The 57,379-nt window shown below is 65.8% G+C and carries 51 protein-coding genes (1 of these 51 cut by a window edge); 29 read left to right on the top strand and 22 right to left on the bottom strand.

Features of this window, described 5'->3' with window-relative positions:
- The 3 genes from GH664_RS16190 to metC form a co-directional block, all read left to right on the top strand.
- Window positions 1-270, top strand: the 3' portion of a protein-coding gene (locus tag GH664_RS16190; RefSeq protein ID WP_153169110.1) for a class II glutamine amidotransferase. Its footprint begins 534 nt before the window's first position; the window shows 270 of its 804 coding nt (coding positions 535-804); the start codon falls outside the window, past its left edge; its stop codon occupies window positions 268-270.
- 128 nt (window positions 271-398) lie between these two features.
- A complete protein-coding gene (gene cysK / locus GH664_RS16185; RefSeq protein ID WP_153169109.1) occupies window positions 399-1,379 on the top strand; it encodes a cysteine synthase A in 981 nt (326 codons plus the stop codon).
- A 393-nt stretch (window positions 1,380-1,772) separates the two neighbouring features.
- On the top strand, window positions 1,773-2,972 hold the full coding sequence (metC, locus tag GH664_RS16180) for a cystathionine beta-lyase (protein ID WP_153169108.1): 1,200 nt from the start codon (window positions 1,773-1,775) through the stop codon (window positions 2,970-2,972).
- Here metC and GH664_RS16175 read toward each other — a convergent pair.
- Entirely contained in the window at window positions 2,969-3,553 is a 585-nt protein-coding gene (locus GH664_RS16175) for a cytochrome c (protein WP_153169107.1), read from the bottom strand. The two genes, metC and GH664_RS16175, sit on opposite strands and share 4 nt — an antisense overlap.
- A 117-nt stretch (window positions 3,554-3,670) precedes the next feature.
- Between GH664_RS16175 and GH664_RS16170 the strand changes: the two genes are divergently transcribed.
- Genes GH664_RS16170 through GH664_RS16160 form a run of 3 tightly spaced genes read left to right on the top strand, consistent with a single transcriptional unit; the run spans window position 3,671 to window position 7,139 of the window.
- On the top strand, window positions 3,671-4,522 hold the full coding sequence (locus GH664_RS16170) for a MoxR family ATPase (RefSeq protein ID WP_153169106.1): 852 nt from the start codon (window positions 3,671-3,673) through the stop codon (window positions 4,520-4,522).
- Window positions 4,523-4,537: 15 nt separating this feature from the next.
- Complete coding sequence (locus GH664_RS16165; protein ID WP_153169105.1) at window positions 4,538-5,941, top strand: EAL and HDOD domain-containing protein; 1,404 nt, start codon at window positions 4,538-4,540, stop codon at window positions 5,939-5,941.
- 19 nt (window positions 5,942-5,960) lie between these two features.
- Complete coding sequence (locus tag GH664_RS16160) at window positions 5,961-7,139, top strand: VWA domain-containing protein (RefSeq protein ID WP_153169104.1); 1,179 nt, start codon at window positions 5,961-5,963, stop codon at window positions 7,137-7,139.
- 31 nt (window positions 7,140-7,170) lie between these two features.
- Here the strand turns inward: GH664_RS16160 and GH664_RS16155 are convergent, their stop codons facing one another.
- The gene (locus tag GH664_RS16155; protein WP_153169103.1) at window positions 7,171-7,683 is read right to left on the bottom strand and encodes a MarR family winged helix-turn-helix transcriptional regulator; all 513 of its coding nucleotides are present in this window, start codon (window positions 7,681-7,683) and stop codon (window positions 7,171-7,173) included.
- Window positions 7,684-7,953: 270 nt separating this feature from the next.
- Between GH664_RS16155 and GH664_RS16150 the strand changes: the two genes are divergently transcribed.
- The 8 genes from GH664_RS16150 to GH664_RS16115 all read left to right on the top strand — a co-directional run bounded on the left by GH664_RS16150 (window position 7,954) and on the right by GH664_RS16115 (window position 19,707).
- The gene (locus GH664_RS16150) at window positions 7,954-9,285 is read left to right on the top strand and encodes a chloride channel protein (RefSeq protein ID WP_153169143.1); all 1,332 of its coding nucleotides are present in this window, start codon (window positions 7,954-7,956) and stop codon (window positions 9,283-9,285) included.
- On the top strand, window positions 9,282-10,445 hold the full coding sequence (locus tag GH664_RS16145) for a class I SAM-dependent methyltransferase (protein WP_153169102.1): 1,164 nt from the start codon (window positions 9,282-9,284) through the stop codon (window positions 10,443-10,445). The genes GH664_RS16150 and GH664_RS16145 overlap by 4 nt, the downstream gene beginning before the upstream one ends.
- 106 nt (window positions 10,446-10,551) lie before the next feature.
- Entirely contained in the window at window positions 10,552-11,796 is a 1,245-nt protein-coding gene (locus GH664_RS16140; protein ID WP_153169101.1) for a nitronate monooxygenase, read from the top strand.
- A 62-nt stretch (window positions 11,797-11,858) separates the two neighbouring features.
- Entirely contained in the window at window positions 11,859-13,034 is a 1,176-nt protein-coding gene (locus GH664_RS16135) for an efflux RND transporter periplasmic adaptor subunit (protein WP_153169100.1), read from the top strand.
- Window positions 13,031-16,123 carry an efflux RND transporter permease subunit gene (locus tag GH664_RS16130; RefSeq protein WP_153169099.1) on the top strand — a complete coding sequence of 1,031 codons (3,093 nt, stop codon included), beginning with the start codon at window positions 13,031-13,033 and terminating at the stop codon, window positions 16,121-16,123. Before GH664_RS16135 ends, GH664_RS16130 begins: the two co-directional genes overlap by 4 nt.
- A 49-nt stretch (window positions 16,124-16,172) precedes the next feature.
- Complete coding sequence (locus GH664_RS16125; RefSeq protein ID WP_153169098.1) at window positions 16,173-17,807, top strand: DUF342 domain-containing protein; 1,635 nt, start codon at window positions 16,173-16,175, stop codon at window positions 17,805-17,807.
- Between the two features lie 177 nt (window positions 17,808-17,984).
- Window positions 17,985-18,425, top strand: a complete 441-nt coding sequence (locus GH664_RS16120; protein WP_153169097.1) for a GatB/YqeY domain-containing protein — start codon at window positions 17,985-17,987, stop codon at window positions 18,423-18,425.
- Window positions 18,426-18,492: 67 nt separating this feature from the next.
- The gene (locus tag GH664_RS16115; protein ID WP_153169096.1) at window positions 18,493-19,707 is read left to right on the top strand and encodes an MFS transporter; all 1,215 of its coding nucleotides are present in this window, start codon (window positions 18,493-18,495) and stop codon (window positions 19,705-19,707) included.
- A 66-nt stretch (window positions 19,708-19,773) separates the two neighbouring features.
- On the opposite strand, the gene GH664_RS16110 is transcribed toward GH664_RS16115, so the two are convergent.
- The gene (locus GH664_RS16110; RefSeq protein WP_153169095.1) at window positions 19,774-21,765 is read right to left on the bottom strand and encodes a sensor domain-containing diguanylate cyclase; all 1,992 of its coding nucleotides are present in this window, start codon (window positions 21,763-21,765) and stop codon (window positions 19,774-19,776) included.
- Window positions 21,766-22,015: 250 nt separating this feature from the next.
- Here GH664_RS16110 and GH664_RS16105 point away from each other — a divergent pair, with 250 nt between their 5' ends.
- Window positions 22,016-22,591, top strand: a complete 576-nt coding sequence (locus GH664_RS16105) for a YceI family protein (RefSeq protein ID WP_153169094.1) — start codon at window positions 22,016-22,018, stop codon at window positions 22,589-22,591.
- Between the two features lie 130 nt (window positions 22,592-22,721).
- Here GH664_RS16105 and htpG read toward each other — a convergent pair whose 3' ends face one another.
- Both htpG and greB read right to left on the bottom strand, forming a co-directional pair.
- Window positions 22,722-24,665 carry a molecular chaperone HtpG gene (gene htpG / locus GH664_RS16100; protein ID WP_153169093.1) on the bottom strand — a complete coding sequence of 648 codons (1,944 nt, stop codon included), beginning with the start codon at window positions 24,663-24,665 and terminating at the stop codon, window positions 22,722-22,724.
- 80 nt (window positions 24,666-24,745) lie between these two features.
- Complete coding sequence (gene greB / locus GH664_RS16095; protein ID WP_153169092.1) at window positions 24,746-25,303, bottom strand: transcription elongation factor GreB; 558 nt, start codon at window positions 25,301-25,303, stop codon at window positions 24,746-24,748.
- Between the two features lie 177 nt (window positions 25,304-25,480).
- On the opposite strand from greB, the gene GH664_RS16090 reads away from it, so the two are divergent.
- Genes GH664_RS16090 through GH664_RS16080 form a run of 3 tightly spaced genes read left to right on the top strand, consistent with a single transcriptional unit; the run spans window position 25,481 to window position 27,381 of the window.
- Window positions 25,481-25,696, top strand: coding sequence for a YdcH family protein (locus tag GH664_RS16090; protein WP_153169091.1), 216 nt, complete (start codon window positions 25,481-25,483; stop codon window positions 25,694-25,696).
- Window positions 25,697-25,706: 10 nt separating this feature from the next.
- Window positions 25,707-26,531: an alpha/beta fold hydrolase gene (locus GH664_RS16085; RefSeq protein ID WP_153169090.1), complete on the top strand. Its 825-nt coding sequence runs from the start codon at window positions 25,707-25,709 to the stop codon at window positions 26,529-26,531.
- A 55-nt stretch (window positions 26,532-26,586) separates the two neighbouring features.
- Window positions 26,587-27,381, top strand: a complete 795-nt coding sequence (locus tag GH664_RS16080; protein WP_153169089.1) for a DUF2189 domain-containing protein — start codon at window positions 26,587-26,589, stop codon at window positions 27,379-27,381.
- Between the two features lie 75 nt (window positions 27,382-27,456).
- Here the strand turns inward: GH664_RS16080 and GH664_RS16075 are convergent, their stop codons facing one another.
- Window positions 27,457-28,320 carry an endonuclease/exonuclease/phosphatase family protein gene (locus GH664_RS16075; protein WP_153169088.1) on the bottom strand — a complete coding sequence of 288 codons (864 nt, stop codon included), beginning with the start codon at window positions 28,318-28,320 and terminating at the stop codon, window positions 27,457-27,459.
- 268 nt (window positions 28,321-28,588) lie between these two features.
- On the opposite strand from GH664_RS16075, the gene GH664_RS16070 reads away from it, so the two are divergent.
- From GH664_RS16070 to GH664_RS16050, 5 genes are all read left to right on the top strand, one after another.
- Window positions 28,589-29,116 (top strand): hypothetical protein, encoded by a 528-nt coding sequence (locus GH664_RS16070; protein ID WP_153169087.1) that lies wholly within the window; start codon window positions 28,589-28,591, stop codon window positions 29,114-29,116.
- 447 nt (window positions 29,117-29,563) lie between these two features.
- The gene (locus GH664_RS16065; RefSeq protein WP_153169086.1) at window positions 29,564-30,589 is read left to right on the top strand and encodes a cation diffusion facilitator family transporter; all 1,026 of its coding nucleotides are present in this window, start codon (window positions 29,564-29,566) and stop codon (window positions 30,587-30,589) included.
- 29 nt (window positions 30,590-30,618) lie between these two features.
- The gene (locus tag GH664_RS16060) at window positions 30,619-31,476 is read left to right on the top strand and encodes an HDOD domain-containing protein (protein ID WP_153169085.1); all 858 of its coding nucleotides are present in this window, start codon (window positions 30,619-30,621) and stop codon (window positions 31,474-31,476) included.
- A 243-nt stretch (window positions 31,477-31,719) separates the two neighbouring features.
- Complete coding sequence (locus tag GH664_RS16055; protein ID WP_153169084.1) at window positions 31,720-34,581, top strand: adenosylcobalamin-dependent ribonucleoside-diphosphate reductase; 2,862 nt, start codon at window positions 31,720-31,722, stop codon at window positions 34,579-34,581.
- 229 nt (window positions 34,582-34,810) lie between these two features.
- Entirely contained in the window at window positions 34,811-35,434 is a 624-nt protein-coding gene (locus GH664_RS16050) for a tetratricopeptide repeat protein (protein WP_228111569.1), read from the top strand.
- A gap of 100 nt (window positions 35,435-35,534) precedes the next feature.
- On the opposite strand, the gene GH664_RS16045 is transcribed toward GH664_RS16050, so the two are convergent.
- On the bottom strand, window positions 35,535-35,996 hold the full coding sequence (locus tag GH664_RS16045) for a hypothetical protein (protein ID WP_153169082.1): 462 nt from the start codon (window positions 35,994-35,996) through the stop codon (window positions 35,535-35,537).
- 263 nt (window positions 35,997-36,259) lie between these two features.
- Here GH664_RS16045 and GH664_RS16040 point away from each other — a divergent pair, with 263 nt between their 5' ends.
- Together GH664_RS16040 and GH664_RS16035 are read left to right on the top strand one after the other, a co-directional pair.
- On the top strand, window positions 36,260-38,023 hold the full coding sequence (locus tag GH664_RS16040) for an arylsulfatase (RefSeq protein WP_153169081.1): 1,764 nt from the start codon (window positions 36,260-36,262) through the stop codon (window positions 38,021-38,023).
- Window positions 38,024-38,040: 17 nt separating this feature from the next.
- A complete protein-coding gene (locus GH664_RS16035) occupies window positions 38,041-40,128 on the top strand; it encodes a multiheme c-type cytochrome (protein ID WP_153169080.1) in 2,088 nt (695 codons plus the stop codon).
- 55 nt (window positions 40,129-40,183) lie between these two features.
- Here the strand turns inward: GH664_RS16035 and GH664_RS16030 are convergent, their stop codons facing one another.
- From GH664_RS16030 to GH664_RS16015, 4 genes are all read right to left on the bottom strand, one after another.
- A complete protein-coding gene (locus GH664_RS16030) occupies window positions 40,184-40,975 on the bottom strand; it encodes a helix-turn-helix domain-containing protein (protein ID WP_153169079.1) in 792 nt (263 codons plus the stop codon).
- A gap of 138 nt (window positions 40,976-41,113) precedes the next feature.
- Window positions 41,114-41,641, bottom strand: coding sequence for an inorganic diphosphatase (gene ppa, locus GH664_RS16025; protein ID WP_153169078.1), 528 nt, complete (start codon window positions 41,639-41,641; stop codon window positions 41,114-41,116).
- A 125-nt stretch (window positions 41,642-41,766) separates the two neighbouring features.
- Window positions 41,767-41,976: a heavy-metal-associated domain-containing protein gene (locus GH664_RS16020; RefSeq protein WP_153169077.1), complete on the bottom strand. Its 210-nt coding sequence runs from the start codon at window positions 41,974-41,976 to the stop codon at window positions 41,767-41,769.
- A 61-nt stretch (window positions 41,977-42,037) separates the two neighbouring features.
- A complete protein-coding gene (locus GH664_RS16015; protein WP_153169076.1) occupies window positions 42,038-44,284 on the bottom strand; it encodes a cation-translocating P-type ATPase in 2,247 nt (748 codons plus the stop codon).
- A 69-nt stretch (window positions 44,285-44,353) separates the two neighbouring features.
- Between GH664_RS16015 and GH664_RS16010 the strand changes: the two genes are divergently transcribed.
- A complete protein-coding gene (locus GH664_RS16010) occupies window positions 44,354-44,830 on the top strand; it encodes a MerR family transcriptional regulator (protein WP_153169075.1) in 477 nt (158 codons plus the stop codon).
- Window positions 44,831-45,001: 171 nt separating this feature from the next.
- Here GH664_RS16010 and GH664_RS16005 read toward each other — a convergent pair whose 3' ends face one another.
- Window positions 45,002-45,712, bottom strand: a complete 711-nt coding sequence (locus GH664_RS16005; RefSeq protein ID WP_153169074.1) for a sulfite exporter TauE/SafE family protein — start codon at window positions 45,710-45,712, stop codon at window positions 45,002-45,004.
- Between the two features lie 66 nt (window positions 45,713-45,778).
- A complete protein-coding gene (gene hemN / locus GH664_RS16000; RefSeq protein ID WP_153169073.1) occupies window positions 45,779-47,170 on the bottom strand; it encodes an oxygen-independent coproporphyrinogen III oxidase in 1,392 nt (463 codons plus the stop codon).
- 136 nt (window positions 47,171-47,306) lie between these two features.
- On the opposite strand from hemN, the gene fnr reads away from it, so the two are divergent.
- A complete protein-coding gene (gene fnr / locus GH664_RS15995; protein ID WP_153169072.1) occupies window positions 47,307-48,047 on the top strand; it encodes a fumarate/nitrate reduction transcriptional regulator Fnr in 741 nt (246 codons plus the stop codon).
- A 40-nt stretch (window positions 48,048-48,087) separates the two neighbouring features.
- Here the strand turns inward: fnr and GH664_RS15990 are convergent, their stop codons facing one another.
- On the bottom strand, window positions 48,088-48,486 hold the full coding sequence (locus GH664_RS15990) for a SirB2 family protein (RefSeq protein ID WP_153169071.1): 399 nt from the start codon (window positions 48,484-48,486) through the stop codon (window positions 48,088-48,090).
- A 95-nt stretch (window positions 48,487-48,581) separates the two neighbouring features.
- Between GH664_RS15990 and GH664_RS15985 the strand changes: the two genes are divergently transcribed.
- Window positions 48,582-49,262, top strand: coding sequence for a Crp/Fnr family transcriptional regulator (locus tag GH664_RS15985; RefSeq protein WP_153169070.1), 681 nt, complete (start codon window positions 48,582-48,584; stop codon window positions 49,260-49,262).
- Between the two features lie 74 nt (window positions 49,263-49,336).
- Here GH664_RS15985 and GH664_RS15980 read toward each other — a convergent pair whose 3' ends face one another.
- Window positions 49,337-50,746 carry an MBL fold metallo-hydrolase RNA specificity domain-containing protein gene (locus tag GH664_RS15980; protein ID WP_153169069.1) on the bottom strand — a complete coding sequence of 470 codons (1,410 nt, stop codon included), beginning with the start codon at window positions 50,744-50,746 and terminating at the stop codon, window positions 49,337-49,339.
- Window positions 50,747-50,864: 118 nt separating this feature from the next.
- On the opposite strand from GH664_RS15980, the gene GH664_RS15975 reads away from it, so the two are divergent.
- Window positions 50,865-51,308, top strand: a complete 444-nt coding sequence (locus tag GH664_RS15975; protein WP_153169068.1) for a universal stress protein — start codon at window positions 50,865-50,867, stop codon at window positions 51,306-51,308.
- 71 nt (window positions 51,309-51,379) lie between these two features.
- Here the strand turns inward: GH664_RS15975 and GH664_RS15970 are convergent, their stop codons facing one another.
- The 7 genes from GH664_RS15970 to ccoN form a co-directional block, all read right to left on the bottom strand.
- A complete protein-coding gene (locus tag GH664_RS15970; RefSeq protein WP_153169067.1) occupies window positions 51,380-51,616 on the bottom strand; it encodes a hypothetical protein in 237 nt (78 codons plus the stop codon).
- Between the two features lie 206 nt (window positions 51,617-51,822).
- Window positions 51,823-52,335, bottom strand: coding sequence for a FixH family protein (locus GH664_RS15965; RefSeq protein WP_153169066.1), 513 nt, complete (start codon window positions 52,333-52,335; stop codon window positions 51,823-51,825).
- 2 nt (window positions 52,336-52,337) lie between these two features.
- Entirely contained in the window at window positions 52,338-53,765 is a 1,428-nt protein-coding gene (gene ccoG, locus GH664_RS15960) for a cytochrome c oxidase accessory protein CcoG (RefSeq protein ID WP_153169065.1), read from the bottom strand.
- A 73-nt stretch (window positions 53,766-53,838) separates the two neighbouring features.
- The gene (gene ccoP / locus GH664_RS15955) at window positions 53,839-54,729 is read right to left on the bottom strand and encodes a cytochrome-c oxidase, cbb3-type subunit III (RefSeq protein WP_153169064.1); all 891 of its coding nucleotides are present in this window, start codon (window positions 54,727-54,729) and stop codon (window positions 53,839-53,841) included.
- Window positions 54,722-54,910 (bottom strand): cbb3-type cytochrome c oxidase subunit 3, encoded by a 189-nt coding sequence (locus GH664_RS15950; RefSeq protein ID WP_153169063.1) that lies wholly within the window; start codon window positions 54,908-54,910, stop codon window positions 54,722-54,724. Before GH664_RS15950 ends, ccoP begins: the two co-directional genes overlap by 8 nt.
- Window positions 54,911-54,924: 14 nt before the next feature.
- Entirely contained in the window at window positions 54,925-55,551 is a 627-nt protein-coding gene (ccoO, locus tag GH664_RS15945; protein WP_153169062.1) for a cytochrome-c oxidase, cbb3-type subunit II, read from the bottom strand.
- An 18-nt stretch (window positions 55,552-55,569) separates the two neighbouring features.
- The gene (gene ccoN / locus GH664_RS15940) at window positions 55,570-56,997 is read right to left on the bottom strand and encodes a cytochrome-c oxidase, cbb3-type subunit I (protein ID WP_153169061.1); all 1,428 of its coding nucleotides are present in this window, start codon (window positions 56,995-56,997) and stop codon (window positions 55,570-55,572) included.
- Window positions 56,998-57,379 lie beyond the last annotated feature (382 nt).

Here is a 57,379-nt window from a genome sequence, read left to right as displayed (position 1 = left end):
GGCAGCGGCCTGTTCGCGCACTGTTCGACGCAGTTGCACCATGTGCGACGGGCCTATCCCTTCCGCTCGGTGCGCCTCGTCGATCACGACCTGAGCGTGGATTTCGCCCGCCGCAATCAGATCGATGACCGCATGACGGTGATCGCAACCAAGCCACTCACCACCGGCGAGGAGTGGGTCGCGTTCGCACCGGGCGAGCTGAAGTACTTCTGCGACGGTACCGAGACGCAGCCGTACGCTGCGCCCGCAAGGCACGCCCTGCCCGCCTGAAGCGCTTCCAAAGCTGGGCTAATCTGCAAGTGGCGGTATGATCGCCGTCGGTGCTCGGGGCGTGGCAAGCCATGGCCCTCCTCCGCGCACCCCCCCAGACAGACCAAGCAAGGAAGAGGAAAAGGAACATGTCCAACTGGTACGCAGACAACGCGGATTCCATCGGCCGCACGCCGCTCGTGAGGCTGAACCGGGTCATCGACGGTGCCAAGGCCACCGTGCTGGCGAAAATCGAGGGTCGCAACCCAGCTTACTCGGTAAAGTGCCGCATCGGCGCCGCGATGATCTGGGATGCCGAGAAGCGCGGCCTGCTCGGACCGGGCAAGGAACTGGTCGAACCCACCAGCGGCAACACCGGCATCGCCCTGGCCTTCGTCGCCGCAGCGCGCGGCATTCCGCTGACGCTGACGATGCCGGAGACGATGAGCATCGAGCGCCGCAAGCTGCTGGTGGCCTATGGCGCCAAGCTGGTGTTGACCGAAGGCGCCAAGGGCATGAACGGCGCGATCGCGAAGGCCGAGGAGATCGTCGCGTCCGATCCGGGCAAATACGTGCTTTTGCAGCAGTTCAAGAACCCGGCCAACCCGGCGATCCACGAGACCACCACCGGCCCGGAAATCTGGCAGGACACCGATGGGGCGGTCGATATCGTGGTGTCGGGCGTGGGCACCGGCGGCACGATCACCGGCATTTCGCGCTACATCAAGAAGACCCAAGGCAAGGCGATCTGCTCGGTCGCGGTGGAGCCTGCCGCCAGTCCAGTGATCACGCAGAGGCGCGCCGGCCAGGAGCTCAAGCCGGCACCGCACAAGATCCAGGGCCTGGGCGCGGGCTTCATCCCGGACGTGCTGGATCTGTCGCTGATCGACCAGGTCGAGACGGTCACCAATGAGGAGGCGGTGGAATACGCACGCCGCCTCGCGCGCGAGGAAGGCATCCTCGCCGGCATCTCCTGCGGCGCGGCCACGGCGGTTGCTGCGCGGCTGGCGAAGGATCCCGCCAATGCGGGGAAGACCATCGTCGTGATCCTGCCGGACTCGGGCGAGCGCTACCTGAGCTCGATCCTGTTCGAGGGCTACTTCGACGAAAAAGGGCTGGCGACGAGCTAGCTGGGGTGCAGGTGCCCGGCTACTCGTGCCTCTAACCGCCAGCCGCGCCGGGTGTTCGTTCCGTGGGCTGCGGAACTCGCTCGCTGCGTTCGCCCGGACAGTCCTCGCCCACTCCACGAACACCCGACACGGCCGGCTTGGCAGTGTCGGATGTCCTCATGGGTGCCGTGAAGCCGCACCAGTGCAAGGGACGCAAGGGTTCTTTCGGTTTTGATCTCCCGCCAGCCCTCGGTGCCAAGCCGGGCGTGCCGCGTATTCCCGGATGCGGCGAGGACTGTCTGAGCCGAGCGAAGCGACGGCGAGTTCCGCAGCCGCTGGAGGGAATGCCCGGTGCGCCCGGCGGTTATTCGCACGCCGCCATCATTACGAACAAGCCACCTTGACCCAGCGACCATGTCCGACCAACACGACGACCACTTCGCCACCCGCCTGTCCCACCTCGGCCGCCCCGGCACTCGCACGCACGGCTTCGTCAATCCGCCGCTGCATCGGGGTTCGACCGTGCTGGTGCCCTCGACCGCCGCGCGCCGCGAGGGCTGGAAGCACCGATACGATCAGTACCTGAGCTACGGCCTGCACGGCAATCAGACCCACCACATGCTCGAGGACCTGATCGCCGACATCGAGGGCGGCACGCGCTGCCAGATCGTGTCGTCGGGCCTCGCCGCCAACTGCATCGGCCTGCTCGCCTACCTTGGCCACGGCGACCACTGCCTGATTCCCGACAGCGTCTATGGACCGGTGCGCAGCTTCTGCGACAGCGTGCTCGCCGGCCGCATGGCGGTCGAGGTGAGCTACTACCGGCCGGACCTGACGCCAGCGGGACTCGAACCGCTGCTCCGCCCCAACACCCGCGTGCTCTATCTCGAGAGCCCGGGCTCGCACACCTTCGAAATGCAGGACGTGCCCGCCCTCGCGGCGCTGGCGCGCCAGCACGGCCTCAAGGTGCTGATGGACAACACCTGGGGGCTGCACTTCTTCCAGCCCTTCGATCACGGGGTGGATGTGTCCATCCAGGCGCTCACCAAGTATGCCGGCGGCCATGCCGACGTATTGCTGGGCAGCCTCACCACGCGCACCGACGAGGACTGGCGCGCGGTCCGGCAGACTGCGCTGCTCTATGGCCAGTACGCCAGCCCGGACGATTGCTGGCTCACCCTGCGCGGCCTGCGCACGCTCAACGTCAGGCTGCGTCACCAGATGGCCTCCGGCCTTGAAGTGGCGCGCTGGTTCGCCGCCCGACAGGAGGTTCTGCGGGTGCTGCATCCCGCCCTGCCCGACGCGCCGGGGCATGGGCTCTGGAAGCGCGACTTCAGTGGCGCCTGCAGCCTGTTCGGCGTGGTCTTCCGGCCTGAATTCGCCGAGGCGCGAGTCGATGCAATGATCGATGCGCTGCGCCTGTTCGGCATCGGCGCGTCATGGGGCGGCTTCGAGAGCCTGGCACTGCCCACCTACGGCAGCATCACGCGCACGGCCTCCTCGCCGGACCTCGGCGGCCCGGCGGTGCGGTTTCATATCGGACTGGAGGAGCCGTCCGACCTGATCGCCGATCTCGCGCAGGCATTCGATCGTCTGCACGCGCGGCCCGCCTAGCGCTTGACGTACAGCCCCTGCTGTGTCGAGAACCAGGTGGCCAGCGCCTCCATGTCTTCCTTGCCGAGGTTCGCGACCTGCGCCGCCATGATGGGGTTCTTGCGACGACCGGCCTTGTAGTCCTGCAGCGCCTGGAAGATGTAATCGCGCTGCTGGCCGGCCAGCCGTGGAAAGGCCGGCGTCGGGCTGTTGCCATCGGCGCCGTGGCACGCGGCGCAGACCTGCGCCTTGTCGTTGGCAGATGGCGGCGTTGCCGGCGGCTGCGCGCCTGCCGAGTAATAGGCGGCGAGGTCGGCCATGTCCTGTTCGGTCAGTCCACCGGCGATCCCTCGCATGGTGGGGTGGCTGCGCTCGCCGCTGCGATAGGCGGCGAGCGCGCTGACGATGTAATCCGCGTGCTGGCCGCCAAGCTTCGGCACGGGGTAAACCTCGGGATAACTTGTCCGATAACCTGGTATGCCGTGGCAACCGATGCACATCGAGATCTTGCCTTTCGCCGCCTCGGCATTTCCCTGGGCAGCGGGCAAAGCCGACGCGAAGGTGGACAACATCGCTGCCAGCAGCAGTTGGGATCGGTTCATTGCGTCTCGTCTCCGTGTTGGGTGCGCGTGCCGGATCTAACCCGGGGGGCAATGGCCCCGCCTTTTTTGCGTAACGCTAGACCTATAATTGCACGGAATTAATCAGAGGAATCCCCGATGTCCGATCTTCGCTTCGAAGGCTCGCGCGAGTACGTGGCCACCCCCGACCTGATGCTGGCCGTCAATGCCGCGATCAGGCTGCAGCGCCCGCTGCTGATCAAGGGCGAGCCGGGAACGGGCAAGACCATGCTCGCCGAGCAGGTCGCAGCGTCGCTCGGCCTGCCACTGCTGCAGTGGCACATCAAGTCCACCACCAAGGCGCAGCAGGGCCTGTACGAATACGACGCGGTGTCGCGCCTGCGCGATTCGCAACTGGGCGACGACCGCGTGCGCGACATCGGCAACTACATCGTCAAAGGCGTGCTGTGGCAGGCTTTCGAAGCCGACTGCCCGACGGTGGTGCTGATCGACGAGATCGACAAGGCCGACATCGAATTCCCCAACGATCTGCTGCGCGAGATCGACCGCATGGAATTCCATGTATACGAAACGCGCCAGACGATACAGGCGCGCCATCGGCCCATCGTCTTCATCACCTCCAACAACGAGAAGGAACTGCCCGACGCCTTCCTGCGCCGCTGCTTCTTCCACTACATCAAGTTCCCAGACCGCGACACGATGCAGCGCATCGTGGATGTGCACTTCCCCGCCATCCGCAAGGAACTGCTGAGCGAGGCGCTGGAAGTGTTCTTCGGGCTGCGCGAGATCCCGGGGCTGAAGAAGAAGCCCTCCACGTCCGAGCTCATCGACTGGCTGAAGCTGCTCGTGGCGGAGGACATTCCGCCCGAGGCACTGCACGCGCCCGACCGCAAGGCCATCGTGCCGCCGCTGCATGGCGCGCTGCTGAAGAACGAGCAGGACATGCACCTGTTCGAGCGCCTGGTGATGATGGCGCGCCACAACCGCTGAGACTGGAGCGACACCATGCTGAGGGCCTTTTTCGACTGGCTGTTCGGCCGCCGCCGCGCAGCGGCAGCGGCGACCGCCGCCACGCCGTCAACGCCGCGCGACAACGATGCGGCAGGTTTCCAGGTGCTCAACCGCAGCGCACCGCTGCGCAGCGAGACGAGCTCCGCCCCAGCCGAGGAGATCGACGCCGAGACGATCTTCCTGTGCCGCGAAGCGGTGCTCGGCCGCGACCAGCGTATCGCTGGTTACCAGTTCATGCTGCAGGAGGGCACCCGCAACCGCATCCGCCACAGCAGCCGGCGGGTGCATCACCTTTACGCCGAAGTCCTGGTGCGCAACCTCGTGCGTGCCGATATCGGCACGTTGATCGGGCGGCGCTTCGCCTTCATCGACGTGCCGGACTCCTTCCTCGACCATCCCTGCCTGGCGACGCTGCCACCGCACAAGACGGTGCTGTTGCTGGGAACGCATCCGGACCCGGGCGCGCCCGACATCCACAACCTGCGTGACACGGTCAGTCGCCTGCGGGTGACGGGCGTGCGCATCGGGATCCCCGACCCTGCGGTGGTCACCGAATTCGAGCCGCTGTTGCCGCTGGCCGATTTCGTCATGTTGCGCGCGCCGGCGATCGACGCGCGACGTGGCCTGCAGCTTGCTTCGCACGTCGTCGAGGCGGCGCCGCAGGCCAGGCTGCTGGTGCGCGACCTTGCGGGGCTCGAGGATTTCCGCTTCTGCTACAAGCTCGGCGCCAGCCTCTTCCAGGGCCCGTTCATCACCAGCCGCGAAAGCTGGGACGACCGCGACCTCGGACCGAACGCCGCCCGCCTGTCGCGCCTCATCGGCAAGGTGAAGGCAGATGCCGACACCAGCGAACTGGCGGCATTGTTGAAGGAGGACGCCGCACTGTCGCTGCGCCTGCTGCGCTACATCAACGCCGCAGCGAATGAACTTGCCGAGCATGTATCGTCGATCGAGCGGGCGATCTTCGTGATCGGCCGCGATAAGCTCTATCGCTGGCTCATCCTGCTGGTGTGCAGCATGGACACTCCGTCCGGGCGCAGTTCGGCAGCGCTGGAGAGTGCGCTGGTGCGCGCGCGCATGCTCGAACTGCTGAGCGCCGACCGCTCGCCCTACGAGCGCGAGGCACTGTTCCTGACCGGCCTGCTGTCGCTGATCGACGTCATCCTCGAGGTGCCCATGGACAAGGCGCTCGGCCCCCTGGCGGTGACGCCGGAGATCAATCTTGCCGTGCGCCACGGCGAGGGCCCCTATGCACCGCTGCTCGAGCTGGCCATCGCCTGCGAGCAGTTCAATGGCACATGCATCGCCGATGCTGCCGCGCGTTGTGGCGTCTCTCCCGCGATCGCGTCCGAGCGGCACCTCGAGGCCCTGTCGTGGGCACTGGCGATCCAGGAATGAAGGCCGCCGGAGGCGTGCGATGCTGATCGACTTCTTCCTGCACCTGAAGGCACGCAAGCTGCCGGTGTCGACGCGCGAGTTCCTGACCCTGCTCGAAGGCCTGCAGCAGCGCGTGTGCGGCCACTCGATCGACGAGTTCTACTTTTTCGCGCGTGCCTGTCTGGTGAAGGACGAGAGCTTCTACGACCGCTTCGACCAGGCCTTCGGCGAATACTTCCGCGGCGTCGCCGAAATCCCCGGCCTGGAAGTCGACCTGCCTGAGGAATGGCTACGTGCGATGGCCCGCAAGCACCTGACGCCGGAAGAACGCGCGCAGCTCGAGAAGCTGGGCTGGGACAAGCTGATGGACGAGTTCCGCAAGCGCCTGGCCGAGCAGAAAGGCCGCCACGCAGGTGGCAGCAAGTGGATCGGCACCGGCGGCAGCTCACCCTTCGGCAACAATGGCACGCACCCCGAAGGCATCCGCGTGGGTGGCGAATCGGCCGGCAACCGCACGGCGGTGAAGGTGTGGGACAAGCGCGAGTTCCGCAACCTCGACGACGACGTCGAGCTCGGCACCCGCAACATCAAGGTGGCACTGCGCCGGCTGCGGCGCTTCGCCCGCGAGGGCGCGAGCGAGGAACTCGATCTCGACGGCACCATCGCCGCCACCGCGCGCAACGCCGGCTGGCTGGACCTGCTGATGCGGCCCGAACGCCACAACGCGGTCAAGGTGCTGCTGTTCCTCGACGTGGGCGGCTCGATGGATGACCACGTCAAGGTGTGCGAGGAATTGTTCTCGGCCTGCCGCAGCGAGTTCAAGCACCTCGAGTACTTCTACTTCCACAACTGTGTGTACGAGGGCGTGTGGCGCGACAATCTGCGCCGCCATCAGGAACGCGCGCCGGTGCTGGACGTCATCCACAAGTACGGCCCGGACTACAAGCTGATCTTCGTCGGCGACGCGACCATGAGCCCTTACGAGATCCTGCATCAGCACGGTTCGATCGAGCACATGAACGCCGAGGCGGGCGCGACCTGGCTGCGCCGCCTGCTCGACGCCTACCCGGCTGCCGCCTGGCTCAACCCGGAGCCCGAGCGGCTATGGAGCTACCGTCAGTCGATCGGCATCATCCACCAGATCGTTGGCGGACGCATGTTCCCGATGACGCTGGACGGCCTGGCGCGGGCGATGCAGGCGCTGTCCAAGCGGCATTGAGCGCTTGCTGCTGCAGCCGGGCTGCCCTGCCTTACTCGGTGAAGGGCAGCGGCTGCATGCCGAAGCCCGCGTCCAGATCCTTGATCTGGCGAAGCAGCGCATCGAGGTCGTCCTGCAGCTTGCACAGGGAGTCCTCGTCGAGCAGGCGCAAGGCTTCGGGCAGCACGCCGCGCGCCGGCGACGGTGCCCGCGCCAGCAGCGCCTCGCCCTGTTCGGTAAGATAGAGCCGCACCACGCGCTGATCGGCGCTGGTGCGCTCCTTGCGGATCAGCTCGGAGGTTTCCAGCCGGTCGATCATGTTGGAAGCGGTCGACTGGTGCAGCGCCATGCGGTTGGCAAGCTCCCCCACGCGCAGGCCGGGAAGTTCCTTCAGCTCCTGCAGCGCCCATAGCTGTGCGCCCGTCACCCCGCTCTGCCGCTCGATCCACTGCGAGTGGCGCTGGGCGGTGCGAATCAGCACCCTGAAACGCTGCAGCACCGAAAGCGGCGACGGCTGTGCCGCCTTGCTGCCACTCGCCCTGGACACTTGTTGCACCTGCACCATGAAACCCGGCTCCTGCTATATTCGGACAAACAATGATCACTGAAAAAATAACCATACTGCCTTTCACGTATGGTACCGAATTCGCGCAGCCGCCGCGGCGAGCATCGGCATATCGGCGTGAACTGATACCGCATGGTGTTGCATTTGCACGCTAGAGCTTGCTCCTTGGACCCTGACACCCCCTCCGATTCCCACCTCGGCACCAACGGCGGCGCTCACGCCGAACCGTCGACCGGGGCGCGACGACGTCTCTGGCCATGGGCGCGCGGCATGCGCCCGCTCGCGCGCGGCGGCAGTCGCATCGTGCTGCCCTGGCTCTCCCCCGGACGCTGGCAGCGGCGTCTGCTGCTCGCCGCCGCGGCGCTGTCCGTGGGCGCCCTGTCCATCCTCTTCGCGATCGGCGCCGAGATCGCGATCAGGACGCATCGCGACCTGCTGCGCGACCATCCGGCGTTGACCCTGATCATCGCGCCGGCGGGGTTCGCGCTGATCGCGTGGCTGTCGCACAGGCTCTTCCCCGGCACCGAAGGCAGCGGCATCCCGCAGGCGATCGCGGCCGCGCAGATCGACGATGCCAGGGTGAGAAGGCAGCTCCTGTCGGTCCGCATCATCGTAGGCAAGATCCTGCTGACACTGGGCGGCCTGCTGTCGGGCGCGGCGGTGGGGCGCGAGGGCCCATCGGTACAGGTCGGCGCATCGGTGATGCATCTGCTGTCGGGCCTGCGCCGGCGCATCGCGTCGCCGCGGGACCTGATCATCGCCGGCAGTGGCGCAGGGATCGCGGCGGCGTTCAACACGCCGCTGGGCGGCATCATGTTCGCCATCGAGGAGATGTGCCGCCACAAGGCATTCCGGGCAAATGCCACCACGCTCACGACGGTGATCTTCGCCGGTCTGATGTCGCTCGCCGTGTTGGGCAACTACACCTATTTCGGCCGCACCCCACAGACGATCTTGTGGCCGGGCGGCATCTGGCCGGTGCTGGCCTGCGGCGTCGCCGGCGGCCTGCTGGGTGGCGGCTTCTCGCGCCTGCTGGTGGCTTCGGCGCGCGGGCTTCCCGGCAGGCTGGGCGAATTCTCCCGCGAGCGCCCCTTCCTCTTCGCCGCCGGCTGCGGACTGGCCACCGGCCTGATCGGCCTCGCGAGCGGCGGCGTCACCTACGGCACCGGCTACGAGGAGTCGAAGGCCGCCCTCGAGGGCGTCGCGCCGCTGCCGGCGCTGTTCATGACCCTCAAGCTGCTGGCGATCTGGCTCGCCTTCGTGTCGCGCATACCCGGCGGGATCTTCGCGCCGGCGCTGGCGGTGGGGGCGGGCATGGGAACGGATGTCGCACTGCTGCTGCCCGGCGAGCACGATTCCGCGATCCTGGTGCTCGGCATGGTGGCTTTTCTCGCCGCGATGACCCAGGCTCCCATCACTTCCTTCGTCATCGTCATGGAAATGACTGCAAACCACCAGATGTTGATCCCGCTGATGGCCACCGCCGTCGTCGCCCACGGTATCTCGCGCTCGGTCGCTTCGGTGCCGCTCTACGAGGCGCTCGCCTACCCGGCGCTGCGCCGTGCGGAAGCCCGCGTTGCCGCCCGGGGCCGTCGCTCATGAGCCGGCCGACCACCACCACCGAGGCCTCGGCACTGCACCTGAGCTGGGAAGAGGACGGCGTCGCCCGCACGGCAAGGTGGCGCTCCGAGAGCGGTCAGCCGGCGCCACGGCGGGTCATCGTCGCCGACGACCAACTCGCGGCCGATGCCGCATACCGCCTCGCCTGCGAGGGCTGCGCGATGCTGTGGCGCGGCGACTACCACAACGCCCGCCAGTTGCTGCAGGCCATGGCCCGACGTATCGCGCGCAGGCCGCGCAAGGCCAAGCAGGACAAGGGCGCCGCGCCGGCACCCGCCGACGCCTTCCACCTGCATCGCCAGGCGCAGGCCCAGCGCGCGCGCATCCTGGGCATGCTGCTGATCCCTTTCGACGCCGATTTCGGCATTCCGCTGCGCCGCGCGCCCGATGCCCGCGCTGCCTGCGCGCAGGCATGGCAGGCCGATGGCGAGCCTTCCGTTGCGTCGCTGCGCGAGCTGCTCGGCCTCATCGGCGCGTGGGAATGGCATCGCAAGGGCGTGGAGGTGCCGGCGCTCGGCGACCGCATCCATCCCTGCTACGGCGTCTTCTCGCCGGTGCGGGGCGAATATGTCGACCTCGTCGCCAAGGCGCCGCTGCCGTCGCCGGCGCTGGCCTTCGACATCGGCACCGGCAGCGGCGTGCTGGCCGCGGTGCTGGCGCGCCGCGGCGTCGCCCGCGTCGTCGCCACCGACCAGGATGAGCGCGCGCTCGCCTGTGCCGCCGACAACCTTGCCCGCCTGGGCCTGTCCGCGCATGTTGACCTCGTGCGCGCCGACCTCTTCCCCGACGGCCGCGCGCCGCTGCTGGTGTGCAATCCGCCCTGGCTGCCCGCGCGTCCGACGTCGCCGGTGGAGCACGCGGTGTATGACCCCGAAAGCCGCATGCTGCGCGGCTTCCTCTCCGGGCTTGCCGGACATCTCGCGCCCGGCGGCGAAGGCTGGCTGATCCTGTCCGATCTCGCCGAACACCTCGGCCTGCGCAGCCGTGCGGAATTGCTCGAATGGATCGGCGCGGCCGGCCTGCGCGTGGTCGACCGACTCGATGCGCGCCCACGCCATCCACGCGCCCAGGATGCGACCGATCCGCTGCATGCTGCGCGCTCCGCCGAAGTCACATCACTCTGGCGGCTCGCCGCAAGCTGATGCGAAAAAAGTCCCTCTCGCGGGCGCAATCCACACCGCTCGCGCACCCTCTGTGCGCCCGGTCGAGCGATAATGCCGGACTACAAGAAATTTGGACGCTAATGCGATGAAGCGTGTTGATGATTTCCGCCTGCGGCTCGGCAACAAGGAACTGGTGCCGATCATGGTGGGCGGCATGGGAGTGGACATCTCGACCGCCGAACTGTCGCTCGAGGCTGCCCGCCTCGGCGGCATCGGCCACATCTCGGACGCGATGCTGCCGACGGTATCGGACCGTCGTTACAACACCAAGTACGTAAAGAACAAGCTCAAGCAGTACAAGTTCAACGTCGAGAACCCCGACAAGTCGGTGGTGCAGTTCGACCTCGGCCTGGTGGCCGAAGCCACGGCGACGCACGTGCGGCGCACGATGGAAGCCAAGCGCGGCGACGGGCTGATCTTCATCAACTGCATGGAGAAACTGACGATGAACAGCCCGAAGGAAACCCTTCGGGCGCGGATGCTCGCCGCCATGGACAACGGCATCGACGGCATCACGCTGGCAGCCGGCCTGCACCTGGGTTCCTTCGCCCTGATGCAGGACCACCCCCGCTTCCGTGACGTCAAGCTCGGCATCATCGTCTCCTCGCTGCGCGCCCTGCAGCTTTTCCTGAAGAAGAACGGGCGCACCGGCCGACTGCCCGACTACGTCGTGGTCGAAGGCCCACTTGCCGGCGGCCACCTCGGCTTCGGCATGGACTGGGCGCAGTACGACCTTGCCACCATCACGATCGAGATCCGCGACTGGCTGAAAGCCGAACAGCTCGACATCCCGCTGATCCCGGCGGGCGGCATCTTCACCGGTACCGATGCGGTGAATTTCCTCGAACTCGGCGCTGCTGCCGTGCAGGTCGCGACGCGCTTCACCGTCACCCGCGAGTGCGGCCTGCCCGGTGACGTGCAGCAGTATTACTTCAAGGCCAGCGAGGAAGACATCGAAGTCAATGGCATCTCGCCCACCGGCTACCCGATGCGCATGCTCAAGAGCAGCCCGGCGATCGGCAGCGGCATCCGCCCGAACTGCGAAGCGTACGGCTACCTGCTCGACTCGAGCGGCAACTGCCAGTACATCGAGGCCTACAACCGCGAAGTCGCCGCGCACCCTGACGCCAAGAAGATCAAGGTGTGGGACAAGACCTGCCTGTGCACCCACATGCGCAACTTCGACTGCTGGACCTGCGGCCACTACACCTACCGGCTCAAGGACACCTCGCGCCTGCAGGACGACGGCAACTACCAGGTGCTGAGTGCCGAGCACGTCTTCCGCGACTACCAGTTCAGCACCGACGGCCGCATCGCGCTGCCGGAGTAAGCCGGCCGCATGCGGGGTGCAGTAACGGTGAGCCCGGGGCGGTCGCGTTGATGCTAGCAGCCATGTGCCGCAGCACCGTCATTGCGGTCGCGGCGGCCGCAGCGCTGGCGGCCGGATGCCTCGGCACCGAGAAGACGGCCGCCACGGCCACGCCCGAAAGCGCCGGTGCGTCGTCCGCCAGCGCGTCCACCGCGTCATCGAGCCGCGCCCGCCCGGCGCTCACCGTCGCCGTCACCACGCCCGACAAGCGCCGCTGGCCGCGCCTGGTGCCAGCCACCGGCGACATTGCCGCCTGGCAGGAAGTCGTCATCAGCGCCGAGATCAGCAATTTTCGCCTGACGGCGGTCAGCGCGGACGTGGGCGACCGGGTCCGCAAAGGTCAGTTGCTGGCCAGCATCGCCGAGGACACCGTCGCCGCCGAGCTCGCCCAATCGACCGCGGCCGTCGCCGAGGCAGACGCCGCCGCGCAGGAAGCGCGGGCCAATGCCGAGCGCGCGCGCCAGTTGCGCGGCAGTGGCGCAATGAGCGAACAGCAGATCCGCCAGTACCTGAGTGCCGAGCAGACGGCCGCCGCCCGCCTGCAGTCGACGCGCGCCCGGGTGCAGGCCGACCGCGTGCGGATGGCCCAGACACGGGTACTTGCGCCCGATGACGGCATCGTCTCGGCACGCACCGCCACAGTGGGCGCACTGGCGCAGTCCGGCCAGCCGCTGTTCCGGCTGATCCGCGGCGGACGGCTGGAATGGCGTGCCGAGGTTCCGGAGGCCACCCTCGGCCAGATCGCGCCCGGCACCCGCGCCACGCTCATCGCTCCCGACGGCAGCACGGTACGCGGCAAGGTGCGCACCGTCGCACCGACCGTCGACCCCGCCACGCGCAATGGCATCGTCTATGTCGATCTGCCGCCTGACGGCGGCAATGTCGCCGTGCGCGCCGGCATGTTCGCGCGCGGCGAATTCGAGCTCGGCCTGGATGAGGTGCAGACGCTGCCACAAACCGCCGTGCTGCTAAGCGACGGCTTTGCCTATGTGTTCCGCGTGGCGCAAGCCGATGCTGGTACAGCGCGCGTGGCGCAGGTCAAGGTGAAGGCAGGTCGCCGCATCGGCGACCGTATCGAGATCGTCGAGGGTCTCGCCGCCGACGCCCCCGTCGTGACCCAGGGCGTGGGCTTCCTGGCCGACGGCGACGCGGTGCGCGTCGCCACCACTTCCACCCCTGCCGGGACGGCGACGCAATGAACGTCTCCGCATGGTCGATCCGGAACCCGATTCCGGCGATCCTGCTCTTCCTGCTGCTCACCGTGCTGGGCCTCATCGGCTTTCGCACGATGAAGATCCAGCAGTTTCCCGACATCGACCTCCCCACCGTGGTCGTCACCGCGTCCCTGCCCGGCGCCGCGCCGGCCCAGCTCGAGACCGAGGTCGCGCGCAAGCTCGAAAACTCGATCGCCACGATCCAGGGCGTCAAGCACATCTACACCAAGGTGCAGGACGGGCTTGCCACCGTCACCACCGAGTTCCGGCTGGAGAAGCCGACGCAGGAGGCGGTGGACGACGTGCGCGACGCAGTGTCGCGCATCCGCTCGGACCTGCCGGGCGAGCTGCGTGACCCGGTCATCTCGCGCATGAACGTGTCCGGCGCGCCCATCCTCACTTACACCGTCGCTTCCGATCGCATGGACGACGAGGCGCTGTCCTGGTTCGTGGACAACACCGTCAGCAAGCGCATGCTCAGCGTGGCCGGGGTCGGCGCGGTGTCTCGCGTCGGTGGCGTCAGCCGCGAGCTGCGGGTGGAGCTGGACCCGCGGCGGCTGCTGGCGCTGAAGGCGAGCGCCGCCGACATCTCGCGCCAGTTGCGCCGCATCCAGCAGGAAGCGGCAGGCGGCCGCGCCGACATCGGCGGCATCGAGCAGTCGGTGCGCACGATTGCCACAGTGCGCTCGGCGGCCGAACTGGCGGCGATGGAAATCGCCCTGCCCGATGGGCGCCGCGTGCGGCTGGACCAGCTCGCGACCGTCAGCGACACGGTGGCTGAAATCCGCACGGCGGCGCTGCTCGACGGCCGCCCGGTAGTCGGCTTCGAGATCACCCGCAGCCGCGGCGCCGGCGAAGTCGAGGTGGCCGACGGCGTACGCGCCGCGCTCGCTCGCCTGCAGGCCGAGCATCCGGACGTCGCCATCACCCAGGCCTTCAACTTCGTCGATCCGGTGCGCGAGAACTTCGACGGCTCGATGTCTCTGCTGCTCGAAGGCGCGATCCTGGCGGTGATCGTGGTCTGGCTGTTCCTGCGCGACTGGCGTGCCACCGTCGTTTCCGCAACCGCGCTGCCGCTGTCGGTCCTGCCGGCCTTCGCCGCGATGTGGCTGCTGGGCTTCTCGCTGAACGTCGTGACCCTGCTGAGCCTGTCGCTGGTGGTGGGCATCCTGGTCGACGACGCCATCGTCGAGATCGAGAACATCATGCGCCACCTGCGCATGGGCAAGACGCCGTACGATGCGGCGATGGAGGCAGCCGACGAGATCGGTCTGGCGGTGATCGCCACCACCTTCACGCTGATCGCGGTGTTCCTCCCCACCGCCTTCATGAGCGGGGTGGCCGGCAAGTTTTTCGTGCAGTTCGGCTGGACGGCGGCGATCGCGGTGTTCTTCTCGCTGGTGGTGGCGCGGCTGCTGACGCCGATGATGGCAGCCTACCTGCTCAAGCCACCGCGCGACGAGCACCACGAGCCCGGCTGGCTCGGCCGCTACCTCGGCTGGGTCGGCGCGTGCCTGCGCCATCGCGCGCTCACGATGCTGGCTGCAGCGGTATTCTTCTTCGGCTCATTCGCGCTCGTGCCGCTGCTGCCGACCGGCTTCATCCCGCCAGACGACCTGTCGCAGACCCAGGTACATCTGTCGCTGCCACCCGGCGCTACCCTTGACGAGAGCCTGGCGGTCGCCGAGCAGGCGCGCACCATCGTGCAGCGCAACCCGCACGTCAAGCTGGTCTATACCGCCGTGGGCGGCGGCGCTGCCGGCTCCGATCCCTTCGTGCCGCGCGGCGCTGCGGAAGTACGCAAGGCGACGCTGACGATCAACCTGACGCCGCGGCAGGAGCGCGGCGGCGTGCGCAAGCAGGACGTGGAGAACGCGCTGCGGGAGGCGCTGGCTGATCTTTCCGGCGTGCGGGTGAAGGTGGGACTGGGCGGCTCCAACGAAAAATACGTGCTGGTGCTGGCGAGCGAAAACGGCGAAGCCCTCGCCGCGCATGCACGCCTCGTCGAGCGCGAGCTGCGCACCCTGGCGGGCATCGGCAACGTCACCACCACCGCCAGCCTGGTGCGCCCGGAAGTCGTCGTGCGGCCCGATTTCGCCCGCGCCGCGGACCTCGGCGTGACCGCCGCCGCGATCGGCGACACGCTGCGCATCGCGACCTCCGGCGACTACGACCAGGGCCTCGCCAAGTTCAACCTGTCGCAGCGCCAGGTGCCGATCGTCGTCAAGCTGCCGCCCGAAGCGCGCCGCGACGTTGCCCTGCTCGGCCAGCTCAGCGTGCCCGGCAGCGGCGGGCCGGTGGCCCTGGCCAATGTCGCCAACATCGGCATCGACAGCGGCCCGGTGGAGATCAATCGCTACGACCGTCTGCGCAATGTGAACTTCGAGATCGAGCTCAACCAGCAGCCGCTGGGCGAGGTCGAAAAGCAGGCGCTGGCCCTGCCCAGCATGCGCAACCTGCCGCCCGGCGTGATCCACACCACCGTGGGCGACGCCGAGGCGATGAACGAGCTCTTCGCCAGCTTCGGCGTCGCCATGCTCACCGGGGTGCTGTGCATCTACATCGTGCTGGTGCTGCTGTTCCACGACTTCGTGCAGCCGGTCACCATCCTCGCGGCGCTGGTGCTGTCGGTGCCGGGCGCGTTCCTGGCGCTGTTCGTCACCCGCTCGGCGCTGTCCATGCCGTCGATGATCGGCCTCATCATGCTGATGGGCATCGCCACCAAGAACTCCATCCTGCTGATCGACTACGTCGTGCTGGCGCGCCGCGAACACGGGCTTGGCCGCCTCGAGGCGCTGCTCGACGCCTGCCGCAAACGCGCGCGCCCCATCGTCATGACCACCGTGGCGATGGGCGCGGGCATGATGCCGATCGCGCTTGGCCTGGGCACCGACCCCAGCTTTCGCGCGCCGATGGCGATCGTCGTGATCGGCGGCCTGATCACCTCCACCTTCCTGAGCCTGCTGGTGATCCCGGTCGTCTTCACGTATGTTGACGATGTCATCGGCAAGGTGAGCAGCCTGCGGCGCGGACGGCGCACACGGGAAAACGAGAATCATGCGCGTGTTGTCTGACGCGTCTACAATCCGCTTCAAGAGCACGAACATGCATTCTGGTTGACGCATGAAAGACGACATCACCGACGGCCCGGCACTCTCGCTGACACTCGACGAAGCGGGGCACTCGCTCGTCGCGAGCCTCGAGTATGACTCGCGCTTTCCCAGCATCAACGCCGTCTGGCTGCGCAACCGCATCACTGCGGCCGGGCATGAGGCGCTGCGCATCAGGCCCGACGCCATCCGTGGGTTGATCGCGCAGTACAACGCCGGACGCAACGTCGCGCCGTCGGTCATCGCCGACGTCGTGGACGGCACCGTCGACATCCTCGTGTCCGCCGACGGCCTTTCCGCGACGATGAGCATCTTTCCGCCGCGAGGCGGCAAGCCCGTCAGCCGCACCATGCTGCTCGAGGCGCTCGAGGCGAGGGGCGTGATCGAAGGCATCCTCGTCGCCGAGATCAATCGTGCGATCAACTCCGGCGAGGCACGCGAACTGGTCATCGCGCGCGGCCGCGCACCGATCGCTGGCGAGGATGGCCGGCTGGAATGCCTGCTGCCGGACACACGTGACCGCGTTCCCAGCATCCGCCCGACAGGCCGCACCGACTACCGCGACCTCGGTGACATCATGGTCGTGCATGCCGGCGACGCCCTGATGCGCCGCCACCCGCCCACTCCAGGCAGCGAAGGGCTGAGCGTACAAGGCCGCCCGATCGCGCCACGGGCGGGAAGAGCCGTGCGTTTTGCTGCGGGATTGCGGGGCACGGCCATTTCGCCAGACGACCCCGACTTGCTGATTGCGGCCACCGATGGCCAGCCGGTGCGCGTGCGGGGCGGCATGGTCGTCGAGCCCATCCTGACGCTGAAGACGGTGAACATGGCCACCGGAAACATCAATTTCGACGGCAACGTCAAGGTGCTCGGCGACGTGACCGCCGGCATGACGGTGCGCGCAACCGGCGACATCGAGATCGGCGGCGTCGTCGAGCCAGCCTTGCTCGACGCTGGCGGCAGCATTGTGGTGAAGGGCGGCGTGATGGGCGGGATTGGCGGCAAGACGGCGGCCAAGGACGCCGGCACCCACGGCATCCGCTGCGGCGGCAGTTTCTCCGCCATCTATGCGCAGCAGGCCCGGATCGACGCGGGGGACTCGATCTTCATCGACGACGTGGCGATGCAGTGCGAACTCAGCGCGGCAAACCACATCCGCGTCGGCAACCATCGCCGCGGCCACATCATCGGCGGAACCGCCCGCGCCTCGCTGTCCATCCACGCGCGCGTCATCGGCAGTTCCAGCCGCACGCGGACCGAGCTCGTGATCGGCACCGGGCCGGCGCTGGCGCAGGCCATGCAGCAAAAGCTCGAAGCGCGCGATCAGAAGGAAAACCAGTTGCTCGAGGTCGGCAAGCTGCTTACGCTGTCCGATCGCAACCCCGGCCGCGTACCGGAAGACGTCGTCACCCGCGCCGAGCAGACGGCGGCAACCCTGGCGGCTGAGATCGAGACCTTGCGCGGCGAGGAGGCTGACCTGCGCCACCTGCTCGAGCTCACCCAGCAGGCGCGGGTCGAGGTCGAGCGCGAAATGCACGAGGGCGTAACGATCACGCTCGGTGAGCACAAGCTGCGCATTCCGCACGAACTGGGCGCCTGTACCGTGCGGCTGGCGGATCAGGGGCTGGGCATCTTTCCGCTGACCTAGGAGGCGCGCGCAAGCGCCTCATGTCGAGCCGCATTGCAGCACGCGCGCACCCGAGGCGCAGAGCGGCACGGTAAACTGCTGCGTCTTGCCGCCCCGAAGGCCTGCCCTCGAACATTGCGGACCCGTTCCCGCCAAATCAGCGGCGCACATCGGTCACGCCTCACCTGGAGTTCCGCCATGAGCCTGCTGTCCCAATTGAAAAAAGACGCCCTGCTCGCGCGCAAATCGGCCTCCGCCGTGCGCGCCACGCTGCTCACCACGCTGATCGCCGAAGCCGAGATGGTCGGCAAGAACGCCGGCAACCGCGAGAGCAGCGACGAGGAAGTACAGGGCACGATCCGCAAGTTCCTGAAGAACAACCAGGAAGCGCTGGCGGTGATCAAGGACGCAGAGCGCCGCACCGTGCTGCAGGAAGAATCCTTCATCCTCACCGGGTACCTGCCGCCGATGGCGACAGAGGCCGACGTCAGGGCGCTCATCGCCGAGACCGTGGCCAGCCTCGCCGACCGCAGCCCGAAGTCGATGGGGGTGGTGATGGCTGCGCTGAAGGCGAAGTTCGGCAGCGGCTTCGATGCTCGACAGGCCAATGCCTGGGTGCGCGAGGCACTCAACGGCTGAAGGCTCCTGATCGGCCCGCGCAGGCCTGCTGCGTGCTCCCGGATGAGCGCCGACCGGTACCACCTCAATGCACAACGAATCCGCCCGCCCTCTTGCCACCGTCCTTGTTTTTGCCTCGCTGATTGTCTGCATCTCGATGGGCATCCGGCACACGATGGGGCTCTTTCTTGCGCCGATGACGCAGGAGCACCAGTGGAGCCGCGAGATCTTCTCGCTCGCGATCGCGGTGCAGAACCTCGCCTGGGGCGCCTGCCAACCCTTCGCCGGCTTGCTGGCCGACCGTTTCGGCGCGCGCCGCGTGCTCTGGGCCGGTGCGGCGCTGTATGCCCTGGGGCTGGCGGGCATGGCGTGGTCGGCGACCGGGACCGGGCTTTCCGCGACGGCCGGCCTGCTGATCGGCATGGCACAGAGCGGCACCACCTATAGCGTGGTGTTCGCCGCGATGGGGCGCATCGTGCCGCCGGTGCGGCTGAGCTGGGCAATGGGGCTGGTCGGCGCGGCGGGTTCCTTCGGCCAGTTCCTGATGGTGCCGGTTGCCGCGGGCCTGATCGAAGGAATGGGCTGGTTCGGCACACTGGTGGTGTTCGCACTGGCGGCCCTGCTGATGGTGCCGCTGGGCGCCTCGCTCACCCGCGGCCTCACGCCCGCCGCCGCCCATGCAGGGCAGTCGGCAAAGGCCGCATTGCGCGAGGCGAGCGGCGATCGGTCGTTCCAGTTGCTCGCGCTCGGCTTCTTTGTATGCGGTTTCCAGGTCGTGTTCATCGGCGTGCATCTGCCCGCCTACCTGCTGGACAGGGGCCTGTCGGCCAACGTCGGCATGACTGCGCTGGCGCTGATCGGCCTGTTCAACATCGTCGGCACTTACGGTTACGGTCACCTCGGCAACCGCTTTCCAAAGCGCACGCTGCTGGCGTCGATCTACCTCCTGCGCAGTGTTGGCGTTGCGGCTTTCCTGCTGGCGCCCCTCACACCGCTGACGGTCTATCTGTTTGCCGCCTTCATCGGCCTCTTGTGGCTGTCCACCGTGCCGCTCACCAATGCGATCGTCGGCCATATCTTCGGCATGCGCTACTTCGGCATGCTGTCCGGCTTCGTCTTCTTCAGTCACCAGGTGGGCAGTTTCCTCGGCGTGTGGCTGGGCGGCAAATTGTTCGACGCCACCGGCTCCTACGATCTGGTGTGGGGCATCGTCATCGCCCTGGGCCTCGTCGCCGCCCTCGCCCACCTGCCGATCGACGAACGGAGCATGGCGCAGCGCGGCGCGAACCAACCTGCCCGATGAGCAGATGAGGCTCATCGCATTCAATAGCGGAGCGATCGCGCCCGCAGCACCGCGCCTGCGGAGTGCTCAGCCTGGCAGGAGCCCCGCGGCCCGCGCATCTTCGGTAAAGAAACGATAGCCATTGCGGCCGCCCTGCTTGGCGTCGTACATCGCGATGTCGGCGCAGCGCAGCAGGGTTTCAGGGTCGGTCGCATGATCGGGGAAGATGGCGATGCCGACACTGGTGCCGATGCGGATCTCGCGTTCGTCGATAATGAACGGGCTGCCCAGCGCCGCTACGATCTTGACCGCGACGCGGGCAGCCGGCTCGGGCGTGTCGATTCCCTCGAGGATCACCACGAACTCGTCGCCATGCACCCGTGCCACCGTGTCGCCCTCCCGCACCGTGAGCTTGAGCCGGTCGGCGACCGCCTGCAGCAGCCGGTCGCCGACTGCATGGCCAAAGCTGTCGTTGACCGGTTTGAACTTGTCCAGATCGAGAAACAGCAGCGCAATGCGATTGCGCGTGCGGCGGGCCTGACGCAGGGCGTGGCCGAGGCGGTCCTGCATCAGGATGCGGTTAGGCAGCCCGGTCAGTTCGTCGTTATAGGCAAGGGTGCGGATCTCGCTCTCGGCTTCCTTGCGCGCAGAGATGTCGACGAAGAGGCCGCTGTAGTTGGTCACCCGATCGCCTTCGTCACGCACTCGCGCCAGTGACACCCAGGCGTCGAACGCAGTGCCATCGCTGCGCCTGAGGCGCAGTTCGCCCTGCCATTGTCCGCCGTCGTCCGCCTGGCGCCAGACCTCCCTGCACTCCGGATCGGCAGGCTCGCCGATGACAAGGCCGCAGAAGCGGCTGCCCCGTACCTCGCGGGCAGAAAGCCCGAGCATGCGACAACCTGCCGGGTTGAGCTCGATGACCCGACGATCGGCGTCAAGGAGCAGGATGCCCTCGCCGCTCGTGCTGAAAACGCTCGCTGCCAGCGCCAGGCGCTGCGACTGCGCGGCGATGCGGTGGGACAGTGGCCGCACCGCTGCAAGCATCAATGCACCGCTGGCCACCATCAGCAGGAGAATTGCAGCGATCGGCCAGTAGAGCTCGCGACTGGCCGTTGCATACAGCACCCTGCGCTCCATCGTCGCCGCGAACTGCCATTCGGCCGCGTCGGCCATCGCCGCGGCGAACATCAGTCGATCTTCGCCTGCGGGGATGGGCGCAATATCCTGAGGCTGGGCGCGGATTCCGTGCAATGCGCCGCGCACGGGATCGTCCTCGCCCACGACGACGAATCCGGCACCGTTGGTCGCGAGTTGCACGAGCCGCTGCTCAGCAGAATGAAACAGGTAGACATGCGCGCCGTACGCAAAGGGCATTGCGCTCCATGCCGCAAGAACGTCGCGCAATTTCGACAGATCGAAGGCCACGACATCGGTGCCGGTGCGCACCCCATCGCGGGTCACGATGGCGGTGGACACGATCATGACGTCCTGCCCCAGCAGGCGGAACGGACCATGCACTTCCTGCGGGCGCACCCCGGTGGGCGGGATGCGCCAGAACTCTTCCGGAATGGTCTTGCCGATGGCAACCGCCGGGAGCCCCTCGTGGTCAAGCCGCAGCAGGGCGATCACCTGCGGCGACTGCTCGAGGGCATCCTGCAGACGAGGAATGCTGAATGCCTCCAGCTCGCTGCGCGAAATGCGCCCCTCGTTGTAAAGGTGAAGGGCATCACGAATCTGTGACCGGCTGGTGAGCTGCGCCGCGATGCTGGACCAGCTCGCAAGCAATTGACCTGCCGCCTGGGCCTGCATCTGCACCTGATAGCCCACTGTCAGGTCCACGTTGCGCCGCAGTTGGCCATGCATCGGAATCAGGGTGGCAAGCCCCACCAGCACTGCCGTCAGGACGATGCCGATGAATTCGAACAGCCTTATGCGGCGCTGAAGCCGCGACAGCGATTCGCGACTGTCGGTCACCGGGTTCGCGCCAAGCGGGGAATATGCCATGCACCATTTTCTCACAGCCGTCCCACAGCGGCATGCGAAGCCTAGGACGGCTTGCCAGAAATGGGCGTCCAGCACGGTCGTCGTTGCCGATTCAGCAACGATGAGTTGCAGACTGGCGACTATTTCACCTCGAGCCAGCCGGGTAGAGTTCGTCCATCACGAATCGCCGCCCTGGAGCGACAACCATGAAACCTGTTGTCCGCCAAGCCATCGCCACCGGCGCCAAGCAAGCCGCACCTGGCCCATTCCATCAACCGTCCGCCCCCAAACTGCGAGCGAGCCAGCCCGACTGACTTGCCAATTCGTTTCCATCAAGGAGCAACACATGCAGGCCATCGTCAGACTTTCCGCCGCCCTCGCCCTGTCCGCAGCCGCCGCAACCGCAATGGCCGCTCCGGAGACCTACGTCGTCGATAGCACCCACACCTTCCCGCGCTTTTCGTACAGCCACTTCGGCATGTCGACGCAGTTGAGCCGCTTCGACAAGACCACCGGCACCGTGGTGCTGGACAAGGCGGCGAAGACCGGCGCGGTGGACGTCGTCATCGACATGAAGTCGGTCAACACCGGCTACACGACATTCAACGAGCACATCCAGGGCGAGGACTTCCTCGACACCGCCAGGTACCCGACCGCCACCTTCAAGTCGACCAAGGTGACTTTCGACGGCGAAAAGCCGGTGAGCATCGACGGCAACCTGACGATCAAGGGTGTCACCAAACCGGTGACGCTGAAGGTCACCAACTTCCTCAACATGCCCCACCCGATGCTGAAGAAGGACGCGATCGGTGCCGACGCCACCGTCGTGATCAAGCGCACCGAGTTCAACGCCGGCAAATACGCACCCAACGTCGGCGACGACGTGACGATCACGATCTCGCTCGAAGCGATCAAGGGCTGAACCTTGACGGTCGCCGATCTGACGACGGCGGCACAATGAAACGGGCGAGCGGCTATGGGCCGCTCGCCCGTTTCATTGTGGCATCGCCTCGCGCCGCCGCCCGCAAACTCGGGCGCCGCGGCAATGAAGCTCAGTTGCCGCTCATCGCCATCATCAACTGGTTGATGCGTTTCACGAACGTGGCCGGATCGTCGAGCGTGCCGCCTTCGGCCAGCAGGGCCTGGTCGAACAGCACTGCCGCCCAGTCGTCGAAGTGCTTCTCCTCGTACTTCAGGCGCAACACCGCCGGATGGCTGGGGTTGATCTCTAGGATGGGCTTCGACACCGGCGCGCTCTGCCCCGCGGCCTTGAGGATGCGCGCCAGGTTCATGCCCAGGTCGTGCTCGTCGGCCACCAGGCAGGCGGGCGAGTCGGTCAGGCGCAGCGTCACCTTCACGTCCTTGACGCGCTCGCCCAGGCTCGCCTTCATCTTGTCGAGCAGTTCCTTGTACTCGTCGGCGGCCTTCTCGGCTTCCTTCTTCTCTGCCTCGTCTTCCAGCGCGCCCAGGTCCAGGCCGCCCTTGGCAACCGACACCAGCGGCTTGCCGTCGAACTCGGTGAGGTTGCCCACCACCCACTCGTCGACGCGGTCGGTGAGCAGCAGCACCTCGATGCCCTTCTTGCGGAAGACCTCGAGATGCGGGCTGTTCTTCGCGGCGTTGAAGGTCTCGGCGGTGACGAAGTAGATCTTGTCCTGGCCTTCCTTCATGCGGCCGATGTAGTCGGCGAGCGACACCACCTCTTCCTGGGTGTCCAGCTTGGTCGAGGCGAAGCGCAGCAGGCCGGCGATCTTGTCTTTGTTGGCGAAATCCTCACCCACGCCTTCCTTCAGCACCTTGCCGAACGCCTTCCAGAACTCGGCGTACTTCTCCTTGTCGGCGGCCTCGTCGCTGTTGGCCAGGCTCTCGAGCAGGGTCAGCACCTTCTTCGTGCACCCGGCGCGGATGGTGTCGATGTCCTTCGATTCCTGCAGGATCTCGCGCGACACGTTGAGCGGCAGATCGGCCGAATCGACCACGCCGCGCACGAAGCGCAGGTAGGTCGGCATCAGCTTCTCGGCGTCGTCCATGATGAACACGCGCTTCACGTACAGCTTGATGCCGTGCTTGGCGTTGCGGTCCCACAGGTCGAAGGGCGCGTTCTTCGGGATGTACAGCAGGTTGGTGTATTCGTGGCGGCCCTCGACGCGCGAGTGCGTCCACGCCAGCGGGTCCTCGAAGTCGTGGGCGACGTGCTTGTAGAAGGCGGTGTACTCGTCCTCAGAAATGTCGTTCTTCGACCGGGTCCACAGCGCGTTGGCCTGGTTGACCGTCTCGTCCTCGTCGCTCAATACCTGCTTCTTCTGCTCTTCGTTCCACTCCTCCTTCTTCATCACGATCGGCTGCACGATGTGATCGGAGTACTTGCGGATCAGGCTCTTGAGCTTCCACGACGACAGCAGGTCTTCCTGGCCTTCGCGCAGGTGCAGCGTGATCTCGGTGCCGCGACCAGCCTTCTCCACCTGCTCCACGGTGTAAGCGCCGGCCTCGTCGCCGGTCATCGAGCATTCCCACCTCACGCCCTGCTCGGCGGGGAGGCCGGCGCGGCGCGACGCCACGGTGACCTTGTCGGCGACGATGAAGGCGGAGTAGAAGCCGACGCCGAACTGGCCGATCAGGTGGGCGTCCTTCTTCTGGTCGCCGGTGAGCTTGCCGAAGAACTCCTTGGTACCCGACTTGGCGATGGTGCCGAGGTGGGCGATGGCCTCGTCGCGGCTCATGCCGATGCCGTTGTCGGCGATGGTGACGGTCTTGGCCTCCGCATCGAAGCCGATGCGGATCTTCAGCTCGCTGTCGTTCTCGTACAGCGCGCCGTTGTCGAGCGCCTCGAAGCGCAGCTTGTCGCAGGCGTCGGAGGCGTTGGAGACGAGCTCGCGCAGGAAGATCTCGCGGTTGGAATACAGCGAATGGATCATCAGGTGAAGGAGTTGCTTCACCTCGGCCTGGAAGGCCAGCGTCTGCGAGTTCTTGTCGGTCGGGGCGGCGGTTTCGGACATGAGTACGGCTCCAGCTCGGTTACGGATCAGTGCGAGCGTATCTGGGGATGGCAGCGCCGGTTTCAAGACCCGGTACGCGGTCACACGTAGCGGATCGCGACGATCTCCACCTCGCGCATGCCGGCCGGGCTCTGGAAGCGCACCGCGTCGCCCTCCTTCGCCTTCAGCAGCGCACGCGCCAGCGGTGAAATCCAGCTTATGCGGCCGTCGGAGGCATCGGCCTCGTCCACACCGACGATCTGCCAGGTCTGCTGCTCCGCAGTCTCGACATCCTCGATGGTGACGGTGGCGCCAAAGAAGACCTGGTCCAGCTCCTGCTGGCGCTCGGGGTCGACCACGTCGGCGCTCTCGATGCGCTTGATCAGGAAGCGGATGCGGCGGTCGATCTCGCGCAGGCGCTTCTTGCCGTAGATGTAGTCGCCATTCTCGGAACGGTCACCGTTGCCGGCCGCCCACGCCACCGTCTCGACCAGCCGCGGTCGCTCGGTGCGCACCAGTTGCTCGAGCTCGGCGCGCAGCGCGTCGTAGCCGCGGCGGGTCATGTAGTTCTTGCTGCCGGCGGGGAGCCGCAGCGACGGCGAGAGCTCTTCCTCCTCGTCGTCCTGGCCGTCGCCTTCGCGGGTGAATGCCTTGCTCACAGTACGGACCGTCGCCTCTGTCATGGAGCGCCGCATGTTAAGCCATGCCCTCCGCCGCTGCCATCCCGGCACGGGTGCGCAGTGCGCTGTGGTTGTCATTCTCAAGGCGCCCGCATACCATCCACCCGAACCCCAGCCTCGGCGCACAAGCGCCCCTCGCCTCATGCAGGTGACTCGATGAACGATGCGTCCTTCGATGACGTGACCAGCCTGCGAGCCCGTCTGGAAGATTTGCGGTTGGAACACCGCGACCTCGACGAAGCCATCGCACGCCTCAACGCCACTCCGGTCGATGACGAACTGATGCTGCGCCGCCTGAAGAAGCGCAAGCTCGCACTGAAGGACCGAATCGCCGCCATCGAACGCATTGTCGATCCCGACGAATTCGCCTGAGCAGACGCGCATGCCCCTCGTCCATCTGGAACTCGACGGCTATCGCGTCTGCGTTGCCGCTCATGGCCCGCATGGCGACGCCTCCACCTCAGGGGCGCCTGCCATCGTCCTGATCCACGGCGCCGGCCACGATCACACGGTGTGGAACGACGTGGCAGCCGCGCTGGTCACGGCTGGCCTGCGGACGCTTGCCCCCGATCTCCCCGGTCACGGCGAGTCCGGCGGCGCAGCCCTTGCGGACGTCGACACCCAGGCTGCGTGGCTCGTGCGCCTGCTCGACAGGCTGGAATGTGCGCGCCTGAGTCTCGTCGGCCACAGCATGGGCTCGCTGACCGCCCTTGCCGCGGCGGCACGCGTGGCCGACCGCTGTGTGAAGCTGGTACTCGTCGGCAGCGTCGCGCCGATGCCGGTGGCCCCCTTCCTGGTGGACGCGGCACGCGAAGACCTGCCTGCGGCGTGGGCGATGGTGAACAAGTGGTCGTTCGGCCCGCTCGAAGAACTCGGCGAAGCCCGACTCGCCGCCCTGCAGGCGCTCAACCTGCATCGCATGCAGCGGCAACCTGCCGCATCGCTGGCGATCGATCTTGGCGCGTGCAACGCATGGCAGGACGGACTGATGGCCGCATCGCAGGTGCGTTGTCCCGCGCTGCTGGTCTGCGGCGAACGCGACCGCATGACGCCGCCCGAAGCGGCACAAGCTCTTTTCAACGCGCTGCACGCCACGACGGGCGGCGCGAGCATGATCCAGATCCCCGGTGCTGGCCATTTGATGATGGACGAAGCGCCGGTGATCCTGAGTGATGCGATCCGGGCGTTCGTCGCAGCGGCACCCTGACAAGAACCGCGACACGCCGCTCCGCTGCAAGCAAGGCCCCAACCAGGAGAAGACAATGTCGCAGCAGAACGATGCCCCGCTGGAAGACAACCAGCAGCCACCCTTTCCCACCGTGCGAGACGTTCCCGCAAGCGCGCCCCTGCGCTGGGTGGCGCGCGGCCTCGCGGATTTCAAGTCCTGCCCCATTCCCAGCCTGTTCTACGGCTTCTGCTTCACCGGCATGGGCCTGCTGATCACCTTCGTATTCGAGCACGCCTACGAATACACCTCGGCCCTGACATCCGGCTTCCTGCTGCTGGGCCCCTTCCTCGCGATGGGTCTGTACGAGATCAGCCGCCGGCGCGAGCTCGGCGAGGGCTGCTCGCTGGCACCGACGCTCACCGTGTGGCGGCGCAACGCGGGCAACATCGGCATCTTCGCGGTGGTGCTGGGCATCGTGTTCCTCGTCTGGGCGCGCGCCTCGCTGGTGATCTTCGCGCTGTTCTATACCAACGAGATGCCCAACCTGTCCGGCTTCCTCGAACAGGTACTGAGCTTGCAGAACGCCGAGTTCCTCGGCGTGTATTTCGGCATCGGCCTGATCTTCGCGACCATCGTCTTCGCCGCCAGCGTGGTGTCCATCCCGCTGATGCTCGACCGCAACCAGGATGCGATCAGCTCCATGCTGGCGAGCGTCGGCGCGCTGACGCGCAATCCGGCCGCGATGATCGTGTGGGCCTTGCTCATCGCCGGCCTGACCCTCCTCGGCTTCCTCAGCTTCCACCTCGGCCTGGTCGTGACCATGCCCATCGTCGGCCATGCGACCTGGCATGCCTACCGCGACCTGGTCGAGCCGCTGCCCGGACGCTGACCACCGCCCTTGGCGGTGCCGCCGTCTCTGAATCGGCCCGGCCTGCGTGCGTACGAGCGTCGCGCCGCGCGAGCGTCAGCCAGCCGGCGCGTCGTCGAGCTCGAGCACGATGGGCTGGTGATCGGAGGCCGGCGTGTCGGCCAGCACCTGCAGCGAGCGCACGCGGCCGACGAGGTCCCCGGTGACGAAGGCGAAGTCGCAGCAATACGCCCGGTCGGGCCACTCTGCACCGTGCAGGCCTACGGTCGGCGCATGCGCCGCGCCCGGATGCACCACCGTCCACGCGTCGCGCCACGGCGGTACCCCGTCCGCCAGTGGCCGCAACATCTGCTGGTATTCGGGCGAGCCCGGTTCGCAGTTGAAGTCACCGCATACCACCGCCGCGGCCGGCCGCGCCGGCAGGGTGAAGGCGGGGTTGGACTCCTTCGCCGCCGACGGCGCGGCGGCCTGCCCCGCCGCCTCGACCTGCAGCGCACGCAGGGCTTGCACCTGCGCACCACGCTGGCGGGCCGAGTAGTACTCGAGGTGCGTCGTCAGGACACGCAGCGGACCGCTCGCACCGCTGACCACCGCCTCCACGCACACGCGCTGCATCGAAGGCCAGGCCGGATCGGCAGGCGCCGGCAGCATGTGGCGGAACACCTGTCCCACCGGCAGGCGCGACAGCAGCAGGTTGCCGAACAGCGCGCGCCCGCCGCGCCCATCCGCAATGTCCAGCCCGGCGCCGAACACCGGCGTGTGCCCGGGAAACGCCGCAGCAAGCAACGCCACCTCGTCGCCGCCCGAACCCCCCGGCAAACCCTCGAAGTTGCACGCGACCTCCTGCAGACAGATCACGTCGAATTCGCCAGCAGCCCTGATCGCAGCAACGGTGCGCGCCAGTTCGACGCGGCCATCGGCCCCGCGCCCCCACTGAATGTTCCAGCTCAAGATGCGCACGTTACACCTATCTTGTTGATCTTTATAACTTATTATTTTTCACTTGTTCGTTGCATACACGCTTGAATACACACGCACAAGGCGGTGCACAGAGCAGGCGGCTTCGGTTCTGAGGATAGACGATGTTGCGCGGGGTGTGCTGACGTGGGCGGGCGCTGCCCACAGGGACGAAGGGCGAGCGAAGGGGAAGGCTACGGGCAACAGGACGCATGGTAGATTCTGAAGCGTCGCGAACCATGCAGCGCAAGCGCCAAGCGGACACACCCTCATGATGCAGCCACCCACCGACAACCTGTATAAGTTTCTAGCGATATTTGGCTTGATCGTCTTTGGGTTCAGCTTTTACCTTCCGCTGCAACGACTAGAGGAACACAGCCGAGAACTCGCAAAGTGGAATGCAGCTTGGGGGCCGATGCTGGAGAGAGCCGTCCAGGCTGATGACGACTCGCGAACGGATCTCGTGTGTGCGATAGCTGAAGCCGAGAAGGTTCGCCCGCAGATCAACAGTCAGGAATGCAAGGGCGTGGCAGCAACTCGCGTCCAGCGTGCCAACGCATCAAGAGACCTTCAAATCGCCATGACTGAGTTACAGAGCGGCAAGCACATGCTGTCACATCTGCAACGTCAGTTCGAGACGTATCGAACCATCAGCATCGTGACCGGGTTGCTAGGTCTGCTCGTCTGTACGGCAGGGTTCTGGTTTTGGTACGTCCGCGTTCAGCGCCCGCTGGATGAAGTTCAAGCAAGAGCGGTGCAGAGGACGGGCGAGCGCGCGACTACTGACGCTGAGACTTGAGCGACGACGAGAGCGCGGACAGTTTCGGCGGGGTCGGTGACAGAGCGGGGGTCACGGTTGCTGTGTGGGTAGCGCACGCGAGCGACGCGCGAGAGCGACGGGGCACGATCTATGCTGTTTGCATGTTTGACGCTGTGCGCATTCTGCGTGTTTTGACGCTCGTCGCTTTTGGGGGGTCACTCAGACGTGTCGCTGCGTGTGATCGCCGCTCAGAGCGCTTGCATTCGCGTGCAAACGCGCTTCGCTCAGCACTCGCAACGTGCACGCTCCGCATCACCCCCACCCCAAGCTATGACATCGATCATATTCGAGCGCTGCAGTTGGGTGAATGAGTCAGCGCGCTAGACGCTTTCCCCTATTGCCTCATCGCAGGTCGCACGGTCTAGCTGCCCATCGGGCTGGCGCGAGGCCGCATAATCCTGCCATCGACCACGACCATCGATCGGCATGACGGACGCCCATCAATCCCACCACAATCACCATCACCATCTGCATGGTCACGGCACGCACGAGCAGGGCGTGCCGCCGCACGAGCATGGGCACGAGCACACCCATCATTCCGCGCACGGCCATCACCATCACGATCACGCCGCCAGTCGGCATCTGCCGCTGGCACTCGTGCTGACGCTCGGTTTTGCCGTCATCGAGGCGCTGGCCGGCTGGTGGTCCGGATCGCTGGCGTTGCTCGGCGACGCCGGCCACATGGTCACCGACGCGCTGTCACTGGGGCTCGCGGCACTGGCGACACGCATTGCCCAGCGCCCCACCAGCCCGCGCCACTCCTACGGCCTGCGCCGGGTGGAGGCGCTCGCGGCGCTGGCGAACAGCCTCTTCATGCTCGTGGTGGTGGCGCTGCTGTCGTGGCAGGCGGTGCTGCGCCTGATGGCGCCGCGGGAAATCGCCGGCGAGGCGGTCACCCTGGTGGCGCTGGGCGGACTCGTGCTCAATCTGGCCGTCGCGTGGCTGCTGACGCGCGGCGAAGGCGACCTCAACACCCGTGGCGCACTGCTGCACGTGATGGGCGACCTGCTCGGCTCGGTCGCGGCACTCGCCGCCGGCCTGGTGATCCAATTCACTGGCTGGACGCCGATCGATCCGCTGCTGACGATGCTGATCTGCGGCCTCATCCTGGCCTCCACGTTGAGTCTGCTCAGAAGCGTGGTGCACACCCTGCTCGAAGGCGTGCCCGACGGCATTTCCCTGCCCGACGTCGGACGCGCGATGGCAGCGGTGGAGGGTGTGCGTTCGGTGCACGACCTCCACATCTGGAGCCTGGATTCACGGCGCCCCGCGCTGTCGGCGCACCTCGTGCTGACCGATGCCCGGCGCTGGCCGGCCATCCTCGCGGCGCAACGTGCCTTGCTCGCTGAACGCTTCGGCATCGAGCATGTCACCCTGCAGCCGGAGCTTCCGGCCGCCGCACCGCTGGTCTTCATGCCCGGCGGTTCAAGACACGACCACGATCACCGATAATCCAAGCCTCCTCTTCCGGACAAGCACACATGTATTCCGCACAGGAACTGGTCAGCCAGATCGACGCCCTGACCTCGCTACCCACCGTCTATCTGCGCATCCGCGAGCAGTTGGACGCCCCCGACGGCGGAATCCACGAGGTGTCGCGGCTGATCGCGGCGGACCCGGCGCTGACGACCCGCCTGCTGCGGGTGGTCAACAGCGCGATGTATGGCTTTGACGGCACGATCGACAACGTCAGCCGTGCGGTGACCATCCTCGGACTGCAACAGGTGCACGATCTCGTGCTGGCAATGTCGCTGGAGTCGGTCTTCCGCGGCGTTCGTCCCGAATTCATGGACATGAACCGTTTCTGGCGCGCCAGCGTACTGCGCGGCCTCACCGCGCGCGCCATCGCGCTTTCATGCCGGCAGTCGGCACCGGAGCGGATCTTCGTCATCGGCTTGCTGGCCGACATCGGCCATCTCGTGATGTATCACGAACTGCCCACGCTCGCGGCAGAGGCGGCCTCTCAGGCGAGGGTATCGGGTGAAGCCTTGCATCAGGTCGAACGACGCGTCATCGGCTGCGATTTCGGCGAAGTGGGCGCCACGCTGATGGACCACTGGAAACTTCCTGCCTGCTTTGCCGGCGTGATCGGCGCCCAGACGGTGCCGCGGCTCGGCGGCGAGTATGCGTCGGATGCATGCGTGGTGCACCTGGCCAATCACATCGTCCGCGCCGACGAGCTCGGCCTGTCGAGCAACGAGGCATCGGCCGAGGTCGATGCGCTGGTGTGGGCCACGCTGGGGCTTCAGCCCGACATGATCAGCGGCATCCGGGAAGAGGCCGAACTGCATCTCGCCGCCTACATGTCGCTATTTTTTCCCGGCGGACGCAGCCTGTAAGACGGTCGGCGCCCAGCCTGCGACGCGACCTGCGGAAGTGGACGGAACCCCGCGAAAACAAAGGATTTTCTGCGCCCGGCCGCCAGTTTCGTGCTACTAGATCTAGTGCATCGAAACCAATGATTACACAACAATTTTTTTCAACTATCTGTTTTTAAACGTTTTTATTTTTTTGCGAAATCGGTCTTTCCGCGCTATTCTTCAGCCCGTTCGAAACAATAACGAGGGGTGAAGAAAAGCACCATGAACGCCACGATCCAGCACACCGACAAGCTCGACGCCAGCACGCTGGCCGCCCAGGAAATCTCCGGCGAAGTCCTCGTCGAAAAATACGCCAAAGGCAACGAACGGTCCGTTGCCGAGGTGCGTCAGCGCGTCGCGCGCGCACTCGCCGCCGTCGAGGCCGAAGACAAGCGTGCCCACTGGGAAGCGAAGTTCCTCGAGGCGCAGGAAAAAGGGTTCGTTCCGGCCGGCCGCATCAACAGCGCCGCCGGCACCACGCTGGCCGCCACGCTGATCAACTGCTTCGTGCAACCGGTGGGTGACTCGGTCACCGAGGCGGTCGATGGCCGCCCCGGCATCTACACCGCGCTGGCCCAGGCCGCGGAAACCATGCGCCGCGGCGGCGGCGTCGGCTACGACTTCTCGTCGATCCGACCGAAGGGCGCGCTGGTCAAGGGCACGGCCTCCAACGCCTCCGGCCCGGTGTCCTACATGCGCGTGTTCGACCGCTCGTGCGAGACGGTGGAATCGGCCGGTGCCCGCCGTGGCGCGCAGATGGGCGTGCTGCGCTGCGACCATCCCGACATCGAGGAATTCATCCACGCCAAGGATGAAGGCGACCTCACCAACTTCAACATCTCGGTCGGCGTCACCGACCCCTTCATGCATGCCGTCGAAGCCGACGGCGACGTCGAACTGGTGCACAAGGCCGAGCCCGCCGAAGAGTTCAAGCAGGGCGGCGCCTATCAGCGCGACGACGGCATGTGGGTGTATCGCAAGGTGCGCGCGCGCGATCTGTGGGACCAGATCATGCGCTCCACCTATGACCACGCCGAGCCGGGCATCCTGTTCCTGGATCGCATGAACCAGGACAACAACCTCTATTACTGCGAGACGATCGAAGCCACCAACCCCTGCGCCGAACAGCCGCTGCCGCCCTACGGCTGCTGCTGCCTGGGCTCGATCAACCTCACCTTGTTCGTGAAGAACCCGTTCAGCGACAAGGCCGAATTCGATTACGCCGGTTTCGGCAAGATCGTGGACGTCTCCATCCGCATGCTCGACAACGTCCTCGAGGCCACCCACTGGCCGCTCGAGCAGCAGCACGCCGAAGCGCAGTCCAAGCGCCGCGTGGGCCTGGGCTTCACCGGCCTGGGCGACGCGCTGATCATGCTCGGCAAGCGCTACGACACGCCCGAAGCGCGCGAGGAAGCACGCAAGATCTCCGAGTACATGCGCAACCGCTCCTACCTGGCTTCGTCCGACTTGGCCAAGGAGCGTGGAGCCTTCCCGCTGTTCAATGCCGACCTGTACCTGTCTGGCGGCAACTTCGCGTCGCGCCTGCCGACCGAGGTGAAGGACAAGATCCGCAAGCACGGCATCCGCAACTCGCACCTGCTGTCGATCGCGCCTACCGGCACCATTTCGCTCGCCTTCGCCGACAACGCCTCCAACGGCATCGAGCCGCCGTTCTCCTACACGTACACCCGCCGCAAGCGCATGGCCGACGGTACGTTCAAGGAGTACGCGGTGGAGGACTACGCCTGGCGCCTGTACAAGCACCTTGGCGGCAATATCGACAACCTGCCTGAATCCTTCGTCACCGCGCTGGAGATCTCCGCGCAGGCGCACAAGGACATGGTGGCCGCAGTCGCGCCCTATGTCGACACGTCGATCTCCAAGACGGTGAACGTGCCGGAGGACTACCCGTACGCCGAATTCGAGGACCTCTACCTCACCGCATGGAAGGCCGGTCTCAAGGGCCTGGCCACCTACCGCCCCAACAACGTGCTCGGCTCGGTGCTGTCCGTCACCCCGACCACCGAGCAGAAACGTCCGCACGACGTCGAGATCGCCGATGCCAACAAGCGTCTTTCGATCAAGAGCCTTCCGGCCCCGGTGCTGGCCAGCCTGCGCTGGCCGGGCCGCCCCGAGATGCCCGATGGCAACATGGCCTGGACCTACATGCTCGGCACGCCGACGGGTGACTTTGCCCTCTTCGTCGGCCAGTTCGGCACCAACGGCGGCACCTTCCCGTTCGAAGTGTGGGTGAATGGCGCCGACCAGCCGCGCGGCCTGGGTGCGGTGGCCAAGACCCTGTCGATGGACATGCGCGCCAACGACCGCGGCTGGCTCAAGCTCAAGCTCGAGACCCTGGCCCGCACCGTGGGCGAGAAGTCCTTCGAGATGCCCTTCCCGCCGCATGGCGAGAAGAAGCTTTTCCCCGGCACGGTGTCCGCGTTCGCCCAGGTGGTGCGCTACCGCTGCGAGAAGCTCGGCGCCTTCGACAAGGAAGACGAGCACAACCCGGTGCTGGACACCCTCTTCAGCCTGGAGGAGCCCAAGACCGGCACCGACGGCACGCTGTCGTGGACGGTGGACATCTACAACCCGGCCACCGGCGAGGACTTCGTGCTCGGCCTGAAGGAAATCACCCTGCCGGACGGTGTCACGCGGCCGTACTCAGTGTGGCTGTCGGGCAACTATCCGCGCGCGCTCGATGGCCTGACGCGCATCCTGTCGCTCGACATGCGCGTCATGGACCCGGCATGGATCGGCATGAAGCTGCGCAAGCTGCTCGACTATCCCGAGCCGCTGGGCGACTTCATGGCCTTCGTGCCCGGCACGAAACGCCAGCAGAACTACCCCAGCACGGTGGCCTATCTGGCGCAACTGATCATCCACCGCTACGCGATGCTCGGCGTGCTCGACGAGAAGGGCTACCCGACACGCGAAATGGGTATCCTCGAATCGCCGCGCGACGACAACGAGCCCAAGCTGATGCAAGGCGCGCTGTGCACCGAGTGCGGCAACCACACGGTGATCCGCAAGGACGGCTGCGACTTCTGCACTGCGTGCGGCGCAGTGGGCACCTGCGGATGAGGGTGATACCCTAGCGGGCGATTGAAATCCGTCCGAGAGCTGCGTCCAAGTGAAATGCCCTAATTGCGGTGGCACGGCGTGCCGCGAATCCAAATGGCGCTCTCACCGCGAGAAGTCCGAACATCCAGGCAGCCATCCCTATCGCTGCCTGGACTGTTCCTATCGCTTCATCGGCCCGGCAAGCCCGCTGGCTGCGGGGCGGGGCAGACTTTTCGGACTGGCGGCCGGGTTGCTGGTCGTCGTGCTGGGCGGCGTCGGCCTGGGGATCAATCACATCCTCGACGGCCGCACAGGAGAGCAGCCGTCGCAAACTGCGACCCCGGCGCCTCATGCAAGCGAGTCCGACGCCCTGCGCCAGGCGGCGCAGGCAGGCGATGCCGACGCCCAGTACCGTCTCGCGAAGTCGATGCTCTATGACACCAGCCGCGGGCGCGAGGGCGCTTCAGAGGCGGTGAGCTGGTTGCGGCGGGCGGCGGAAAGCGGCCATACCGGTGCCATGGTGCAGCTCGGCAAGCTATATCGAACAGGCCTGGGGGTACTGCAGAACTTCGATCTGACGCTCACCTGGCTGCGCAAGGCCGCCGAAAGCGGCGATGCGGAAGGCATGCTGGAACTGGGGCGGATGTACCGCGCCGGGACGGGCGTCAAGCAGGACCTGGTCGAAGCTTATGTGTGGTTCAACCGCGCTGCGGCCGCGCTCCACACCGAGGCCCTGAGCGAGCGCGAAAACGTTGCACTCAAGCTCAGGCCGGAGCAACTGCGCGAAGCACAGGCCCGCTCGGCGCATGATCAGACGCATACGGCGCAAGTCGGTGCCGCCGCCCAGGCGGGCGCGGACGAAGCAGAGCGCTGATTCGCGCCCTGTCGAGGCTCCACCCGGCACGCTCGAAAAAAACGCTGCCTGGCGATGCCACGCAGCGTTTTTTTCATGCCGCCTGCCGGCGGCTCGGGGCTCAGAGCTTCTGCTCGCCCATGCGTCCGGCGAACTTCCAGCCCTGCTCGGCCACGTAGCGATAGACGAAACCGCTCGGCCCATCGATGAACAGCGTCATCGCGCCTGCGTCCGCTTGTGCGGCCGCGCCAAAATCGCTGCGGCCAAGGTATTGCCACCCCGCCTCAGGCATGTAGACGAAGGTGCTTCCCGTGGGGCGGTCGATGAACACGGCGAGCGGCTGTGCCGCAGCGTCGTTAGCGCCGTCGGACAGGTCGAGCTTGACGGTCCGGACGCCGCCTTCGCTCACCACGCGCCAGCCTTCGGCACTGCGGAATTCGAGGCGCTGGGCCACGCCCGACGGCGTGGCCACCGACAGGCCGAAGGCTGCCGCATCAGACGCGGCGAACGCCGGCGCAGCGGCTGCCACTGCCGCAACAAGGGCCGTCGCGGCGGAGATCACGAGTTTGCTGATGGTCGCCATCAGGAGCTCCTTGAGGATGATTGAATTCAAACATACTGCATAGCAACATCAATGGTTGAATTATATCACCATTTTGCATTGCACAAACCTCGCTTCGCCCACGGCCTCCGATGGGCGGTTGCCGCCTCTCCTGACGACCGGCCTCGATGAATTCCACCTGGTGGAACAATTCGTCAGATGTCTTTCAGAAAATCTCGAGGATCGATAAATTCCATCCATGCATTAATGTTTTGCATAACAATGCAGATCCCGAGGAGACAGCCATGAAACCGATCACCCGACGCTTTGCGACGCTGTGCGCACCTGCCGTTGCCACGGCAATGTTCCTGCCCGCGGTGCATGCCGCATCGCCCGCGAGCGCCCCGGCCAAGCGCCCCAACATCCTGCTGATCGTCGCCGACGACCTCGGCTATACCGATCTCGGCGCCTACGGCGCCGAGATCGCCACGCCCAACCTCGACAAGCTGGCCAGCACCGGCGCGAAGATGACGAGCTTCTACGCTTCGCCGTTCTGCTCGCCGACCCGGGCGATGCTGATGTCGGGCAGCGACAACCACCTCGTCGGCTTCGGCGACATGGCCGAGTTGATGCTTCCAGAGCAGATGGGCAAACCCGGCTACGAGGGCTACCTGAACGAGCGCGTAGTGCCGATGGCCCAGGTGCTCAAGGATGCGGGCTACCGCACCGCGATGGCGGGCAAGTGGCACCTCGGCGTCAAGGAGGAGCTAAGCCCCGCGACCCGCGGCTTCGAGCATTCGTATGCAATGGTTCAAGGCGGTGCCAGCCACTTCGGCGACCAGTCGGGCATCGTCGCCATGGATCCGAACAAGCCGCCGAAGGCGATCTACCGAGAGAACGGCAAAGCCATCGACATTCCGCGCGACGGCTTCTACTCCTCCGTGGCCTTCACCGACAAACTCCTGGAGTACCTGAAGAGCGGCGAATCCTCGGGCAAGCCGTTCTTCGGCTATCTCGCCTTCACCGCGCCGCACTGGCCACTGCATGCTCCCGACGCCGACATCGCCAAGTACGAAGGCCACTACAAGGCCGGCTACGACAAGCTGCGCAAGGAGCGCCTGGAGCGCATGATCAAGCAGGGCATCGTACCCGCCGACACGCCGGTGTATGAAGGCCACCCTTACTGGCCCAAGTGGGAGAGCCTGTCGCAGGTCGAAAAGGAATCCGAAGCCCGCCGCATGACGGTCTATGCTGCCATGGTCGACAACATGGACCAGCAGATCGGCCGCGTGCTCGAGTATCTGAAGGCAAGGGGCGAACTCGACAATACCTTCGTGTTCTTCATGTCCGACAATGGCGCCGACGGCAACTCGGTGTATGACGTGGGCCGCACCCGCGAGTGGATCCACAAGGACATGGACAACAGCAACGCCAACATTGGCAAGCCAGGATCCTTCATCGAATATGGACCGGGCTGGGCGCAGGTCGGCTCGACCCCGTTCAAGCTCTACAAGTCGTTCATGTACGAGGGCGGCATCTCGGTGCCCGCCATCGCCTGGGGCCCGGGCATCAAGGGTGGCACCATCAAGCGCGAGTTTGCCCATGTCACCGATGTGGCGCCGACCATCTACGAACTTGCCGGCGCGAAGCACCCAGGCACCGAGTACAAGGGCAAGGAAGTGTTGCCGCTGCGCGGCAAGTCCATGCTGCCCTACCTGCAGGGCAAGGCGCAGCAGGTGCGCGGCGCGAATGATGCCGTCGGCTGGGAGCTGGGCGGGCGCAAGGCCTTGCGCAAGGGCGACTGGAAGATCGTGTATGCGAACAAGCCCTGGGGCAAGGATGGCTGGGAGCTGTACAACCTCGCCCAGGACAGGGCGGAAAGCCGCGACCTCGCCGCACAGAACCCGCAGAAGCTCGGCGAACTGCTGGTTGCGTGGAAGGACTACGTGGCCGACACCGGCACGCTGGAAATCGACGGTCTCGCCTACCGTCCGGGCTACAGCAATGCCGGCAAGTACTATGACGATCTGAAGATCGAAGCGGCGATGAAGCCGCGCGCTGCGAAGTAAGCCTTCGATCGTCGGTGATGGCGGAACCGGTGCTGCGCAGCTTGCTCGTCGTGCTCCTGCTGCTCGCGTCGCTGTCGGCCTTTGCCGCGGCGCCGCGAGCCGAGGTGCGCGCAGACCACGTACCCGACAGTGAATGCGTCGCCTGCCATCAGCCGCAGGCGACGGCATGGACCGGCTCCAAGCACGAGCGCGCGATGCAGGCGGCAACACCCGCCACCGTGCGCGCCGATTTCAACGACTCACTCTTCTCGGGCGCAGATCATCGCGCCCGTTTTTTTCGCCGTGGAGACGCCTTTTTCGTCCGCACCACCGGCCCCGACGGCAAGGAAACCGACTTCCCGATCACCCATACCTTTGGCATCGATCCGCTGCAGCAATACCTGCTTCCACTGCCCGGCGGTCGCCTGCAAGCGCTGACGATCGCCTGGGATACGCACCAGCGCCGGTGGTTCTCGCTGCAGACAGAAGGCGGCATCGCCCCTGGCAGCAGCCTGCACTGGAGCGGCCGCTACCAGAACTGGAACCTGATGTGTGGCGAGTGCCACACCACCGCCTTCAACAAGGGATACGACGCGGCGCGGGACAGCTATCGGACCACCTGGGTCGAGCCGAACGTCGGCTGCCAGGCCTGCCACGGACCCGGTCGCGAACATGCCGTCAGCGCCCGACAGCTCGCGCAGCCCCCCCTTCCGGCTGGCGCGCCGACCAGGCAATCCGCGGCCCTTGCCCGCCCGACGATGACGCCAAACCAGGCGCTGGGTGACGCGCACGCCCAGGTCGACCAGTGCGCCGCCTGTCATTCACGCCGCACCCGCCTGCTGGAGACGACCGTACCGGGGACGCCCTTGCTCGACAATTTCGTTCCCGACAACCTGCGGTCCGAGCTGTACCATGCCGACGGCCAGCAACTGGCGGAAGTGTTCGAATACGGCTCCTTCCGCCAGAGCCGCATGTACCAGGCCGGCGTGGCGTGCACCAATTGCCACGAGCCGCACAGCGGCAGGCTGCGCGCCGACGGCAACGCGCTGTGTACGGCCTGCCACAACCAGGCACCCGACACGGCGCGCTTCCCCGGTCTCAAGGCGAAGAACTACGATTCGCCGCAGCACCACTTCCACACGGCTGGAAAGCCCGGCAGCGAATGCGTCTCCTGCCACATGCCGAGCCGCAACTACATGGTCGTCCATGCACGGCGCGACCACGCAATCCGCATCCCGCGCCCCGACCTGACCCAGCGCATCGGCACACCCAATGCCTGCCAGGATTGCCACGCCGACCGCTCCGCCGCATGGGCGGCGGCGGCGATCGTCCGCCAGCATGGCAGCAGGACGGCGCCCGAGCACTACGGCGAGGTGTTCGCCGCCGCGCGTGGCGGCCAGCCCGGCAGTGACACCCGGCTGCTTGCACTGATAGAGGACGCGCGACAGCCGGCGATCGTCCGTGCCAGCGCGATCGAACAGCTCGCCGCCCTGGGCGGCGTACCACCCCCCGCATCGCTGACCGACGCCGACCCGGCCGTGCGCACCGCATCTGCCGCAGCCTGGAGCGCGCGCCCGGCAGAGGAGCGGCTCGCGCGACTTACCGCCCTGCTGGCCGATCCGGTCCGTGCGGTACGCATCACTGCCGCACGTGGCCTGGCCGACCTCGCCGAGGCGCAGATCCCGGCGCCGGCACGCCCGCTGCGCAATCGTGCGCTGGCGGAATTCGTCGCCGCTCAGCAGGCCATGGGCGACATGCCCAGCGCCCAGGTCAACCTGGCGACGCTGCTCGATGCTCAGGGCGACAAGCCCGCAGCGGAGCGCCATTACCGGCTCGCGATCGCGCAGGACCCGGCGGTCAATCTCGCCCGCCTGAGCTATGCGCAACTGCTGCTCGCGTCACAGCGGCAGGACGAAGCCCGGCATCTGCTGCGCGAGGGCGTCGCACAATCGGCCAACCCGGGCGAACTGCATTTCGCCCTCGGCTTGCTGGCCGGACAACGCCAGCAGTGGCGCGAGGCGGCGCAGGAGCTGCAGCGCGCCGCCGAACTCCTGCCCGACGATGCGCGCATCCGGCGCAACCTGGAAATCGTGCTGCGTCGCGTCGACACGGCGGCGCCGCGCTGACACTCGTGGTGGATGGCGCAGGCAGCCGCCTGCGTCGCAATACCGCTCAAGCCCGTCAGTCGCGCAGATTGTCGGCGATGGCCTGTGCCGTCGCGCGCAAATCCACCAGGTGCGCCTCGACCACCTTGGCGCGCAACCCGTAGCGGCGTGGCCACACCAGGTTGATGCAGCCGCGCACGCCGGCCGACGTCAAGATGGGCACAGCGATCGCATCCAGGCCGTCGTCGAACTCGCTCATCTCCACTTCAGCGCCGCCGAAACCCGCGTCGCGCACGGCAAACCCGCGCTGCCGCGTGTCCTCCACGATGGCGTCCAGCTCGTGCCGGAAGACCTGGGCGCTGCGCATGTTCGCCGGCGGATGCTCGCGGTAATGTGCGAGCGCAGCCTCGCGCTCGGCCGCCGAGCACCACGCCAGCCACGCCCGGCCCGGGGCGGACAGGAACAGGTCGACGCGAAAGCCGATGCGATATCGGCTGTTGATCGCCAGCCCCGACAGCCGGCGCGAGCTCTCGGCCAGCTCCATCATGTAGTCGTTGTAGATCAGCAGATCGGACGGCCACAATGCCTTGCGCTGCAGGGCCGCCAGGTGGGGCGCAGCGATTTCGGCCAGGCGCAGCGCGTGCTCGGACGGTCGCTCGTCCACCTGCAGCGACACGCCCCGCCGCCAGTAGCCGTCATAGATCGCGCGCCACGCCAGCCCGGCCTGCTCCAGCGTATGCAGGATGCGCAGCAGCGTCGGCTTGGGCAGGCCGCAGGCTTCATGCAGTTGCTGCAGCGAACGCCCTTCGTGCTGGCTCAGCAGTCGCAAGACCTCGAGCCCCCGCTCCAGCGCCCGTATCGATTTCATCGCCACTCTCCACGTGCCGCCATGACCACCCGGCGACAGCATCACCGATCGGAGGTGGACGAAAAAGAGGGACCCGCGCGCTGCGAGTCCCTCGATGTTTCTGCCCGCCAGCCGGCGAGCGAAACCAGCCGTTGTTGCTTACTTCTTCGCGGCAGCGAGGCCGTTGACGATTTCCTGCTTGGCGTCCTCGACCGTGCCCCAGCCCAGCACCTTGACCCACTTGCCCGGCTCGAGATCCTTGTAGTGCTCGAAGAAATGCACCGTCTGCTTCATCAGCAACTCGGGCAGGTCTTCGGTCGTCTGCACCTTGTCGTACAGCGGGGTCAGCTTGGACACCGGCACCGCGACAACCTTGGCATCGACGCCACCGTCGTCTTCCATCTTCAGCACGCCGACCGGGCGGCAGCGGATCACGACGCCGGGGGCCAGCGGGAAGGGCGTCACCACCAGCACGTCCACCGGGTCGCCGTCGCCGGCGATGGTGTGCGGGACGTAGCCGTAGTTGAGCGGATAGCGCATCGAGGTACCCATGAAGCGGTCCACGAAGACCGCGCCGCTTTCCTTGTCCACCTCGAACTTGATCGGATCGCCCTGCGCGGAGATCTCGATGATGACGTTGATATCGTTCGGCACGTCCTTGCCGGCGCTGACCAGATCAAAACCCATGGTTCCCTCCCGTGGAAAAAGTCCGCGAATTATAGGGGAAAATCCCTAGTCCGGACGCGGTCGTGACGGCCGTTCGCCGCCGCCAAGACACGAAGCACCGTTCCTCGAATGCTGCCGCGCCCCGCTCACACCGGCGCATCGAAACCGGCGCCCTCCACCGCGGCGCGCATCGCATCCACCGTCACCTTTGCCGGATCGAAATGCACCCGCGCCTGTGCCGCCTCGAGCGAAACGTCGGCGTCCGCCACGCCGGGCAGCGCCTTCAGCACCCCCGTCACGCTGCGTACGCAGCCGCCGCAGGTCATTCCTTGCACCTTGATCGTCACTTCGTCCATCGCTTCCTCCGTTGTCAGCGTCCATGAATTGAAGAAACACTCGCTGCACCGCCTCCAGCCCTCAGCGCCCGGGGCGCCAGCGCTTGAGCAGCAGCGAATTGCTCACCACCGAAACCGAACTCATCGCCATCGCCGCCCCGGCGATCACCGGGTTCAGCATGCCCGCCGCCGCGAGGGGAATGCCGAGCACGTTGTAGATGAAGGCAAAGAACAGATTCTGGCGGATCTTCGACAGGGTCGCGCGCGACAGGTCGATGGCGTCGGCCACGCCCTGCAGGCTGTTGCGCACCAGCGTGATGTCGGCGGCCTCGACCGCCACGTCGGCACCGACTCCGATCGCGAACGACACGTCCGCTGCCGCCAGCGCAGGCGCATCGTTGATGCCGTCGCCAGCCATGCCGATGCGCTCGCCCGGTGCCGCAAGCGCCTTCACCGCCGCGGCCTTGTCGCCCGGCAGCACGCCGGCACGCCATTCGTGGATGCCCGTTTCGCGCGCGATCGCCGCCGCGGTGGCGGGATGGTCGCCCGTCAGCATCACCACCCGCAGCCCGCGCGTCTTCAGGCGCGCCACGGCCGCAGCGGAATCCGCGCGCACGCGGTCGGCAACGCCGATCAGTCCGGCGAAACGCCCTGCGCAAGCCACCGCAACCAGGGTGTGACCCGCCGCCGCCATCTCGCCCAGCATTGTCGGCGGAACCGCCACGCCGCGTTCGGCGACAAAATCGGGCGAACCGAGGACCACCTCGGCCCAGCCTTCCTCCCGGCGCACGCGTCCCTCGACGCCCTTGCCACCCAGCGCGCGGACGGCCTCGGTCTGCGCCAGGGCCACACCGGTCTCCTTTGCCGCGGCCACCACTGCGGCGGCGATCGGATGCCCGCTGCTCTGCTCCAGCGCGGCGGCAACGCCCAGCACGCTCTCGCGAGTCCAGCCTTCTCCCGTCCTCACTTCGGTGACCGCGGGCTTGCCCTCAGTCAGCGTGCCGGTCTTGTCCACCGCGAGCACCCGGATCCGCTCGGCCAGTTCCAGCGCCTCGACGTTCTTCACCAGCATGCCGGCGCGCGCGCCCTGGCCGGTGCCGACCATGATCGCCGTCGGCGTGGCCAGTCCCAGCGCACAGGGACAGGCGATCACCAGCACCGCCACCGCGTTGATCAGCGCCTGCTGGAAGTCTCCGCTCCACAGCCACCAGCCGGCGAACGTCACCAGCGCGACCAGCACCACCGCCGGCACGAACACCGCGGCGATGCGGTCTGCCATGCGCTGCACCGGCGCCTTGGAGCCCTGCGCCTGCTCCACCAGGCGGATGATTCCTGCGAGCATGGTGCTCGCCCCCACGCCGGTCGCGCGGCAGCGCAACACGCCCTCGCCATTGATCGTCGCGGCGAACACCGTGTCGCCGGCGTGCTTGTCCACCGGCAGGCTCTCGCCGGTCAGCATCGCCTCGTTCAGCGCCGACCTGCCGCTCTCGATCACGCCATCCACCGGCACTGCATCGCCCGGGCGCAGCAGGAAGGCATCTCCCGGCTGCAGCGTCTCGACCGGCACTTCGACCACCTCGCCGCCGCGCTCGATGCGGGCCATCTTCGGCTGCAGCCGCAGCAGCGCATCGATCGCCGCCGTGGTGCGCGCCTTCGCACGGGCTTCGAGCAGCTTGCCGAGCAGGATCAGCGTGATGATCATCGCCGAGGCCTCGAAATAGACGTGCAGGTCGTGCCGGCCGGCGAGCGTCACCGCGAGGCTGTAGATATAGGCGATGCTGGTTCCCAGCACCACCAGCACGTCCATGTTCGCGCTGCCGCCACGCAGCGACGCCCACGCGCCGCGATAGAAACGCGCGCCGATCCAGAACTGCACGGGTGTGGCCAGCAGCAGCTGGATCCAGCGTGGCACGAGATCGTGCTGACCTTCGGCAAGCGGCCACCAGCCGAACATCGCCGGCATCTGCGCCGCCAGCGGCAGCGTGAGCAGGGCTGCGATCCAGAAATGTCGCATCTCCAGCCGCCACTCGGCCTCGTGGCGCGCGCGCGTCTGTTCGCGCTGCAGCGCGCCGGTCTCGGTGGCACCGAATCCGGCACGGGCAACAGCGGCCTTCGCCGCCTCGACGGTGAGCGCGCCACTCGGATAACGCAGCGTCGCCCGCTCGGTCGCGAGATTGACGGTCGCCTCGACGTCCGGCAGCCGGTTCAGCACCTTCTCCAGCCGGGTGGAACAAGCTGCACAGGTCATACCGGAGATGGCGAGTTCCAGCGTTTCCCGCGAGGCTCCGGCGACCGACGACGCGCCTGTCTCGAGTGTGATTTCCGACATGGCATCCTCTTGCGCATGTTGATGATGAGGCGCAGTCTAAAGGCCGTACCGAAGTACGGAGTCAACCCCATGGACAGAAAAAGCGCGCAGGAATTCGATCGAACCGCCACGACAAAGACTGCAGCAAAGACAGCGACGCAGACGACAAGATCTGCGCCATTGACCATCGGCGCGCTTGCCAAAGCGGCTGGGGTCGGCGTGGAGACCATCCGCTACTACCAGCGCCGCGGCCTGCTGCGCGAACCACAGCAGACGCGCGGTGCCTACCGGGTATATGGCGAAGCCGAACTCGCGCGCCTGACGGCAATCCGGCGCGCACAGCAGCTCGGCTTTTCGCTCGACGAGATCGACGGACTGCTCGCGCTGAACGAGGAGCGCGACCGCGACCGCGCGCGCGACGCCGCGCAGGCGAAGATCGAACTCATCGAATCACGCATCCGACAGTTGCAGGACATGCGCGATGCGCTGGCCGAACTCGTGCATTGCTGTGAGCACACCGATTCACCCGCCCCGTGCCCGATCCTGCGAGCGCTGTCGAGCGCATGAGCAGCGAAGCGAGCGCCCTGCCGCCACGCGTGGAGCACGCACACGCTTGGCCATCGGGTGGGGCGTTTGTGGCGCAGGCGAGGACTGTCTGAGCCGAGCGCAGCGAAGGCGAGTTCCGCAGCCTGCAGAACAAATGCCCCGCCCGATGGCCAGGTCACGGCGAGCAACGAATCAAACTGCGCAGACCACCCCGCTCCATAGATCACCGCCCAGCGTGGGCGCGTGGTAAAGGCCAAAGAGGCCGAACCCCAGCACCAGCAACCCCGAGGCGAAACGCACCTTGCGGTTACGGGTGAAGTCGCGGAAGCGCTTGAACAGCATGCCGGCCAGCAGGAGGTTGGGCAGCGTGCCCAGGCCGAAAGCCAGCATCAGGCCGGCGCCGCGCGCGCCCGAACCCGTGACGAGCGCGGTGGCGAGGATGGAATACGTCAGGCCGCAGGGAATGAAGCCCCACAACAGGCCGAGCGGCAGGGCCTGCCTGACCGAACGCGCCGGCAGGAAGCGGCGGGTGGCAGGCTGGATGCGGCGCCAGAGCACATGGCCGGCGCGCTCGATCGGCGCCAGCAGACGGGTGAAGCCGGTGAGGTAAAGGCCGAGTGCGACGAGCATCAGATTGGCCAGCACATAAAGCGTAAGCTGCACCGGAAGCATGCCGTCGTAAAGCATGCCGACCGACCCCAGCGCCCCGACCACCCCGCCGATCGCGGTGTAGGTCGTGATCCGACCCAGGTTGTAAGCCAGGTGTAGCGGCCATTGCGGCTTGCTGCCCGGGGTCCGCACCTGCACGGTGAGGGCGCCGACGATGCCGCCGCACATCGCCACGCAGTGCGTGCCGCCGAGCAGGCCGATCAGGAAGACAGCGAGGTAGCCGGTTTCAGGCATGGGCTGGATGGGGAAGCGGATTCGACACGGTGCAACATTCTACGCCAGGCTGCTCCCCTGCCCGGATCAGATCACGCGCGAATAACGGGTGCGCTCGCGGTCGGCGCGCAGGTAGCGGTCGAACACCATCGCGATGCCCCGCACCAGCAGGCGGCCGGCAGGCTGCACGCTGATCCAGTCGCCTTCGACCTTCAGCAGCCCGGCCTTCTGCATCTCCTTGAGATCCTCCAGCTCCTCGGCGAAGTATTCACGGAAGTTGATCAGGTGCGCGATCTCGATCGACTGCATCGACAGTTCGAAATGGCACATCAGCGCCTGGATCACCGCGCGCCGCAGCAGATCGTCGGCGGTGAGCTCGATGCCGCGCAGCACCGGCAGCTCGTCGCGATCGAGCGCGTCGTAGTACTCGTCCAGCGTCTTCACGTTCTGCGAATAGACCGGCCCGACCTTGCCGATCGCCGACACGCCGAAAGCAAGCAGATCGCATTCGGCATGCGTCGAATAACCCTGGAAGTTGCGGTGCAGCCGTCCCTGCCGCTGCGCCACGGTCAGCTCGTCGTCCGGCTTGGCGAAGTGGTCCATGCCGATATAGACGTAGCCCGCCTCGGTAAGCCGGCGGATGCCGAGCTGCAGCAGTTGCAGCTTGGTGTCGGGAGTGGGCATGTCGCCGGTGGCGATGCGACGCTGCGGCTTGAACAGCCCCGGCAGGTGCGCATAGCTGTAGAGGGACACGCGGTCCGGCGCGATCTGCAGCACCTGCTCCAGCGTGCGGTTGAAGCTGATCACGTTCTGCTTGGGCAGGCCGTAGATCAGGTCCATGCTGACCGACTTGAAGCCGGTCTGGCGCGCCGAGTCGATGACGAGCTTGGTCTCGTCGAAGCTCTGGATGCGATTCACCGCCTTCTGCACGTCTTCGGCGAAGTCCTGCACGCCCACACTCATGCGGTTGAAGCCGAGGTCGGCGAGCAGCTTCACTGTGTCGAAATCGACCTTGCGCGGATCCACTTCGATCGAGTACTCGCCATTGGGCACCAGCGTGAAGTGCTCGCGCACGGCCCCCATCAGCTCGCGCATTTCGTCGTGCGACAGGAAGGTGGGCGTACCTCCGCCGAGGTGCAACTGCGTGACCTGCCGACTGCCCTCCAGGCAGGCGGCCTGCATCGCGATCTCTTTCGCCAGATATTTCAGGTACTTCGCCGAGCGCCCATGATCCTTGGTGATGATCTTGTTGCAGGCGCAGTAGTAGCAGATCGTGTTACAGAAAGGGATGTGGAAGTATAATGAAAGCGGTTTGCTCACGCCGCCAATGGCCCGCTTTGCCAGCCATGCCTTCAAGGCATCGGCGTTGAACGCCTCGACGAAACGGTCGGCGGTCGGATACGACGTGTAACGCGGTCCGTTGATGTCGAAGCGGCGAATCAGTTGCGGGTCGAAGATGAGATCGGTCTGACTGGTCATTGTCGTGCTGCAGGCTCGGCTGACGGGATGTGCCGAACAATGGCAGATCACCGCGATTTTGTGGTTGACGTCGATCAACGGTGTCCGGAATGCACCGGCATCAGCAATGTGACAAGGGAAACAAGAATTCGTGCAGATGAAGGCGGCAGTTCCCATCACCGTCAATGGGCTCAAGGCATCCTGCTCGCAGTGTAACCTCGTCGAGCTGTGTCTGCCGTTCGGGATGTCCGAGCACGACCTCAACCGCCTCGACGAGCTTGTCGGTGCGCGCCGCAAGATCAAGCGCCAGCAGAGCCTCTATCGCGCTGGCGACCCCTTCGAGGCGATCTATGCGATCCGTGCCGGCTCCTTCAAGACCGACGTGCTGCTGGAGGATGGTCGCGACCAGGTCACGGGCTTCCAGATGACCGGCGAAATCCTCGGCCTCGACGGCATCAGCGCCGAGACCCACTCCTGCAACGCGATCGCACTCGAGGACAGTGAAGTCTGCGTCATCCCCTACGGCAAGCTCGAAGAGATGTCGCGCGAGGTCGAAGGGCTGCAGCACCAGTTCCACAAGGTGATGAGCCGCGAGATCGTCCGCGACCACGGCGTGATGATGCTGCTCGGTTCGATGCGCGCCGAGGAGCGACTTGCGGCCTTCCTGCTCAACATGTCGCAGCGCTTCACTGCACGTGGCTTCTCACCGGCCGAGTTCCACCTGCGCATGACGCGCGACGAGATCGGCTCCTACCTCGGACTCAAGCTCGAGACCGTCTCGCGCGCCTTCTCCCGCTTCCAGGAAGACGGGCTGGTGAGCGTGCAGCAGAAGCACATTCGCATCCTGAACGCGTCCGGGCTCAAGCGCCTGCTGCAGCATCAGTCGGGCGGACGCTGACAAACGCCTGCGTCGCGACGTGCGCCGTGCGGGCGTCGGCTCACGCCGCGGCGCCGAGCGCCGCAAGATAGCCCAACGGGTTCTTCGTCAAGGCAACCGACACGATCCACAGGAACACCGCGATGGCCGCCGCGAAAGCCGCAAGACGGACCGCCGGGGTGCGTCCACGCTTGAGCGCCACCGTACCGAGCAGGATGTAGGCGATCAGGCCCAGCACCTTGGCCGTCACCCACGCGGCGACGAAGGGGTATTGCCCGATCATGGCGGCCAGCACAAGCGCGCTGCCGAGCAGCAGCGTATCGATGATGTGCGGCAGCACCCGGGTCAGCCGGTGCCGCAACAAGGCGCTGCCGCCAAGCATCCAGGCGCCGCGCAGCAGAAAACCCAGCCCGCTGAGGACCACGCAGGTGACATGAAGATGTTTGATCGCAAGGTACATCTCGACTCTCGAATCCGGAATGCGGCACTTTTCGTCTGGGAAGCGACCCTAACACGAGCGAGTTAAAATTGCTTCTCACTACGGAGAGCATGCTGATGGCCCCCCCACCTGTCGATATTCCCACCCTGTTGCGCCGCATTCCCCTGTTCAGCGAACTGTCGGACGCCGATCTGGAGCTTGTTCTGCGCTTCGCGCGCGAGCGGCGCCTTGCCCGTGGCGAGGTGCTGTTCCAGCGCGGTGACATGGCGCACGGCTTTTACTTTCTGGTGAGCGGCCAGGTCAAGCTGGCTTTCTCGTCCGCCCAGGGCACCGAGAAAGTGGTCGAGATCCTCGGCCCGATGCAGAGCTTCGGCGAAGCGGTGATGTTCATGAACCGGCCCTATCCGGTGTTCGCCGAGGCGCTGAGCGAAAGCGTGCTGCTGCACATCGGCCAGGCCGTGGTCACCGAGCTCATCGAGCAGGATCCGAAGTTCGCGCTCAAGCTGCTGGCCGGCATGTCGGTGCGCATGCACGGTCTGGTGAGCGACGTCGAGACCTACTCCCTGCGCTCCAGCGTGCAGCGTGTGATCGGCTATCTGCTGCAGCAGGCCGACAGCGACAAGCCCTGCGAATTCGCGCTGCCGACCAGCAAGCAGGTCATTGCCTCGCGGCTCAATCTGACGCCCGAGACCCTGTCGCGCATCTTCCACGACCTGTCCGATGCGGGTCTCGTCACCGTCCAGGGCAAGCACATCACGCTCCACGACCCTGCCAGGCTGGCCCGCTACCAGAGCTGAGCCGACGACCCTCGAACCTGCGCTGGCCGCAGCGCCGTCGAACAGCCGTCCCTTGCGCCGCGCCTGCCGCCGCCTCAACGCACGACGTACGCCTGCCCCCGTTCGGGAATCAACGGCGCCGGCCACCCGAGGGCGGACTGTATGGCATCGCAGAATGCAGTGGCCGCCGTCATCTCGCCATGCACGACGAACACCCGGCGCGGCGGAAGGCGCAGATGGCGTAGCCATCCGAGCAAGGCCGGCTGGTCCGCGTGGGCCGAAAGACCGCCAATCGTGTAGATGCGCGCGCGCACCGGGACGCGGTCGCCGAACAGGGTGACATAGCGCGCCCCGTCGACCAGGCGGCGGCCGAGGGTGCCGGCCGCCTGGAAGCCGACGATGACGACCGCGCATTCACGCCGATCCAGGTTGTAACGCAGGTGGTGCTTGACGCGGCCCGCTTCGCACATCCCTGACGCTGAGATGATCACCAGTCCGCCGCGGCACTCGTTGAGCGCGATCGACTCTTCCACGTCCTCGACGAAGCGCACGTGAAAGCGATCGGTGTGGTGTTGCGCCCAGCGGTAAAGCTCGCGCGTCTCGTCGTCCCAGAGCTCCTCGTGCTTCACGGTGAGCGCCGTGACTGCCGACGCCATCGGCGAATCCACCACGACCTGCAGCTTGTCGATGCGCCCCGCACGCACGAGATCTGCCAGCACGAACAGCAGTTCCTGGGTACGACCCACCGCGAATGACGGAATGATGACATTGCCTCCATCGCGCTTCAGAGTCTGCTGCAGCGCGTAAGTCAGCTCGTCCATGGTCTGCGCCATCTGCCGGTGCGCCCGGTTGCCGTAGGTGGACTCGATGCACAGGATGTCGGCGTGATCGACGAATTCCGGATCGCGCAGCACCGGTCGCAACGGCTGTCCGAGATCGCCACTGAAAACGATCCTGCGCAGCGCACCTTGCGCCGCCAGGTCAACCTCGATGAATGCCGAGCCGAGGATGTGCCCCGCATCACGGAATCGGCAACGCACGCCGCGTCCGGGCTCGAAGCCCTCCTCGTAGTCGATCGCCCGCAGGCGCGAAAGGCTCAGCCGGGCCTGCTCCACGGTGTAGAGCGGGGCGACGTCCCAGCCGCGTCGCGCGTGGCGGGCGCGATCGTGGCGGTTGGTCCACTCCGCCTCCTTTTCCTGGATATGGGCCGAATCCAGCAGCATCACCCCGAGCAGATCCACGGTTGCCCTGGTCGCGTAGATCGGCCCCTTGTAGCCGAGCGCAACCAGCCGCGGCAGCAAGCCGGAATGGTCGAGATGAGCGTGTGTCAGGAGGACGAAATCGATCTGTTTCACGTCCAGATCCAGCGCACGCACATTGCGCATCGCAGCGTCCCGGCCGCCCTGGAAAAGCCCGCAATCGACGAGAAAGCTGCCGCCCTCGTGCCTGACCAGGGTGCATGAGCCGGTAACCTCTCCCGCAGCACCGAGAAAACTCAATTCCATTGTCGCTCCCCCTCCTTTTGGCATGCGCAAGCGGTCGTGCTTGACGACCGTCAAACCGCCAATCGCGCATTCGCTGGCTATAATGAGGCGTCGAACACACTACCAAGGGAGCCCCGCGATGTTCAAACATTTCCTCGTGCCCACCGATGGTTCCGCGCTGTCGGAGAGCACGGTTGCGCGTGCCGTATCCTTTGCCAAGGAAGCCGGTGCGCGTGTCACCTTCTTCTACTCTCAGCCTGATTTTCCGATGCCGATCTACGGCGAAGGCGCGCTGATCGACCCGACCACGCCCGAGCAGTTCGCCAAGGCGGCGGCAGCCGAAGCCGAGCAGATCCTGCAGCGCGCGAAGGCAGTGGCGGACGCCGAAGGCGTTGCCGCCGATACCGACACCGTGGTGAACGAGATCCCGTACGAAGCCATCATCGACGCGGCGGATCGCCACGGTTGCGACCTGATCTTCATGGCATCGCATGGCCGTCGCGGCATCGCCGGCCTGCTGCTCGGCAGTGAGACGCAGAAAGTCCTCACCCACAGCAAGACACCGGTTCTCGTCTATCGGTGAAAGCAGGTGTTCGACACTGGAAACAAGACGGCCCGCCGAAGCGGGCCGTCTTGTTTTCTGGCGTGGTACGACTAACGGGGCTGGTTCACTTCCCTTGCCGGGCGCTCGAGAAAGATCGTGGTCAGGCTGGAAGCAGCACAAACCAGCCAGAAGCCGATGAAACCGATCGAGTAGGTCGCCACCGCACTGTAATGCACCGGCTGCCCAAACAAATAGAGCTCCTGCGGATCGATCACGGTAAAGAAGACGCCTTCCGCCAAAGCTGCAATCAGGAAGGACGGCCACAAAACGAGGATCCACTTGCGCATCGCTTCTTCTCCTTTCTCCGTGATCAACTCCGCTCAATGCGCCAGCCTGGCGCTACGCTCAGCCTCGGCCATATGGCGCTTGGCGTAGCCATGAAGGAATCAGCCCATCACCACGATGAAACCAATGGTAAACACGCTCAGCCTCCGGTGTCAGCGCTGAGAAGTTCTTTCAGGGCCATGGCAAACCTGCTTGTTACGATGACAGGTCAAGAACTGGATGGATCCATCCGGATTTCCGTCTCTGTCGGGAGGTATGCGGCCCCGTTCATTCGCCAGACTCGGGACTCGTCTTCCAACTGGAACAGCCAACGCCCGGCCGCGAGCGTCTTCATATCGCCTTCATAGACACCATCGGTGCCGCTGAAGGTCAGCACCTGATCCAGGCCGGTGCGTGTCGGATGCGAAATCGTCACGATCAGTCCTGACGGCAGATCTTTGCGATCGCGCGCCATGAGCTGGACGCGCAGCCGCTCGCTACGCACCTGCACAAGCGCCGACAGGCCGAGCTCGCGCGCGTGCGTCGTACGTTCGATCGTCTGCACGATCGCATTACCCTCCTTGTAGTAGTCGTCGACCACAAGGCCATCCCAGCTTCGGATCGCAATCACCAGCGTCGCGATGCCGGCGATCACCGCGATGGCCGGCAACGCGATCAGGAACCACGGCCATCCCTGCCGGTACCAGCGGGCGTCTTTTCTATCGGTCAAAGTCGTGCTCATCATCAACGGGGGAAGAGGAAAGTTGTTTTTTCATGCACCTTCAGCGCGGGATCGTCCTCGGCCTTCACGTCGATGGCGAGCTCGTTCGCACCGGGCTTGCCGGACTCGGCCGGGACCAGCACACGCAAGGTGACGGCTTCGGTCGCCGCCGCCCCCACCTTGATCCGGCTCTCGCCATCGATCTTCGCGCCGTCCAGCCCGGAAACCGAAAAGTCGAATGCGCGCGGCGCTTCGGTCATGTTCATGACCTGCAGCCGGTACACGTTCTCGATCATGCCGTCCTCCACTTCTCGCGCCAGCGAAGTGCGATCGCGGATCACGTCCACCCGCAAGGGCTCACGCGAAGCAAGGCCGATCAAGAGACCGACGCACACCAGGGCCAGGACGGCGCCGTAGAGCAGCGTGCGCGGGCGCATCACATGCCCGAGGATTTCCTTGCTGCCCCAATGCTGCTTGATCGCGTTCTCGGTCGAGTAGCGAATCAGGCCGCGCGGATAGCTCATCTTGTCCATGACCTGGTCGCAAGCGTCGATGCAGGCGGCACAGCCGATGCACTCATACTGCAGGCCTTCGCGGATGTCGATGCCGGTCGGGCAGACTTGCACGCAGATGCCGCAGTCGATGCAGTCGCCCTTATTCACGGTGCGCGGATCGATCCCCTTCTTGCGGGTGCCACGCGGCTCGCCACGCGCCTCGTCGTAGGTGATCACCAGCGTGTCGGGGTCGAACATCACGCTCTGGAAACGGGCGTAGGGGCACATGTACTTGCACACCTGCTCGCGCATGACGCCCGCAAACAGATAGGTGAAGCTGCCGTAGAACAGGATCCAGAACAGTTCCCACGGGCCGAAACCGAAGGTCGCCACTGAATGCAACAGCTCGCTCAGCGGAGAAAAATAGGCGACAAACGTGAAGCCGGTCCACAGTGCAACGACCGCCCAAGCGCCGTATTTGGCGCTGCGGATCGCCAGCTTGCGGCCGCTCATCGGCGCCTGATCGAGCTTCTGGCGCTTGTTATGGTCGCCTTCGATCTTCTGCTCGATCCACATGAAGATCTCGGTGTACACCGTCTGCGGGCAGGCATAGCCACACCACAATCGCCCCGCCACCGCAGTGAAGAAGAACAGTGCGTACGCGGAAATGATCAGCAGGATGGCCAGGAAGAACACGTCCTGCGGCCAGAAGACCCAGCCGAAGATGTAGAACTTGCGCTCGGTAAGGTGAAACAGGACAGCCTGCCGGTTGTTCCATGTCAACCAGGGCAGGCCGTAAAAGACGATCTGAGTGAGCCACACCAAGGCCCAGCGCCACCTTGCAAAAACGCCAGTGACCGCTCGGACGTAGAGCTTCTTGCGCGGGGAATAGAGGACTTCTTCACGCTCGGCGGCACCATCCTTGCCGGGCGCGGGCTTGGGCGAAGCGTCTTTCATGATCGTCTTATTAGTGGATACTAATTTAACCGCAACAAGATACCCCGGAGGCTGGGCTCCGGGGCAGGCATGCTTACTTCTTGCTCAGGCCGACGACGTAGGCTGCGAGCAGATGCACCTTGTCTTCACCGAGGAATTCACCGAACTGCGGCATCCGGTTGTTGCGGCCATTCGTGATCGTCTCGATGATCGTCGCTTCGGACGAGCCATAGAGCCAGATCTTGTTCGTCAGGTTCGGAGCACCCATCGCCGGTCCACCCTTGGCATCGGCACCGTGGCACGCAACACAGTTCTGCTGGAACAGCTCGGCACCGCGCTGCGCACGCAGCGAGTCGTGTGCCAGGCCGGACAGCGAGCGCACGTAGTTGGCCACATCCTTCACGCCTTCCCCGCCAAGCGACGGACCGAACGGAGGCATCATCGCGATGCGGCCGCCAAGGATCGTCGTCTTGATCGTTTCGGGTTCGCCACCCCACTGCCACTCTTCATCGGTCAGGTTCGGGAAGCCCTTTGCACCCTGGGCAGCCGAACCGTGGCACTGCGCACAGTAGGTCAGGAACATGCGCTGACCCATGGCCTTGGCCTCCGGATCAGCGGCCACGGCAGCCAGATCCATGCCACGATACTTGGCGAAGATCGGGCCGTACTTCTCGTTGGCCGCCTTCATTTCTGCCTCGTACTGGGCGTGTTCGCCGCGATCCTGGTTGGTCTTGCCGAAGCCCGGATAGATCGACAGATACACCACCGCAAACGCGATGGTGATCCAGAACAGGTACATCCACCAACGCGGCAGCGGGTTGTTGTACTCGGCGAGCGTCTCATCCCAGACGTGGCCGTGCAGTTCGACCGGCCCCGATTCCCGCTTCGTCATGTTCGAGACCAGCACGAACACGCAGAACAGCAGGCTGAGGGCGACGATCACCATCACATACATGTTCCAGAAACCGCTGATAAAGTCAGCCATTTTGTCTTCCTTCTTGTTCTTGCCGGCTCATGCTGACCGGCAGATCGTCATCGTCCAGAGGGAGCCGCGCCGCTTCTTCAAAACCGGCCTGCGCCTGTCGGCTGTACGCCCAGGCGCAGATGCCCAGGAAAGACAACAGCCCCATGACGGTGATGATGCTTCTGAAGTCGTTGATATCCACGGCGCATTCCCCCCTTACTTCACGTTCTGCAGCGCGAGACCCATGCCCTGCAGGTAAGCGATGACGGCGTCGAGCTCGGTCTTGCCCTTGAGGGCCTCGGGCGCGGCGGCGATTTCCTCGTCGCTGTACTTGTGCAGGCCGACCTTGTTCAGCGCGCGCATGCGGTCCTGGATGTCATCGCCCTTCGCCGGACGGTTCAGCCATGGGAACGCGGGCATGTTCGACTCAGGCACGACGTCACGCGGATTGAGGAGGTGAACCCTGTGCCATTCGTCCGAGTAACGGCCGCCGACACGGGCCAGATCCGGCCCCGTCCGCTTGGAGCCCCACTGGAACGGGTGGTCGTAGATGTACTCGCCCGCCACCGAGTAATGGCCATAACGTTCGGTCTCGGCGCGGAACGGGCGGATCATCTGCGAGTGGCAGTTGTAGCAGCCTTCGCGGATGTAGATGTCGCGACCGACCAGGCGCACCGGATCATAGGGCTTCACATTGAGCTGATTGCCCTTGTAGTCGACCGGACTCGTGGTCGAGTGCTGGAAGAACAACGGCACGATTTCCAGCAGACCGCCCACGCTCACCGTCAGCAGCGTAAGGACGATCAGCAGGAAGACGTTGCTCTCGATCTTTTCGTGCTTCATCTTGTTTTTCTCCGGTTATCAGTGAGCGGCCGCAGGCGCGAGCACCGGCGCGTTGTAGGCCTTCTCACCCGCAATCGTCTTCACCATGTTGTAGAACATGATGAGCATGCCGGTCAGGAACAGCACGCCGCCGGCCAGACGAATCGTCCAGAACGGATAGCTGGCCTTCACGCTTTCCACGAAGGAGTACGTCAGCGTGCCATCCGGGTTGGTGGCGCGCCACATCAGGCCCTGCATCACGCCGGCGATCCACATCGACGCGATGTACAGCACGACGCCGATGGTGGCGATCCAGAAGTGCGCATTGATGAGCTTCACGCTGTACATCTCGGTCTTGCCGTACATGCGAGGAAGCAGGAAGTAGATCGAGCCGATCGACACCATCGCCACCCAGCCGAGGGCGCCGGAGTGCACGTGGCCAATGGTCCAGTCCGTGTAGTGCGACAGCGCATTCACGGTCTTCACCGACATCATCGGGCCTTCGAAGGTGGACATGCCGTAGAAGGACAGCGAGGTGATCAGGAACTTCAGGATCGGGTCGGTACGCAGCTTGTGCCAGGCGCCCGACAGGGTCAGCACGCCGTTGATCATGCCACCCCAGGACGGCGCAAGCAGGATCAGCGAGAACACCATGCCGACGGACTGGGTCCAGTCAGGCAGCGCGGTGTAGTGCAGGTGGTGCGGACCCGCCCACATGTAGGTGAAGATCAGCGCCCAGAAGTGCACCACGGAGAGGCGATACGAGTACACCGGGCGCTCGGCCTGCTTCGGCACGAAGTAGTACATCATGCCCAGGAAGCCCGCGGTCAGGAAGAAGCCCACCGCGTTGTGGCCGTACCACCACTGCACCATGGCGTCCTGCACGCCGGCATAAGCCGAATAGGACTTCATGCCAGTGAGCGAAACCGGGATTGCCGCGCTATTGACGATGTGAAGCAGCGCCACGGCGAGGATGAAGCCGCCATAGAACCAGTTGGCAACGTAGATGTGCGACACCTTGCGCTTGGCGATGGTGCCGAAGAACACGATCGCGTACGACACCCACACCACGGCGATCAGCAGGTCGATCGGCCATTCGAGCTCTGCGTATTCCTTGCCCTGGGTGTAGCCCAGCGGCAGGGTGATCGCGGCGAGCACGATGACGAGCTGCCAGCCCCAGAAGGTGAACGACGCCAGCGCCGGCGCGAACAGCCGGGTGTGACAGGTGCGTTGAACGACGTAGTAGGACGTCGCGAACAGCGCACAGCCACCGAAGGCGAAGATCACCGCGTTGGTATGCAGCGGACGGAGCCTGCCGAAGTGCAGGAATTCGTGGACGTTCAGTTCAGGCCATACGAGCTGTGCTGCGGCGATGACACCGACCAGCATGCCCACGATGCCCCACACCACCGTCATGATGGCGAACTGGCGCACGACTTTATAGTTATAAGTCGCTTGCGATTGCATGTGAGTCACCTCTACGAAAGAAAACTCTTTGGGGTACAGCCCCGCGCTGCAAGGCACCGCAGCGCAAAAATCGCCGCAAGAATACCGCGGGGCGGGGTCCACAATTTGATACAGATCAACATTGTATTGCACCGCGGCAGCCAGCGGAAGCAAGATGACCAAACGGCGCGGCTGAGGGGCGCGAAATGTGCCGTGGCGGGCTGCGCGAGCCGATTCATCCGGAATGAACCCGCGGGATTCGACAGCCAAAAAAAAGGTTCTTCGCGCGATCCGGGGGAGGTAGTGGTTGACGGGTCGGAGGTTGGTAGATTGGCAGTCGCCAAACAAACCGATCCCCTTCCTCTTTCCCGTCATGCGCGATGCTATGTTGGGCGTGGTCCTC

It is taken from the genome of Thauera sp. 2A1 (assembly GCF_009469595.2).
Taxonomy (GTDB): Bacteria; Pseudomonadota; Gammaproteobacteria; order Burkholderiales; family Rhodocyclaceae; genus Thauera.
Note: the sequence above shows the minus strand (reverse complement) of the source record. Positions and strands in the feature narration are given on the sequence as shown.

Bases quoted from the DNA above. Each gene is read 5' to 3' on its own strand.
- cysK (WP_153169109.1), top strand. From the start codon at position 399: ATGTCCAACTGGTACGCAGACAACGCGGATTCCATCGGCCGCACGCCG.
- metC (WP_153169108.1), top strand. From the start codon at position 1,773: ATGTCCGACCAACACGACGACCACTTCGCCACCCGCCTGTCCCACCTC.
- GH664_RS16175 (WP_153169107.1), bottom strand. From the start codon at position 3,553: ATGAACCGATCCCAACTGCTGCTGGCAGCGATGTTGTCCACCTTCGCG.
- GH664_RS16170 (WP_153169106.1), top strand. From the start codon at position 3,671: ATGTCCGATCTTCGCTTCGAAGGCTCGCGCGAGTACGTGGCCACCCCC.
- GH664_RS16165 (WP_153169105.1), top strand. From the start codon at position 4,538: ATGCTGAGGGCCTTTTTCGACTGGCTGTTCGGCCGCCGCCGCGCAGCG.
- GH664_RS16160 (WP_153169104.1), top strand. From the start codon at position 5,961: ATGCTGATCGACTTCTTCCTGCACCTGAAGGCACGCAAGCTGCCGGTG.
- GH664_RS16155 (WP_153169103.1), bottom strand. From the start codon at position 7,683: ATGGTGCAGGTGCAACAAGTGTCCAGGGCGAGTGGCAGCAAGGCGGCA.
- GH664_RS16150 (WP_153169143.1), top strand. From the start codon at position 7,954: ATGCGCCCGCTCGCGCGCGGCGGCAGTCGCATCGTGCTGCCCTGGCTC.
- GH664_RS16145 (WP_153169102.1), top strand. From the start codon at position 9,282: ATGAGCCGGCCGACCACCACCACCGAGGCCTCGGCACTGCACCTGAGC.
- GH664_RS16140 (WP_153169101.1), top strand. From the start codon at position 10,552: ATGAAGCGTGTTGATGATTTCCGCCTGCGGCTCGGCAACAAGGAACTG.
- GH664_RS16135 (WP_153169100.1), top strand. From the start codon at position 11,859: ATGTGCCGCAGCACCGTCATTGCGGTCGCGGCGGCCGCAGCGCTGGCG.
- GH664_RS16130 (WP_153169099.1), top strand. From the start codon at position 13,031: ATGAACGTCTCCGCATGGTCGATCCGGAACCCGATTCCGGCGATCCTG.
- GH664_RS16125 (WP_153169098.1), top strand. From the start codon at position 16,173: ATGAAAGACGACATCACCGACGGCCCGGCACTCTCGCTGACACTCGAC.
- GH664_RS16120 (WP_153169097.1), top strand. From the start codon at position 17,985: ATGAGCCTGCTGTCCCAATTGAAAAAAGACGCCCTGCTCGCGCGCAAA.
- GH664_RS16115 (WP_153169096.1), top strand. From the start codon at position 18,493: ATGCACAACGAATCCGCCCGCCCTCTTGCCACCGTCCTTGTTTTTGCC.
- GH664_RS16105 (WP_153169094.1), top strand. From the start codon at position 22,016: ATGCAGGCCATCGTCAGACTTTCCGCCGCCCTCGCCCTGTCCGCAGCC.
- htpG (WP_153169093.1), bottom strand. From the start codon at position 24,665: ATGTCCGAAACCGCCGCCCCGACCGACAAGAACTCGCAGACGCTGGCC.
- GH664_RS16090 (WP_153169091.1), top strand. From the start codon at position 25,481: ATGAACGATGCGTCCTTCGATGACGTGACCAGCCTGCGAGCCCGTCTG.
- GH664_RS16085 (WP_153169090.1), top strand. From the start codon at position 25,707: ATGCCCCTCGTCCATCTGGAACTCGACGGCTATCGCGTCTGCGTTGCC.
- GH664_RS16080 (WP_153169089.1), top strand. From the start codon at position 26,587: ATGTCGCAGCAGAACGATGCCCCGCTGGAAGACAACCAGCAGCCACCC.
- GH664_RS16070 (WP_153169087.1), top strand. From the start codon at position 28,589: ATGATGCAGCCACCCACCGACAACCTGTATAAGTTTCTAGCGATATTT.
- GH664_RS16065 (WP_153169086.1), top strand. From the start codon at position 29,564: ATGACGGACGCCCATCAATCCCACCACAATCACCATCACCATCTGCAT.
- GH664_RS16060 (WP_153169085.1), top strand. From the start codon at position 30,619: ATGTATTCCGCACAGGAACTGGTCAGCCAGATCGACGCCCTGACCTCG.
- GH664_RS16055 (WP_153169084.1), top strand. From the start codon at position 31,720: ATGAACGCCACGATCCAGCACACCGACAAGCTCGACGCCAGCACGCTG.
- GH664_RS16045 (WP_153169082.1), bottom strand. From the start codon at position 35,996: ATGGCGACCATCAGCAAACTCGTGATCTCCGCCGCGACGGCCCTTGTT.
- GH664_RS16040 (WP_153169081.1), top strand. From the start codon at position 36,260: ATGAAACCGATCACCCGACGCTTTGCGACGCTGTGCGCACCTGCCGTT.
- GH664_RS16035 (WP_153169080.1), top strand. From the start codon at position 38,041: ATGGCGGAACCGGTGCTGCGCAGCTTGCTCGTCGTGCTCCTGCTGCTC.
- GH664_RS16030 (WP_153169079.1), bottom strand. From the start codon at position 40,975: ATGAAATCGATACGGGCGCTGGAGCGGGGGCTCGAGGTCTTGCGACTG.
- ppa (WP_153169078.1), bottom strand. From the start codon at position 41,641: ATGGGTTTTGATCTGGTCAGCGCCGGCAAGGACGTGCCGAACGATATC.
- GH664_RS16020 (WP_153169077.1), bottom strand. From the start codon at position 41,976: ATGGACGAAGTGACGATCAAGGTGCAAGGAATGACCTGCGGCGGCTGC.
- GH664_RS16015 (WP_153169076.1), bottom strand. From the start codon at position 44,284: ATGTCGGAAATCACACTCGAGACAGGCGCGTCGTCGGTCGCCGGAGCC.
- GH664_RS16010 (WP_153169075.1), top strand. From the start codon at position 44,354: ATGGACAGAAAAAGCGCGCAGGAATTCGATCGAACCGCCACGACAAAG.
- GH664_RS16005 (WP_153169074.1), bottom strand. From the start codon at position 45,712: ATGCCTGAAACCGGCTACCTCGCTGTCTTCCTGATCGGCCTGCTCGGC.
- hemN (WP_153169073.1), bottom strand. From the start codon at position 47,170: ATGACCAGTCAGACCGATCTCATCTTCGACCCGCAACTGATTCGCCGC.
- fnr (WP_153169072.1), top strand. From the start codon at position 47,307: ATGAAGGCGGCAGTTCCCATCACCGTCAATGGGCTCAAGGCATCCTGC.
- GH664_RS15990 (WP_153169071.1), bottom strand. From the start codon at position 48,486: ATGTACCTTGCGATCAAACATCTTCATGTCACCTGCGTGGTCCTCAGC.
- GH664_RS15985 (WP_153169070.1), top strand. From the start codon at position 48,582: ATGGCCCCCCCACCTGTCGATATTCCCACCCTGTTGCGCCGCATTCCC.
- GH664_RS15980 (WP_153169069.1), bottom strand. From the start codon at position 50,746: ATGGAATTGAGTTTTCTCGGTGCTGCGGGAGAGGTTACCGGCTCATGC.
- GH664_RS15975 (WP_153169068.1), top strand. From the start codon at position 50,865: ATGTTCAAACATTTCCTCGTGCCCACCGATGGTTCCGCGCTGTCGGAG.
- GH664_RS15970 (WP_153169067.1), bottom strand. From the start codon at position 51,616: ATGCGCAAGTGGATCCTCGTTTTGTGGCCGTCCTTCCTGATTGCAGCT.
- GH664_RS15965 (WP_153169066.1), bottom strand. From the start codon at position 52,335: ATGAGCACGACTTTGACCGATAGAAAAGACGCCCGCTGGTACCGGCAG.
- ccoG (WP_153169065.1), bottom strand. From the start codon at position 53,765: ATGAAAGACGCTTCGCCCAAGCCCGCGCCCGGCAAGGATGGTGCCGCC.
- ccoP (WP_153169064.1), bottom strand. From the start codon at position 54,729: ATGGCTGACTTTATCAGCGGTTTCTGGAACATGTATGTGATGGTGATC.
- ccoO (WP_153169062.1), bottom strand. From the start codon at position 55,551: ATGAAGCACGAAAAGATCGAGAGCAACGTCTTCCTGCTGATCGTCCTT.
- ccoN (WP_153169061.1), bottom strand. From the start codon at position 56,997: ATGCAATCGCAAGCGACTTATAACTATAAAGTCGTGCGCCAGTTCGCC.